Source organism: Ruegeria sp., assembly GCF_965199275.1.
Lineage (GTDB): Bacteria > Pseudomonadota > Alphaproteobacteria > Rhodobacterales > Rhodobacteraceae > Ruegeria.
Genome location: NZ_CBDAQX010000006.1, coordinates 1 through 43,049, shown reverse-complemented (window position 1 = coordinate 43,049; position 43,049 = coordinate 1). Strand labels below are relative to the sequence as shown.

At 57.4% G+C, this 43,049-nt stretch carries 44 protein-coding genes; 19 read left to right on the top strand and 25 right to left on the bottom strand.

Translation table 11 applies throughout. The features are described 5' to 3' along the window. From ACOERD_RS02085 to ACOERD_RS02065, 5 genes are all read left to right on the top strand, one after another. The coding region (locus ACOERD_RS02085) for a hypothetical protein (protein ID WP_419737892.1) at nucleotides 1-277 on the top strand (277 nt) is incomplete at its 5' end. A gap of 445 nt (nucleotides 278-722) precedes the next feature. Beyond that, entirely contained in the window at nucleotides 723-1,592 is an 870-nt protein-coding gene (locus tag ACOERD_RS02080; RefSeq protein WP_419737891.1) for a M48 family metallopeptidase, read from the top strand. Nucleotides 1,593-1,726: 134 nt separating this feature from the next. Next, nucleotides 1,727-1,984, top strand: coding sequence for a hypothetical protein (locus ACOERD_RS02075; RefSeq protein WP_419737890.1), 258 nt, complete (start codon nucleotides 1,727-1,729; stop codon nucleotides 1,982-1,984). A gap of 532 nt (nucleotides 1,985-2,516) precedes the next feature. Beyond that, the gene (locus ACOERD_RS02070) at nucleotides 2,517-5,423 is read left to right on the top strand and encodes a Tn3 family transposase (RefSeq protein ID WP_419737828.1); all 2,907 of its coding nucleotides are present in this window, start codon (nucleotides 2,517-2,519) and stop codon (nucleotides 5,421-5,423) included. A 119-nt stretch (nucleotides 5,424-5,542) separates the two neighbouring features. Then, nucleotides 5,543-6,148: a recombinase family protein gene (locus tag ACOERD_RS02065; RefSeq protein WP_419737827.1), complete on the top strand. Its 606-nt coding sequence runs from the start codon at nucleotides 5,543-5,545 to the stop codon at nucleotides 6,146-6,148. Between the two features lie 69 nt (nucleotides 6,149-6,217). Here the strand turns inward: ACOERD_RS02065 and ACOERD_RS02060 are convergent, their stop codons facing one another. Then, nucleotides 6,218-6,487, bottom strand: a complete 270-nt coding sequence (locus ACOERD_RS02060; RefSeq protein WP_419737889.1) for a hypothetical protein — start codon at nucleotides 6,485-6,487, stop codon at nucleotides 6,218-6,220. Between the two features lie 474 nt (nucleotides 6,488-6,961). Here ACOERD_RS02060 and ACOERD_RS02055 point away from each other — a divergent pair, with 474 nt between their 5' ends. Both ACOERD_RS02055 and ACOERD_RS02050 read left to right on the top strand, forming a co-directional pair. Further along, a complete protein-coding gene (locus ACOERD_RS02055) occupies nucleotides 6,962-7,981 on the top strand; it encodes an Rpn family recombination-promoting nuclease/putative transposase (protein ID WP_419737888.1) in 1,020 nt (339 codons plus the stop codon). Between the two features lie 267 nt (nucleotides 7,982-8,248). Then, complete coding sequence (locus ACOERD_RS02050; protein ID WP_419737887.1) at nucleotides 8,249-9,247, top strand: porin; 999 nt, start codon at nucleotides 8,249-8,251, stop codon at nucleotides 9,245-9,247. Here ACOERD_RS02050 and ACOERD_RS02045 read toward each other — a convergent pair. Next, nucleotides 9,237-9,620, bottom strand: a complete 384-nt coding sequence (locus ACOERD_RS02045; RefSeq protein ID WP_419737886.1) for a hypothetical protein — start codon at nucleotides 9,618-9,620, stop codon at nucleotides 9,237-9,239. The genes ACOERD_RS02050 and ACOERD_RS02045 overlap by 11 nt on opposite strands. 670 nt (nucleotides 9,621-10,290) lie before the next feature. Here ACOERD_RS02045 and ACOERD_RS02040 point away from each other — a divergent pair. Continuing rightward, entirely contained in the window at nucleotides 10,291-11,652 is a 1,362-nt protein-coding gene (locus tag ACOERD_RS02040; RefSeq protein WP_419737885.1) for an ISNCY family transposase, read from the top strand. A 657-nt stretch (nucleotides 11,653-12,309) separates the two neighbouring features. Here ACOERD_RS02040 and ACOERD_RS02035 read toward each other — a convergent pair. The 3 genes from ACOERD_RS02035 to ACOERD_RS02025 form a co-directional block, all read right to left on the bottom strand. After that, on the bottom strand, nucleotides 12,310-12,786 hold the full coding sequence (locus ACOERD_RS02035; protein WP_419737884.1) for a hypothetical protein: 477 nt from the start codon (nucleotides 12,784-12,786) through the stop codon (nucleotides 12,310-12,312). A 276-nt stretch (nucleotides 12,787-13,062) separates the two neighbouring features. Further along, nucleotides 13,063-13,374, bottom strand: coding sequence for a hypothetical protein (locus ACOERD_RS02030; protein ID WP_419737883.1), 312 nt, complete (start codon nucleotides 13,372-13,374; stop codon nucleotides 13,063-13,065). Between the two features lie 598 nt (nucleotides 13,375-13,972). Beyond that, complete coding sequence (locus ACOERD_RS02025) at nucleotides 13,973-14,260, bottom strand: hypothetical protein (protein ID WP_419737882.1); 288 nt, start codon at nucleotides 14,258-14,260, stop codon at nucleotides 13,973-13,975. Between the two features lie 270 nt (nucleotides 14,261-14,530). Between ACOERD_RS02025 and ACOERD_RS02020 the strand changes: the two genes are divergently transcribed. Next, nucleotides 14,531-14,881 carry a hypothetical protein gene (locus ACOERD_RS02020; protein WP_419737881.1) on the top strand — a complete coding sequence of 117 codons (351 nt, stop codon included), beginning with the start codon at nucleotides 14,531-14,533 and terminating at the stop codon, nucleotides 14,879-14,881. Between the two features lie 136 nt (nucleotides 14,882-15,017). Further along, the gene (locus tag ACOERD_RS02015; protein ID WP_419737880.1) at nucleotides 15,018-15,998 is read left to right on the top strand and encodes an Rpn family recombination-promoting nuclease/putative transposase; all 981 of its coding nucleotides are present in this window, start codon (nucleotides 15,018-15,020) and stop codon (nucleotides 15,996-15,998) included. A 257-nt stretch (nucleotides 15,999-16,255) separates the two neighbouring features. Here ACOERD_RS02015 and ACOERD_RS02010 read toward each other — a convergent pair whose 3' ends face one another. The 14 genes from ACOERD_RS02010 to ACOERD_RS01945 form a co-directional block, all read right to left on the bottom strand. Further along, nucleotides 16,256-16,663 carry a DUF2442 domain-containing protein gene (locus ACOERD_RS02010; protein ID WP_419737879.1) on the bottom strand — a complete coding sequence of 136 codons (408 nt, stop codon included), beginning with the start codon at nucleotides 16,661-16,663 and terminating at the stop codon, nucleotides 16,256-16,258. Then, nucleotides 16,656-16,895 (bottom strand): DUF4160 domain-containing protein, encoded by a 240-nt coding sequence (locus ACOERD_RS02005; protein WP_419737878.1) that lies wholly within the window; start codon nucleotides 16,893-16,895, stop codon nucleotides 16,656-16,658. Before ACOERD_RS02005 ends, ACOERD_RS02010 begins: the two co-directional genes overlap by 8 nt. 170 nt (nucleotides 16,896-17,065) lie before the next feature. Beyond that, nucleotides 17,066-17,371 carry a chromosome partitioning protein ParB gene (locus ACOERD_RS02000; RefSeq protein WP_419737877.1) on the bottom strand — a complete coding sequence of 102 codons (306 nt, stop codon included), beginning with the start codon at nucleotides 17,369-17,371 and terminating at the stop codon, nucleotides 17,066-17,068. Next, nucleotides 17,368-18,036 (bottom strand): ParA family protein, encoded by a 669-nt coding sequence (locus ACOERD_RS01995; RefSeq protein WP_419737876.1) that lies wholly within the window; start codon nucleotides 18,034-18,036, stop codon nucleotides 17,368-17,370. Before ACOERD_RS01995 ends, ACOERD_RS02000 begins: the two co-directional genes overlap by 4 nt. A 215-nt stretch (nucleotides 18,037-18,251) precedes the next feature. Continuing rightward, complete coding sequence (locus ACOERD_RS01990) at nucleotides 18,252-18,866, bottom strand: DUF4276 family protein (RefSeq protein ID WP_419737875.1); 615 nt, start codon at nucleotides 18,864-18,866, stop codon at nucleotides 18,252-18,254. 1 nt (nucleotide 18,867) lies between these two features. Continuing rightward, a complete protein-coding gene (locus tag ACOERD_RS01985) occupies nucleotides 18,868-20,121 on the bottom strand; it encodes an AAA family ATPase (protein WP_419737874.1) in 1,254 nt (417 codons plus the stop codon). Nucleotides 20,122-20,129: 8 nt separating this feature from the next. Next, complete coding sequence (locus ACOERD_RS01980) at nucleotides 20,130-20,756, bottom strand: Uma2 family endonuclease (RefSeq protein WP_419737873.1); 627 nt, start codon at nucleotides 20,754-20,756, stop codon at nucleotides 20,130-20,132. Nucleotides 20,757-20,947: 191 nt separating this feature from the next. After that, nucleotides 20,948-21,436: a hypothetical protein gene (locus tag ACOERD_RS01975; RefSeq protein ID WP_419737872.1), complete on the bottom strand. Its 489-nt coding sequence runs from the start codon at nucleotides 21,434-21,436 to the stop codon at nucleotides 20,948-20,950. A gap of 23 nt (nucleotides 21,437-21,459) precedes the next feature. Continuing rightward, nucleotides 21,460-21,846, bottom strand: a complete 387-nt coding sequence (locus ACOERD_RS01970) for a hypothetical protein (protein WP_419737871.1) — start codon at nucleotides 21,844-21,846, stop codon at nucleotides 21,460-21,462. 76 nt (nucleotides 21,847-21,922) lie between these two features. Further along, the gene (locus tag ACOERD_RS01965; protein WP_419737870.1) at nucleotides 21,923-22,405 is read right to left on the bottom strand and encodes an ISAs1 family transposase; all 483 of its coding nucleotides are present in this window, start codon (nucleotides 22,403-22,405) and stop codon (nucleotides 21,923-21,925) included. Beyond that, nucleotides 22,320-23,051, bottom strand: a complete 732-nt coding sequence (locus ACOERD_RS01960; protein WP_419737869.1) for an ISAs1 family transposase — start codon at nucleotides 23,049-23,051, stop codon at nucleotides 22,320-22,322. The genes ACOERD_RS01965 and ACOERD_RS01960 overlap by 86 nt, the downstream gene beginning before the upstream one ends. Before the next feature lie 164 nt (nucleotides 23,052-23,215). Further along, nucleotides 23,216-23,812 (bottom strand): Uma2 family endonuclease, encoded by a 597-nt coding sequence (locus tag ACOERD_RS01955; RefSeq protein ID WP_419737868.1) that lies wholly within the window; start codon nucleotides 23,810-23,812, stop codon nucleotides 23,216-23,218. Between the two features lie 40 nt (nucleotides 23,813-23,852). After that, complete coding sequence (locus ACOERD_RS01950; RefSeq protein ID WP_419737867.1) at nucleotides 23,853-24,167, bottom strand: hypothetical protein; 315 nt, start codon at nucleotides 24,165-24,167, stop codon at nucleotides 23,853-23,855. 17 nt (nucleotides 24,168-24,184) lie between these two features. Further along, on the bottom strand, nucleotides 24,185-24,364 hold the full coding sequence (locus ACOERD_RS01945) for a hypothetical protein (RefSeq protein ID WP_419737866.1): 180 nt from the start codon (nucleotides 24,362-24,364) through the stop codon (nucleotides 24,185-24,187). Here ACOERD_RS01945 and ACOERD_RS01940 point away from each other — a divergent pair. Then, on the top strand, nucleotides 24,357-26,099 hold the full coding sequence (locus ACOERD_RS01940; protein ID WP_419737624.1) for an IS1634 family transposase: 1,743 nt from the start codon (nucleotides 24,357-24,359) through the stop codon (nucleotides 26,097-26,099). The genes ACOERD_RS01945 and ACOERD_RS01940 overlap by 8 nt on opposite strands. Nucleotides 26,100-26,293: 194 nt before the next feature. Here the strand turns inward: ACOERD_RS01940 and ACOERD_RS01935 are convergent, their stop codons facing one another. After that, the gene (locus tag ACOERD_RS01935) at nucleotides 26,294-26,833 is read right to left on the bottom strand and encodes a hypothetical protein (protein ID WP_419737865.1); all 540 of its coding nucleotides are present in this window, start codon (nucleotides 26,831-26,833) and stop codon (nucleotides 26,294-26,296) included. Between the two features lie 163 nt (nucleotides 26,834-26,996). After that, nucleotides 26,997-28,715, bottom strand: coding sequence for a replication initiation protein RepC (repC, locus tag ACOERD_RS01930; protein WP_419737864.1), 1,719 nt, complete (start codon nucleotides 28,713-28,715; stop codon nucleotides 26,997-26,999). An 870-nt stretch (nucleotides 28,716-29,585) separates the two neighbouring features. Between repC and ACOERD_RS01925 the strand changes: the two genes are divergently transcribed. Together ACOERD_RS01925 and ACOERD_RS01920 are read left to right on the top strand one after the other, a co-directional pair. Then, nucleotides 29,586-30,518 carry a TcpQ domain-containing protein gene (locus ACOERD_RS01925; RefSeq protein WP_419737622.1) on the top strand — a complete coding sequence of 311 codons (933 nt, stop codon included), beginning with the start codon at nucleotides 29,586-29,588 and terminating at the stop codon, nucleotides 30,516-30,518. After that, nucleotides 30,518-31,417, top strand: coding sequence for a hypothetical protein (locus tag ACOERD_RS01920; RefSeq protein WP_419737863.1), 900 nt, complete (start codon nucleotides 30,518-30,520; stop codon nucleotides 31,415-31,417). Before ACOERD_RS01925 ends, ACOERD_RS01920 begins: the two co-directional genes overlap by 1 nt. 69 nt (nucleotides 31,418-31,486) lie before the next feature. Here the strand turns inward: ACOERD_RS01920 and ACOERD_RS01915 are convergent, their stop codons facing one another. Both ACOERD_RS01915 and ACOERD_RS01910 read right to left on the bottom strand, forming a co-directional pair. Then, nucleotides 31,487-32,092 (bottom strand): recombinase family protein, encoded by a 606-nt coding sequence (locus ACOERD_RS01915; RefSeq protein ID WP_419737827.1) that lies wholly within the window; start codon nucleotides 32,090-32,092, stop codon nucleotides 31,487-31,489. A gap of 119 nt (nucleotides 32,093-32,211) precedes the next feature. Then, nucleotides 32,212-35,118 (bottom strand): Tn3 family transposase, encoded by a 2,907-nt coding sequence (locus tag ACOERD_RS01910; protein ID WP_419737828.1) that lies wholly within the window; start codon nucleotides 35,116-35,118, stop codon nucleotides 32,212-32,214. Here ACOERD_RS01910 and ACOERD_RS01905 point away from each other — a divergent pair. From ACOERD_RS01905 to ACOERD_RS01885, 5 genes are all read left to right on the top strand, one after another. After that, nucleotides 35,103-35,483, top strand: a complete 381-nt coding sequence (locus ACOERD_RS01905; protein WP_419737862.1) for a hypothetical protein — start codon at nucleotides 35,103-35,105, stop codon at nucleotides 35,481-35,483. The genes ACOERD_RS01910 and ACOERD_RS01905 overlap by 16 nt on opposite strands. A gap of 191 nt (nucleotides 35,484-35,674) precedes the next feature. Continuing rightward, entirely contained in the window at nucleotides 35,675-35,911 is a 237-nt protein-coding gene (locus ACOERD_RS01900; protein WP_419737861.1) for a hypothetical protein, read from the top strand. Further along, complete coding sequence (locus ACOERD_RS01895; protein ID WP_419737860.1) at nucleotides 35,908-36,174, top strand: hypothetical protein; 267 nt, start codon at nucleotides 35,908-35,910, stop codon at nucleotides 36,172-36,174. The genes ACOERD_RS01900 and ACOERD_RS01895 overlap by 4 nt, the downstream gene beginning before the upstream one ends. A 1,096-nt stretch (nucleotides 36,175-37,270) precedes the next feature. Next, nucleotides 37,271-38,005: a hypothetical protein gene (locus tag ACOERD_RS01890; RefSeq protein ID WP_419737859.1), complete on the top strand. Its 735-nt coding sequence runs from the start codon at nucleotides 37,271-37,273 to the stop codon at nucleotides 38,003-38,005. Next, nucleotides 37,998-38,285: a hypothetical protein gene (locus ACOERD_RS01885; RefSeq protein ID WP_419737858.1), complete on the top strand. Its 288-nt coding sequence runs from the start codon at nucleotides 37,998-38,000 to the stop codon at nucleotides 38,283-38,285. The genes ACOERD_RS01890 and ACOERD_RS01885 overlap by 8 nt, the downstream gene beginning before the upstream one ends. Nucleotides 38,286-38,319: 34 nt before the next feature. Here the strand turns inward: ACOERD_RS01885 and ACOERD_RS01880 are convergent, their stop codons facing one another. Then, complete coding sequence (locus ACOERD_RS01880) at nucleotides 38,320-41,334, bottom strand: Tn3 family transposase (protein ID WP_419737857.1); 3,015 nt, start codon at nucleotides 41,332-41,334, stop codon at nucleotides 38,320-38,322. Nucleotides 41,335-41,462: 128 nt separating this feature from the next. Between ACOERD_RS01880 and ACOERD_RS01875 the strand changes: the two genes are divergently transcribed. Further along, the gene (locus tag ACOERD_RS01875) at nucleotides 41,463-42,023 is read left to right on the top strand and encodes a recombinase family protein (protein ID WP_419737856.1); all 561 of its coding nucleotides are present in this window, start codon (nucleotides 41,463-41,465) and stop codon (nucleotides 42,021-42,023) included. A 16-nt stretch (nucleotides 42,024-42,039) separates the two neighbouring features. On the opposite strand, the gene ACOERD_RS01870 is transcribed toward ACOERD_RS01875, so the two are convergent. Then, nucleotides 42,040-43,049 (bottom strand): replication initiation protein (locus ACOERD_RS01870; protein ID WP_419737855.1); only part of this gene is annotated, 1,010 nt, incomplete at its 5' end.

Here is a 43,049-nt window from a genome sequence, read left to right as displayed (position 1 = left end):
TCATTGGCAACCTGAATCGTCTTTTTCATGGGGAGAAAATATAAAGAGTGAAACTCCCTATTTCAACATCCTATATCGTCCCCATTTCTCCCTTTTGCGTCCCCATTTCTCCCTTTTGCGTCCCCATTTCTCCCTTTTGCGTCCCCATTTCTCCCTTTTGCGTCCCCATTTCTCCCTTTTAGCCGTGCAAGCAATTGGAATCATGCGCAAATTCGGCCCTAGAACTATAGAACTTATAGAACAAGAGAGTCGCGGGGCGACTTTTGCCTGTGGATAAGTCCCGAAAAAGGACCAGGCGGCGTGTTTTTGGCAATTGAGGGAAAATTTGCTGAGAAGAGGATCGAGGGTGGCGAAGGGGGTGCCAGGAAGTCCGATCTCTGCGCTTGGGGAGAGGGTGGAGATTTTTTGTCTCAAGGCGGTGGGTTTCAAGATCCCGGATCCGCATCAGGGCGGGCAATCACTGGACGTCTTCGGGTGGCGCTGCTATCGCGGAGGTCATGACTGACGAGATTGCCAGACCGGATGAGGCCAATTGCGGCTTGTATTCAAGCACAGTGGCACATAAGCTCCATTTCGATGGAACTGTAGCTCAAAGCTTGCGGAATCCGGGTATCAGGCGGGCAAAAATTATTGCGACTCGGCCATCATTGGAGTGAGGGCGTAGTCCGAAGGGAATTGGTGCCGGGTGTTGCACTTCAGACTGGAAGCGGGCCAGATAATCCATGCTAATATTTTGCAAAACCAGAATAATTGTCATCGTTGTCGGCCTAGCCGCGTTGTCAGCCTGCGGCACTACATACCAGGTCACAGAGCTTTCAGAAGCGTATCGGGCTGAAGCAAAGGCGATATTCGCTCAGGAACGTAACCCTCAAACTGCCACGACCGGCAAACGGTTGTCTCCAAAACAGGCTTTCCACCAATTCAACAGGGTGGTTCGCCGGGTAGAGCCCGTTGCGGAGAATTTCTGCCGCCAGAATTCTCAAGATCGCAAAGCGTTCGATTGTGATGTTTTGATCCGGGTCGACACAAAGGCAGAAGAACGCAATGCCTTCCAGACTTACAACAAAGAGGGTAAGCCGCTTATCGTGTTCACGCTACCAATGATAGCCGATGCCCGTAATGAAGATGAGCTGGCTTTTGTCATGGGGCACGAAGTTGGTCATCACCTTGCTCAGCATATTGAAAAGCAACAACAGCAAGCGTTTGCTGGCGCGCTTATACTTGGAGCCTTGGCTGCTGCCGAGTCGAGCCCTTATGTGGATTCGAGCATCAATCAGAGGAATATTGAAAACGCAGTCAATCTAGGCATGAAAGTCGGCAACAAGGCCTTCAGCCAGACCTATGAGCTCGAGTCCGATGTCATTGGAACGTATATCGCCAAAACCGCGGGTTATGATCCGGTGAAGGGTGCCAAGTATTTTGCACGCCCAGAGAGCCCGAAGACAGCAGATGGACAGCTGAGCTTTTGGGGTACGCATCCGCCAAACGAAAAGCGAATCGCTGTGGTTCTGGCCACTGTAGACAAGATGGAGAACTCCGGCTCAAAGACTCTTGATCGTGTCGAGCGCAAAAAGCCCACGTCACCAGATTAACTTCTTCTTTGTTTGCGCCATGATTTTTTTACTAATCGACCCCAGTGTCGGGCTTAAAAGCTAAAGGTTGGGAGGGTTTGAGATAAATATTGCCCGCACTGCCTTCAACCAGCACAAACAGGAGCCATCCCTAAATGCCTGAAAACGTCACTAACGAACTTCTGCTTGAGCATCTGAAATCTATTCAGGGCAAGCTGGCTGAACATGATCGCCGATTTGATCGCCTCGAGCACCGCTTGTCGGATGTGGAGGCCCACCTCTCGACGATGAAAGCAGATTTGGCTACCGTTGTCGGAAGCATTTCGCACGCTCAAGCTGATTTCGATGCCTTAGCCCGCCGCGTCGATCGCCTCGAGCGCCGCCTTGATCTGGCGGACACTCCCGCCGAATAGTGGGTTCTTCTGCATAAAGGAACGTGTCGTCCCACAGCGGATCGAATAACGGGTCCATCGGCATAAAGGTACGCCTGGTCCCACAGGATTTGAGACAGAAGTCGGACCCTTTCGCCCACAGAAATCTACAAAGTCGCTGAGCATTCTGGGTTAAAAATGGCCTTTGAGAGGCCATGAAGCCAGCGCGTCCACCAAAGGAACTTCTGACGGACAACCGGAGCCCTACCCGCCTGGGGATTATTCCTCGCTCTCCCCGAAGTGCAGCGAGCACTCCCGTTGGCCTTCGGGGCGGGCGATCCTGGCAGACCCCGCGATGTGAAGTAATCAACCCTATTTCTTGCCACCTTCGCCGCCACCTTCGCCGCCACTTCGATACTGGGGGCACACAGGGGGCGAAATCGACCCCGAAATTGGCCTAAACGGACCATAGCTGCATATATGGACATCTGAACGAACATATGGGGAACAAAAACGCCTTGACGCAGGAGTACAGCTGTTCTGAGATCAAGCATCTTTTCCGATGGGAGCGCGTATGTCTGATCGATCATTCCTGGAGTGCTGGAGTCTGAATTTCAACGACATGGAGTTCGTTGAGGCATTCAATTTAGCCAGCCGGTTCCGGGTTGCCTTCCAGCTGCGATTTTTCCAGACGCATGGGCGTTTCCCTTCGCGTGAGCAAGATCTCAGTTCCGAAGGACTGGAGTATTTGGCCCAGCAACTGGACGTGAAGGTTCCCGTTGATCAGGAGCCATTCGATTACCGCCACGTCAATGCCCGCCGCCACCGTGTTGCCATCCTGAAACATCTTGGGGTTCGGCGAGCCACAGATCGGGATCGCCTGGCTTTGCGCTCATGGATTTTTGAGGACTGCCGCAGGTCGTCGGCTCCGACTGTGGAAGACCAAGTTGCATCGGCATATGCGTGGTGCCTCAGCAATTCGATCTACATCTCATCTGACAAGATCATGGAGCGGTTGGTTCGTAGTGCCAGGCACGATTTTCTTAAGGATTTGTTGGCATCCACTGCCCGCATTCTTCCAGCCAACACGCGGGACCAACTGGAAAAAAGCCTTTCGGAACCAAGAGGCCCTGGTGGATTTCACCTTATGAAAAACGGGGTTGGCGCGGCCACTCTCGCCAACGTTCTTGGGGCATGTGATCGCCTGACTTTTCTTGCGGCCCTCAATTTGTCCTCTGAGCATTTGGCTGGCATTGACCCTGCCTGGATCTCCATGTTGTGTCGCCGGGTTGAACGGGAGAATGCCTCAGAAATGCGACGGCATAGCGATGACCGGCGGATCGGTCTCTACGCCCTGTATCTCATGGACCGTCAGAGAAAGCTGACGGATGATCTGGTTGATCTGTTTCTGGAAATTACGCATCGCCTTCAAACCCGCTCGCGACGAAGGGTAATTGCCAAGATAGCCAGCGACATCGAGCGGGTTTACGGCAAGGATCGACTGTTGTGTGCCATGGCAGAAGCGGCGATCGAGGAACCGGAGGGGCGGGTGATCGATGTGATCTATCCGGTCGCCAGTGTTGCAAAGTTGAAGGCAGTGATTGAAGAATATCGCGCCAGCGGCACACTGGACAAGCGCATCCAGACTGTCATGCGCGGCTCCTATGCCAATCATTACCGCAGGATGATGCCAGCACTCTTGTCCGTCCTGCACTTCCGGTCGAACAATGCTGTGTGGCGTCCAATACTTGATGCCCTTGAGCGGATCATTGAATGGCGGGAAGAAGGCCGCAGGACAGTGCCTGTCGGGGACGCACCTGCCGGCTCCATTCCTGCAGGCTGGAAGGAATTTGTCGTTGACGATACGGGTCGTTTGAACGTGATTTCCTATGAAATCTGTATACTTGGCCAACTTCGTTCCAGTATCCGCGCGCGTGAAATCTGGGTTGAAGGTGCCGATCGCTACCGGAATCCGGACCACGACTTGCCCGCAGATTTTGACGAGCGTCGCGCGTCTTACTACGCTGGTCTTGGCCTGCCTCAGGACGCTCAGGCCTTCGTGGCAAATATTCGCAGCGAACTTGAGGACGAGTTGCGGTTGTTGAACGAGACACTGCCGAAAAACGACAAAGTCCGATTACGGACAACAGGGGATAACCGCATCTGTATCACGCCTTTCGAGCGCCAACCGGAGCCAGCCGGTTTGATCAACTTGAAAAACGAGATCGGACGAACCTGGCCAATGACAAGCCTTCTCGATGTCCTAAAGGAAACCGCTTTGGATACCGGGTTTCTGGATTGTTTCGAGAGTTCGGCCAGTCGGGAGGTGTTGACGGAAGATGTCCGCAACCGGCGTCTGCTCCTTACGCTTTACGGGGTTGGCACAAATGCCGGTCTCAACCGGATTGCCACTGGAACCGAGGGTGTCAGCATTGATGAGCTCGCCCACGTTTACAGGCGCTATGTCAACGCCACCGCGTTGAGGGCGGCTTGCGCCAAGGTGGCCAATGCCACGCTGGCAATTCGCGATCCGGATATATGGGGTTCGGTTGGGACGGCCTGCGCGGCAGACTCCACAAAATTTGGGGCTTGGGACCGTAACCTCATGACGGAATGGCACGCCCGCTATGGCGGTCGGGGCGTCATGATTTACTGGCATGTCGAGCGTCGGGCGACCTGTATTTATTCGCAGTTGAAGCGATGTTCATCCTCTGAAGTGGCGGCTATGATCGAAGGAGTGCTGCGCCATTGTACGGACATGGAAATCCAGCGTCAGTATGTAGATTCTCATGGGCAGAGCGTCGTTGGCTTCGCTTTTGCGCATCTTTTCGACTTCGAACTGGCTCCCCGGCTCAAGGCGATTGCAAGTCAAAAATTGGTGCTGGCCTCTGCTGACCAGCGGGCCAGCCTAACAAACCTCACCCCTATTCTTGCGGGCGTCGTGGACTGGGGCGAGATTGCGCGTCAATACGACGAGATGGTCAAGTACGCTGCAGCGATGCAACATGGCACTGCCGATCCGGAGTCGATCTTGCGGCGCTTTTCCAAGGGCGATGTGATGCATCCTACCTACAAGGCGCTAGCGGAGCTCGGTCGAGCTGTGAAAACAATCTTCCTTTGCCGCTATCTCCGGCTTGAGAGCTATCGCCGCGAGATCAACGAAGGCCTGAACGTGGTCGAGAACTGGAACAGCGCAAACGGATTTGTGTTCTTCGGCAAGGGCGGCGAGATATCAACCAACCGGGTCAACGAGCAGGAGATCGCGGCGCTGTCGCTTCAACTCGTTCAGGCCTCGCTTGTCTACGTCAATACGCGCATGGTGCAGTCAATCCTGTCCGACCGGAGTTGGGCAGAACGGATGACGCCGGAAGACATGCGCGGGCTTTCACCGTTGTTCTACAAGTACGTCAATCCCTACGGTCACTTCGAGGTGGACTTGGAGCAGCGCATCGAATTCGATAGAAGTTTGCTGGCTGCATGAGTGTTATTATGGGTGTACCCTTAATGACACCTCTGATGAACACTTATCCGTCACGTTTTTTCGTTCATTTTGGGTGGTTTTCGATATAATGAACAAATCGCCTGGGGGGCATACCCAAAATGAACACTTCTACCGCCCGGATCGGGTATGCCAGAGTATCAACCGCTCATCAGAATATTGATGCTCAGATCGCCGCGCTGAGGGCGGCTGGATGCACCATGATCAGGACTGAAACCGGCAGCGGCTCAACCCTCGAAAGTCGGCCCGAGCTCGGTACCATCCTCACCTTCATCCACCCCAACGAGACATTGGTGGTCACACGCATTGACCGTCTGGCAAGATCACTCCGAGATCTGCAAATCATAGTCGAAAAGATCAAGGAAAAGGGCGCTCATCTGGTAGCCACAGAACAGCCCGTCGACACTTCAAGCGCTACTGGAAAGGCATTTTTTGACATGCTGGGTGTCTTCGCCGAATTCGAAACAAATCTCCGCCAGGAACGCCAGGCTGAAGGAATTGCCGCCGCAAAGCTCCGTGGCATCTACAAAGGGCGGTCTCCAAAAATTGACACGCAGGAGATCCAGAGCCGCCTTTCCAACGGCCAGTCTCCGACAAAAATTGCCCGAGAAATGGGAGTATCGCGCGGGACCGTGTACAAGGTGAAAAGTGGAAAGGCCGAGCATGAGGGAAACGGCGAAAACCGACCAGAAACTGAGAATGATTAGGCCACTCTAAGTGTTCACTAAGCCCGCCGTTTGTTCCCCATCCGTTCGTTCAGATGTCCATATATGCAGCTATGGTCCGTTTAGGCCAAAGAGCGCGCGCAGCGTGGCGCGGGAATGGTTGCGCATCCCCGCGACGCTCTTGATGTCGGCCAGGCGCAGCTCGTGGCGCACATCATCGGCCATTCGCCCCCCGGCGGTGCCGATCAGCAGATGCATCAGCTTGAGGGCCTCGGCACTGGGCGGATTTTCGACATAGACCCCCCGCGCAACCTCGGCGGGCAGGATCGACTTGGTGCGGTCATAGGCGCGGTCCGATGCAACCTGAATCGTCTTTTTCATGTGACAAATAGTGATGACTTTTTATCACTTTTAAAAGCGTAAAATCGTCCCCATATGTCACCGTATCGTCCCCATATGTCACCGTATCGTCCCCATATGTCACCGTATCGTCCCCATATGTCACCGATAGCGCTGTAACATATTGATATTAAAGGCGGATTTTCGCCTGAACTTATAGAACTTATAGAACAAGAGAGTCGCGGGGCGACTTTTGCCTGTGGATAAGTCCCGAAAAAGGACCAGGCGGCGTGTTTTTGGCGAACGGGGGAAAATTTGCTGAGAAGAGGATCGGGGGTGGCGAAGGGGGTGCCTGGAAGTCCGATCTCTGCGCTTGGGGAGAGGGTAGAGATTTTTTGTCTCAAGGCGACGGGTTTCAAGATCCCGGATCCGGGGGGAGTCAGATCCGCAGCGGGTTGAGAGTTCAGGGCGGGCAATCACTGGACGTCTTCGGGTGGCGCTGCTATCGCGGGGGTCATGACTGACGAGATTGCCAGACCGGATGAGGCCGCGCCTGCGTTCACCACCGCGCGGAGCCAGGAGGCGCAGCGCCCGCATGACGCGCTGTTCCGGGCGGTGTTCTCCGATTCGGTCCAGGCACGGGCGCTCTTGCGGGACCATCTGCCCAATGCGGTTGCGGGGCTGCTGGCCGACACGCCGCCCAGGATCGTCGAGGGCAGCTTCATCGATGAGGCGTTGCGCCAGAGCCAGGCCGATCTGTTGCTGGAGGTTGATCTGGCCGGGGGCGGGACCGCCTTCGCCTACGTGCTGGTGGAGCACAAGAGCTATCCCGATGCCGAGGTGGTGTTGCAGGTGCTGGGCTACATGGTGCGCATCTGGCGGGACTATGTGCGCAAGGGCGAAGGCCGGGACGGCCGCGCCGCGCGGGCCAGGGGCCTGCCGCCGATCATTCCGCTTCTGGGCTATTCCGGCGCTGCGCCCTGGACGGGTCCGACCGATCTGGCGGATATGCTCGCCACAGACACGCCGGAGTTGGTCTTCCTGCGGGGTCCGGGCCTGATCCTGCGGCAGTGGGCGCAGATGGAGCCGGAGGAGCTGTCCGGCGATCCGGTGTCGCAAGCGGGGCTGATCGCGCTCACCGGGCGGGGGCCGGCCCATCTGGACGCGCTCGAGGCGGCGCTGCTGGACAATCCGGCTTTGCAGGAGCGGTTTGCGGTGTATATTCGGCAGACAGCCAGGGGCGCGGCGCTTGAGGAACTGGAGCAAAAGCTCGACGCCGCCCGCACCGGACAGACGGAGGGTATCTTGGGACGGATCATCGAAGAACTCAGAGCCGAAGGCGAGGCAAGAGGGCGGGCTGAAGGCGAGGCATTTGGCCGGAAGCGCGACCTGATCCGTCTGCTTGAGCGTCGGTTTGGGTCGCTGCCCGCTGCGGATCGGGCGCGGATCGAAGGGGCCGATATGGACCAGCTCGATGCGTGGATCGACCGGGTGCTGGATGCCCCCGGTTTGGCGGCCCTGTTCGGGGATGGGTGAGCAAAACAACGGACCGACCGATCAAACCCGGTTCGACAGGGCGCCGCCCCAAGCCCCGAACCGAGGGGATCGGATGCCTGAGGCGGCAGGGTATCGTGCTGAGGGACACCCAGCATTTTTCTAGGTTCGGATGTGCGCAAATGCAACGCAATTGCGGCGATCGTCGCCAAAATTAAACGAAAGTCTTGTCTGATTGCCCGAAACGCGGAAAAGAGTACACAGAGCCGTGATATGCGGCTCTGTGTCGAAACAAGCTGGGGGGAACCCATGAAAAAAATTCTTTTTGCTGCAACCGCCTTCATCGCCATTGCCGGGATGGCAGCGGCAGAGGTGGACGTCACCATCAAGGGCTACGGGCGCTTTGGTGTCGGATACCACGAAGATCGCGCTACTAACGTCGATGGTGCTGCTCCGGATGTTTCGGACACCATTTTGGTCTCGCGTTTCCGCTTGAACATTGATGGTATTACCGAGACTGACAGCGGGGTCAAATTTGAGGCTCGTGTCCGTTTGCAGGCCGACGGAGATAATAAGACCGGAGAGGCCAAAAAAGCGGGCTTCAACGGTGCCCGCTTTTCAGTAAGTTACGGCGGCTTTCGTACGGACGTAGGCAATGTCGGGGATGCATTCACCAACCTTGCAAACTTTTACGGCACCGAGCCTGGCCTTGAAAACTTTGCCGCCCAATATTCAGGCGTTGACTACGGGGTTCAGCACTATTCTTCGGGTGGCGCAGGGTCGAACGCCTTGTATTTTAGCTATGGTGTTGGCGGGTTCTCATTTGCCGGTGCTTACGATCAGCAATCTTTTGATGCCGACAAACCTAATGAAAGCACCCCCGGCGACAGCTGGAGCTTCAATGTGGCCTATAAATTCAACAACATCACTCTGGCGGTTGCTCATGGGCAGACCGACAAGAGTATCGGTGACGATGACAATCTGACCGTTCTGACGCTGGGTGGTGAATGGGACGGTTTCTCCGGAAGCCTGTTTGTTGCAGAAGATGATGTGAACACTGCATCCGGTAAAGCAGGTGGCAATGGCACCGCATACGGCGTGTCAGGCGCGTTCGAGGTCGGAACGGCAACGAGCCTGAAATTTGCCTATGGAGACGGTTCGGCGCAGGCTGATGCGCGCCACTTAGGCGTCGGGTTTGTCCATGACCTTGGCGGCGGCGCATCACTGCGAGGTGGTGTTGGTCAAATCAAGGCAGGTGACGCAGACAGCATCATAAAATCCGACTTTGGTGTGCAGTTTAACTTCTGATTTGATTTTGAAGAAAAGATTTTGGGCAGGCCGCGAGGCCTGCCCTTTTTTGTGACAATCCGGAACTCTCCGTGAAAAATGCCCAGCGGCGACGGGATGGTGGGTTTTCCGGCGATTGCGCCCTTTCGCTGTCGCTCAATGCCTCAAACACCGGCCTGCGGATGCAAGCCGGCACCGCTTGCGAAGCCATCCCAACAGCTGAACTGGAAAGCCCCTCGAAGCGCCATTGAGCATCAAAGCAATTTTGATGCGGAAACATGCTTGAGCCGATTTCTGAAAAATCGACTTGCAGATCGGGCCCCGCCGGGGCGGCACCTACGGGATTTCCCGTAGCCGGATCGAGCCGGGGCAAACGTTCAGTTGCGATCTGCAAGGGCGGGGAAGGCTCTCAGGCGCTCACAGGGCCGCTCAGGGACTGGACGCGCCCGCCAGGATCGGGCAGGATCGGGCAGGATCGGGCAGGATCGGGCAGGATCGGGCAGGATCGGGCAGGATCGGGCAGGATTTTCACGGGCAGGCTGGTCTCGTCTGAAGGCAGATTCTGACCAGCTGGTAAAACCCCGCTTCCAGTCAATTCCCGAATTGATTTTTATTCCAGGCTTCGAAGAGAGCGCCTGAGCGGCCCTGTGAGAGCCAAAAACACCCCAACCCTACCCTGACCTTATTTTTTTACGAACCGGCGCTCTAAACCCCCTCTCAGGCGCTCTACGGGTCATCTGCGGGGGTAGAGCGAGGTGCGGAATGGGGTCGATTACGGGACAGTGATAAATCGTACGCTAAGCGCTCTGGTCTCTCTGCAATGTGCGATAAGCGAAGGCCTGGACACGCCCGAACACCTGCTCAGGCACATATCGCCCTTGGGATGGGAGCACATTCTGCTCATAGGTCAGTACATCTGGCGAGAAATGAGGCACAAAATCGCTTAGCGTACGATTTATCACTGTCCCGTAATCGACCCCAGTGTAGCCGCAAAGGTAAAATGTCACCCATGAGCAAAACAGAAATGTCACTCTCTTCAAAAAATAGCTTGAGGATGAGCGGATATGGGATGGGTGATGATGAGCGAGCGCGAGTTGAACCGGATCGAAGTGTTGTCGCAGGTCGAAGATGGCCGATTGAGTGTGTCGGCGGCGGCACATCTTCTGGATCTGACAAGACGACAGGTTTTCCGATTGCTGCGCCGGTTTCGAGAAGGTGGGCCATCCGGCCTCCGGCACCGATCGCGCGGCAAAACCGCGAACAATCGCATTCACGATGCCAAACGGACTTATGGTCTTGATCTGATCCGCGAGAATTATGCGGATTTTGGCCCGACGCTGGCAGCGGAAGCTTTGGCGGAGCGGCATGAGTTCAAAGTTTCGCGCGAAACGGTTCGCAGTTGGATGATCGAGGACGGTCTCTGGCTGTCGCGCCAGCAGCGGAAGACGTTTCATCAGCCCAGATTGCGTCGGGAGTGTCTGGGCGAGCTGGTCCAGATCGACGGGTCCGATCACCAGTGGTTCGAGGATCGGGGACCGCGCTGCACTCTCCTGGTTTTCATTGATGATGCGACGAGCACTCTGATGCATCTGCGGTTTGTCGAATCTGAAAGTACGTTCAGCTATTTCGAAGCGCTGGAGGGGTGTTTGGCGGAGCACGGTCGTCCTGTGGCTTTCTATTCGGACAAGCATTCGGTTTTCAGGGTGCCGAACCAGGCCGCAAAGTCCGGTCACGGCACGACCCAGTTTGGCCGGGCCTTGAACGAGTTGAACATCGAGATCCTCTGCGCGAACAGTTCTCAGGCCAAGGGTCGTGTCGAGCGCGCAAACCGGACGCTTCAGGACCGTCTGGTCAAGGAACTTCGGCTGGCTGACATATCGGATATCGAGGCCGCGAATGCTTTTCTTCCGGGGTTCATGGGGCGCTACAACGTAAAGTTCGCCAAGGTGCCACGCCGATCTGACAACCTGCACCGGGCGCTGAATGTCGAGCCGGATCGGCTGCGGGAAATCCTGTGCAAGCGAGATGAACGCTACGTTGATCGCCAACTGGTGCTGCGCTATGACCGCAAGCGCATCATTCTTGAGGAGAACGAGGTTACGCGCGGACTGGTTGGCAAATATGTCGATAGCTACGAGTTCGCAGACGGTCGGTTGGAGTTCCGATGGAAGGGTCTTCTGCTCCCTTACTCTGCCTTCGACAAGGACCAGCGCGTGACACATGCCGCCATCACCGAGAACAAGCGCCTGAGTACGGTTCTGGAATTCGTGAAGGAAGAACAGGAGAAAGCGGCTCCCAAACCGCGGCGGGCGGGAAAGCAGAGAACACGCTACCAGCCAACAGGCCGCAGAAACGATGGTTGGAATTCCAAGCTGGCAAAGCGTGCCAAGGCACGCAGTGCAGCCAGCCAGGGCTGCGATATCTGAGGTCTCAGCCCTGGCTGGCTGCACTTTTGCCCCAACACAGGTGACATTTCTGCTTTGCAAAACCAGTGACATTTCTACTTGGTTGCAACATTCCAGCAAAACCACCGTCAGGCCCATTACGGCATCTTTCTCTGATGAACGCGGGGGAAGCCCGGTCAAGCACGCCGAAGGCGCGCGCTTGCGCGCAAGTCCCGCGCAGCGGGGCGCAGGGCTTGACCGGGCTGGGGGCGGCAGCCCCCCTGACAGGGCCTTCAATAGTCTCGATCCTTCGATCAGAGCCAAACTGACAGCCACAAGCGCCGCCGCCCGGGACCGGGTCAACCGCCCTATGCGGTTGAGGGTTCACCCCGCCCGCGCCGGCGCGGGATCTTGCGTCAAGGGGCAGGCGGCTTGCGCCGTTGACAGCAGGCTGTCAACCCCTGTGACGGACCCGCCCCGGCGCGGGCGCGCCTCACCCTGCGCGGGGCCCACTGTCGCGGACCCCGCACCCGGTCCCGAACGGCGGCGCGGCACCCTCGCGCGCTTGTGCGCGACATCGAGCCGGGCGGCGGTGGCGGGGCGCGGCACAGCCGCAGTCCCGGCAGCGCTGCCCGTCCTTTGGCGGCGTCCCGGGCAGGGTGTCCCCCTGCCCGCTGTCTTGCGCGGGTATCCTGTGCCTCAGTTGCATCCGGTATAGGCCAGGATCGGCGGCGCGTCGGTGATGACCTCCACAGCGTCCCGGTCCAGCCTGCCAAAGGCCAGAAACAGGGCGACATCTTCGCGTGTTTCAAACCGACCGAGCGGGTCGTCACTGTCGCGCAAGTAAACTGTATAGGTTGCGGGATAAACGGCATGACCGCTGCGCTTTGCATCATAATGGCGCTTGTTCTCGCGGCAGGGCGCGCAGGTCGCAAACCCGGGCGCCGAGGGCCTGCCACAATCCACGCACAGGCCCTGCGCCTTGCGGGTTTTCTTTCTGGCCCGCTCTCTCGCGCGCGCCCTGGCGTTGCAAGAGGCGCATTCGCGGCGGTTGGGGTCGGGCGGGGTTTTCCCGCATTTGGCGCAGAGACCGGCGGCCACGCGGCCCCAGTAGCGCTTTTTCACCTTCTCGCGCCATTTCTTGTGGTAGCCGGGGCGGGCCTTTCTTTTGTCCACGCAAGCTTGACACTCAACGCGACCCGCGCGCGGCGCTCGCCTGCCGCAATTGGTGCACAGGCCTTGCGCCTTGCGCGCGGCGTGTTTTTCGGCGGCCGTCCTGCGCGCGGTGTTGAGGCAAACAGAACAGGTTTTGCGACCGGGCGCGGGGTGCTGCCTGTTGCAAGAGGCGCAGAGCGCGGGCGCTGTCAATTCGGGGGGTGTCGTCATTGGGTGAACCTTTCGGGGGCGGGGTGGAAAGAGAACCCCGGCGGCCTGACCCGCCGGGCGGGCGGGTCAGGCCTTGCGGGCCGCGGCAAAGAACAGGCCCGAGGCGATAGAACCCCAAAGCTGGCAGCCGCTCTTGCTGTCGGCGCGGGCGGTGCAGATGATGATTTCATTGCGCGCAGGGCGCAGTTTGTGAATGGCGGCGCGGGTGAGGGTCTCGCGCTTTTTCTGCCCTGCCTCAACGGGGCGAATCTCTCCGGTCTTGCTCATGGATCGGAAGCGCTCCACGACATAGCGGGTGTCAGCTTCAAGGCCGGAGCCGAACAGATGCGTCAGAAACGTGCCCGAAGGCTTGTTGCGGATAATGGGTGCTGTGGGCATAGGTCTTTTCCTCCTGTCCTCTGCCACACGTCCCGACGGTGGGACGCGTGGGGACATGGCGGCAGGCGGGACGGCGGTGGCCCCACGCGGCGCGTGACAAAAATCCAAAAGAAACCCCCAAAAGACCGGATGTGACCAGGGGTGCCACAGCGATCGAGGCGGGCCCGTATTGACCAGGAACGGCACCACCGCGCGGCGCGCGCGCGCAAGCGGGGCGGGTGCGCAGAATGAGAGCGCCGCGCCCCGCGCGGCTCCGTTTCAGTTGAACGCCTGATCAGGACGGATACCCGGAACCCGGCGCAGCATCTGGCACAAAGCGCCCGCAACAAGCCCCGGTCCCGCGCCGCTGCACCAGCGGCGGCGCGGTAAACAGACCGGGTCAATCTCTATACCGGAGCATGGTGTGTGTGTGTGTCAGGTGCTGCGCCGGGTGCTGCGCCAATCTCTGAGCCTCATCGGGACCAGAGCACGGGCCCCGATCCTGTCCTCGGGCTCGGAACAGGCCCGACAGGGGCACACATGAGGGGCACACTGAGGGACACATATGGCGGGGGTCGTGATCTTCGTTCACACACGCGCCATACGCGCCATATCTGGCTCATCTCACAAGGGTTGTCCTGCGCACCCGCGCCGCGCCGCATTGCGAGCAGCGCAGCAGCGCGAGCGCCTCCCGCACCCGGGTCCTCGAGCCGTGGCGATCCGCGAGATCGGCCACCGATACCTTGCCTTCATGGCCGCAGGCGCAGGTGACGGTCAGCCACGACAGCCCCAGCGTTTCCAGGCGGCGACCCCCAATATCAAGCGCCAGGGCCCCGGATCCGGTCTTCACAGCCGGAAGCGGGGCCGTCTCGCGCGGCTTTGAACGTCGGAACGGTGCCATGCTCAACCCCCGGATCACACACACCCTGCATGATGGCCCCGCAACCGGGCAAGCGCAACAGGATCGATGCAGGCGGGTGCGCCCGGACCCGGTCTCCGCCGGCGCGCCATGCGGCACAAAGGCCAAATGTGGCACTTCCCCTTCCCCGGAGCAGAGTGTAGCATTCCCGCCCATGGCAGATACCGGGAACAACAGGACAGGCCAGGCAATCTTCAAGCCGATCTCCAACCGGAGCGCCATCCCCGGCACGGGGCCGGACGGTATGGGAGCGGACCGGTGAAGGCCAGCAAACCGCGCCGGCACGCCCGCCGCAGGGCAAAGCCGGGACCAGGCCCCAAACCGGCAGGGCAGCATCAATCGCCCGATATCGCAGCCTGTGCCGCGCGCCTGGGGCTTGCAGCCGTGCGCCTGGAGCCTGATGGTTGGTTTGTACTGGCCCGTGTCACGGGCGCGCAGGGCGCGGCCTATGCCTGGAGACCGGCCAGCCCTCCTGAGATGCAGCTGTTCGAAGCCGGGGCCGGGGCGCGCCTCGTGGCCGGACACTGGAGCCTGCGACAGCGCGGCCCGGGCAAGACACCAGACCCGCCTTCAGGACCAGGCGGCCCGGGATCACGCAGCGCCGGCTGAGGGATGCAGGGCTGAGGGCGCAGCCCGCAAAATCCGGGCGCATCCGTACAAAGCATCTCCGGGCCTCTCTGTGCCATCTTGCGGCGGCGCGTCAGGTGCAGTAGCAGCAGCGAACGCACGACTGTCCGGAGGCCCGATGCCCGATCTGAACACCCCCCATGACGCCTTGTTCCGGGCCGCCTTCGAAGACCCGCACCTGGCCGCGGCGTTCTTCCGGGAACACCTGCCCAACCGGATCGCCGCGCATCTCGGCGAGATCACACCGGAACGGATCGACGGCAGTTTCATCGACGAGGCCCTGGCCGGAAGCCAGAGCGATGCCCTGTTCAGGGTGCGCACAAGGACCGGCGATCCCGCCTACCTGTTCCTGCTCGAACATAAAAGCACTCCGGACCCCGGCCTGCCGCTGCAACTGGCCTCCTACATGGTGCGCATCTGGAAGCGGCACGCAAAAGAGCACGGACCCGCCGCCCTGCCCCCGATCATCCCGATGGTGCTCTATACCGGCCAGAGACGCTGGACAGTGCCGGACGGGCTCGCCCCGATGATCGCGGGCGATGCGGCCCTTTCCTTTCTGCCCGGCGCATCTTATATTCTGCGCAACATCGGCGAGATCCCAGGCGACGCGCTGGCGCGGGACGCGGCCCTAAAAGCAGTGCTGCTCACCCTCAAGCGCGAGGCGATGCAAAACCTTGCAGAGGTGCTGGAAAGCCTGCCGGACGAGTTGCGGCGACAGGTGCTGCACTACATCATGCGCGTCTATGACGATGTGGAACTGGACGGAATACGGGCGGCGCTGCGGCGCGGCAAGGCGGCGGAACTGGAGGCTTACGTGGGAACCATTGCAGAGACATTGATCGCCGAAGGCAAGGCCCGCGGCCTGGCCGAAGGACTGGCCGCCGGCGAGGCAAAAGGCTTGGCCGAAGGCGAGGCAAAAGGCCAGGCCACGGGCAAAGCCAAAGCGCTGACGCGGCTTCTGACGCGCCGCTTCGGGGTGTTGGAGGAGGCGACGCGTGCGCGGATTGCGGCGGGCTCTGTGGCCGATCTCGATCTGTGGACCGACCGCCTGCTGGAGGCGCCGACGCTGGAGGCGGTGTTTGCGCCCCGCGAACACTGAAGCCGCACCCCCTGAAACCACGCGCGCCCCCGCATCGCAAGGCCTCCCTGCGGTGCCTGTTATCGGGGCCGCGCCGGATCCGGGTCATCCCCCTTTGTTTTCGGGGCCCTTTGTTTTCTGGGGTTTTCTGTTTGGGATGCGCAAAAAGGGGGGATTGTGGCTGTTACCGGCAGGTCTGTCACAGGGCTTGCTTTACCTTTGATAAGTATCGCTTATCAAAGGTGATAAGTTTGCCCGAAAATCGGCAAAAAATTTGCTCAGACAGCTGACCGCTTGCTTGGTCGCCCTCCTTTGCGGCCATTCTGGCGAGATGCGGCTGCCTTCTTTGGTGATCTGGTTTGTCCCGCAATCCGTGCCAGATAGGCTTTTGTCCCAAACAGACCTGCAAGTAGTCCAGGCACCGAAAAATCCACATCCAGAGCCTCCCAATGCAAGCCATATCCTTTACCAACAAGTTCAACCTCGGCTAATTCCGTATGCGTGGCTGAACCCAGCCCTTGCACTATGCGCGGTGGGAAGGCAAATATGCAGTCATTGGACAACTCGACAATAATATGTCCAGCCTTCCGATCATAACGCACTGAGGTGGCACGAGACTCGGACTGTTTTTTTACGCGCCCATGTTCAAGAGCCGCATTAATTTCAACATCAGTCAAGTCACCCATGAATCTCTCTCCATTTTGCGAGAAACTGTTGCTGCCGAACCTGAACCTCGCGCATAGCCCGGCGTAAATCATTCGCTTTCATATCGTCGGCCCACACAAGTTCAGGGAACCCGTCTGACCCCATCAGATTTATCTTTGCATGCCCGGCACCAAACACATGCACATGAGCCGGCTCGTGATCATCTGTGAAAATTATGATGCGCAAACCATGCGCACGGTGGATTGTAACCATAACGAAAGCTAACCTATCAGGATGGGTTTTTCAAGTTCACCAAAAGCAGGTCAAAATAACTCACCTTCAATGTAGATACCATTCACCAGCGATAGCGCTTAACATGGCGAAGGGTTCCCGTAATCTCCAAAGTAGTTTTTATTATCCGGTATTTTATGTTACCGGATTTTTTAATCTGTATCTAGGCCATTTTCTGCGCAATAGAGCGCCCAAGCTTCCTCTATCAACACGCCTTGCTGGACGCCACGGCGCTTGGCTTCCTCGGAAACCTCGGCGGGGATATGCGGCAATACCTTAGCATGGACCTGTCCCGTGCGGGGGCTAGGCGGCCGACCGCGTTTCTTTTTTGGGTTGCGATCGACAAACCCATGTGCTTCCCCTGCCCTATCGACCTTCTCGACAGCTTGCCGTGTCTGGTCTTTGGCTCGACTTTTCAAGCTGCCCACGTCGATACTGAATGCTGGTACATCGCTCATGCAACCACCTCTTGCACACTTAGGCGCCGATAAACAGCTTGCGCAAAGGCGCTAGCGTTTTCAAGCGCACCATCCATGCGTCCTTGTGCAGGCATAGTACGCAGATCGCCTCCAAACTCAAAGAAGGCTGAGAAAGCCGCGCGCTCCATCAAAGACGGCTTGATGACATCGACACCTTGATTTTTCAGGGATTGTTTGATGCCTTTATGCTGCTTGGAGCGGATAGCGCGGGTCATAGTGAAGACCACTGCGTGTGGGATTGTGCGGTTCAGCGCCTCTTCCTCTTCGGCAATGAGTGATAACGCCCGCACGCCGATGGTCGCGTCCAATGTGGTTGCACGCATGGGCGTGATAACCAGATCAGCCTGCGATATGGCACGCGAGACCAGACGGGATGCGACCCCTTCCAGATCGACAATAACAACACTGCCATCCTGATCGTGGCGACGAATGGTCTTGATGACGTCTGCTTCTTCGACATTAGTGATCATGCTGATACGCTTCGGCAGATCAGCCCGTTCAGCCCAAAGGGTTAAAGACCTATTGGGGTCACAATCCAGAAAGGTGACGTTGGCTCCGGCGTAGGCAAGTTCGGTACCCAAGAGCACGGCGGTGGTAGATTTCCCGGCTCCGCCTTTAGGCGATGCAATGACGATGACTGGCATAGGCTGCTCGGCTTGTTGTTGTCGATTATCACTCTAACCTGATTTCTCAAAAATCCAATATTTATTTTTATCGGATAAACTATAATACCGGATAACTTTTAATATCAGGTAATTGGAAACTGACTCAAAACGGGGAGGTTTTAGCTACGCTATGACAACTTTTTATTCGTATCCAGAACATACGCCTCCTTGTGTTTGGTCCGTGAATAGTGGGTTCATATTCCAACTTCAGTTATTGCATCCCGAAATTTCTGAAAGCTATTTGAATTACAGACAGTGGGGTCAAAGTAGGTTCCAATACTGGTGGCCACCTCCACTTTTCGAAGTCCCCGCTTGAAATACCCATTCCTTTGTAGAATGCGTTCGAGAGCTTCCCAAGTGTTTGAAATTGCATCAGGGTCACGGTATTTTCTCTGCTGTGGGATATTCGTTGACACGCGGGGATAGGCCTTGCATACCGCTGACCAATCTCCAAAATACCATGCCTCCAGTTCTTCGATAGCAATTCTGGTTACGACCTGCCAGTTAGATGTGTCGGAAGCTTGCCGTGACAAAAGGTTGGAAGCGGCACATGCGTCTTCCATCCTGACTTTCAATTCTGTACAGTCGTCGCGATCCTGATCCACCACCACAACAATTCGATAATTTTCTGTCATCCATTTAGAATATGCGCTGAGGCGAGCACGGAGCTTTCGCATCAGGTTCTGCTTACCCTGAAAAGGATGAATTTTGAAGACAATACCGTCTCGTACAATACGAGGCAGAATTGCGTTCAAAAAAGCCTCCATAGACGGTTCTTCCACAAGAACCTCAATATGCGTAGTTGCCATATCAACTTCCACCTTCGCTTCTTGATGCAACACCCATTCTTGTTAATGGGTCCCCAACGCCAAAATAACCCTCCATCCAAAGATCACCCAAACTTGCTCCCGCATCCAAAAATGATCTGATTTCGGTCTTGTCGCTGAGAGATTGGCATTTCGTGTAACCCGTTTCGTCGCGCCAAAAGACACGAACCTCTTCTTGCTTCAACGCATTAAGAAAAAAGGGGGAATGGGTCGTCACGAGTATCTGTGTATTATCGGCCGCCGCCCTGCATTCTTCTGCCAGGCTATATAGTATTCTTGGATGCAGAAAGTTCTCCGGCTCTTCAATACCAATGAATGGAGGAGGGTTAGGATCGTGAAGCAAAATCAGGTAGCAGAGCATTTTAAGTGTGCCGTCTGATGCGAAACGAGCCAAAACAGGCTCGGCAAACGGAGCATCCATAATTTTTAAAAGTAGCCTTCCATCTTGCATAGGATGTGCTGTCACCTCCTGAATTACAGGGATTCTAAGTCTCAGTTTTTGGAAAATTTCTTCAAGGTGCTCGGGATGTTCTTCGGACAAATACTGAATCACGTTAGCTAGGTTATCCCCACTCTTATTCAAACGCTCCTGCGGACCAGACTCCGGTTGCCCTCTAGCATCGTCAGATGAAAGATAAGACACGTGCCACCCCATAATGAAGTTACGCAGGGCAACAACGCGCGGATTCTCTGCCAATTGTCCAAGTGCATTAACTGCCAGTGTATCTGAAGAACTCAATGGAACTTCGATTCTTTTGTCCTCATCGTCTGGGAGTTCTCCTGAGACAACTTGACCCTGCCCGCCTGAATATTCGAGAAACTTGAACGGTCGGCCTGCTTTTCCGCTACGTGTCCACCGAAGCCACTCTCCACACACGACCGGTCGATAATTTTGCTCGTCGATTTCCAAGTGGTAAGTGATCAAGGGACTCTTTTTTGGATTATGTTGCTCGCGGTAAGCAATTTCAATAACAATCGGTCCTTTACTGTCGCGAGACTTCAACTCCTTTGCGCGCCCACGCTTGTCCCAAGCACGGCGCAAACCGCTTTCAAAACATTCGGCCAAGAAAGCAAAGACATCGAATAGTGTGGATTTACCACTTCCATTTGGACCCAATAATACAGTCAATGGTGTAACTTTTTTGATTTCCACATCTCGAAGCGCTCGAAAATTTTTAACCTTAATTCGCTCTATTCTTGGAGTTGTTTCAGCATGATCATTTGTATGATTCGCCATTGTCCAACCTATATGTTTTCAATTTCGCCCGTCTCTGGTTCGCTTGCCCCTTCCGGCCAGAGCGCATCGAGCGGGAAGGTGATGGCGTCGAAGGGAGGCTGTGAGACGGGTGCATCATCGGCGAGTGTGACCAGCAGCACCCAGTGGCCGTCGCGCAGTTCCAGCACTTCCAGCGTTTTGGCTGCGGGGTCGACAAGCCAGAGGTGCTGCACGGCTTCGCGGGCATAGATGCCGGCCTTTTCGTGCCGATCGATCCGCCGCGTTGAGGGCGACAGCACCTCGCAGGCCCAATCCGGTGGGACGCTACAATAGGCCGCATCCGGATAGGTTGGCATGGTCTCGCGCCGCCAGCCTGCCAGATCGGGCACCAGGATATCCTCGCCCAGATGCAGTTCCGGCTCATCAATAATCCACCAGCCGCCAGGGCCGCCATCGCCAAACTGGAAGGATGTTCCGATTTTCATGCCCATCCCAGAACTTGCCCAGGCATGTCGCATGGCGGGTCTTGGCTGGGTATAGAGCGTTCCTGCCAGCACTTCGGCGACCTTGTTGGGGGGTGCGTCGAGGACGTCCTGGTAGGTTGCCCTGCGTCGGGGTGTCTGGATGTTGCGGTCCTGTGCGGTCATTGCATTCATCTCCTGTTGCCCCCATCATAGAGGTCTGCTTGGTTCCTGCCCCACACTTTGCGGTACTCTCGGTCTTGCCAAAAGGGCATTCTCGTTACGTTCCAGTTGATTATTCGATCCGCTGTGGGACGACACGTTCCTTTATCCAAACGAGCCCTTAGACCCAAATATGCCCCACGCTTTACGGTGCTCTCCACCAATCAATCCGTGGGGTATATTTCGACACGACCAATAAAACTCACCCCAAAATCTGGAAATGCACGTGACGTCGCAACAAATTCATATTTAACATTTGTTCGTTCATCAAATATCCTACACAAGTGATCAAGAGTTGAATTTTCAGATACTGTTGCCGTGAAAAACTTTTTCTCTTGATTGTCATTACTATTATTTTCACTTTCGCTTTTTTTCAAAAAGCTCACGCGACCTAAATCAAATTTTAATTTTTCTTTTCCCTCTCGCTTACAAACTTCAGATTCCTCTAAAGGACTATATTCATACAAATAATCTGGCCATGTATCGAAAGCATTAACAGGGCTAAAAATCATTCTTAAATTTCCGGCGATTACATCCGCCGTGGTGAGTTCGGCTTCCGCTGCTGTCCAATTCTCAGTTTGGCTAGGTTCCTCAGCTGTAGCCGTCAAACAAGACATCGCCGAAACGAAGCAAATAGCCATAATGGTTGCCATGATGGTTTTAAGTTTGCATCCAGTCATTGAGGTCCCAATGTAAAATTGATGATCGCCCAAGTGGCAGCTGGCAACGAAAAGCCCAATAGATACATTCGAACCAGCGTTGTTTTCTGATTTTTATTAGGTGAATAACCGACCAATATTGCGTAAATTACTGCATACACCGGGATCAAAACCCATACATCTCGATTCAACAAAGGATCAACAGATGTTTCAAAAACAATATTATTATCTAAATTGTATAAGAACCAAGCTATGCAATATGTCATTGAGCCAAAAAAGGCAGCAAAAATTCGTATTATGGATTTTAACTCATACGCTTCTTCATTCGGAAAAAATGCCTGCAGTAAGTTGATTTTATTCCTGCTGCTAGAACATTCGCAATGTGTTGTTTTGTTTTTGTTCATCTTTACCACGTTATCTTGGTATTTTGGATCATAACCAGTTCTTGTTTTCCATCAACTCTTTTGAAGACAGGGCGATTCAGAGAAAGGTGTTTTTGGGTTGATCTGTGACGATTCTGATAGCCCTTGCGCGGTTGTCCTGCATCATTTCGATAGCCTTTGTTGGTGATTTCGATATGCGCTTGAGCAAGGTTCTGGTCGCGCTGACAAGGGTAAAGATATTGCGTGGCGCGTTGTCAGATCGGTTGGTGTAGCGATCCTCTCCCAGAGTGACATCCTTGTCGCGGTGCATGGTCTCGATGCGCCAATGGTTACGGTTCAGGCGCAGGATGTCTTTGGGTTTGGGCCGCGTCAGGCTGGTGATGAGATACACTGTCTCGGCCTGTGTTCTGGTAATCTGCCCGGCGCGGATATGCTCGCGGGTTCGGCTGATGCAGGCGATACTGCGGATCGTTGGCCACTGCTTGCGCATGTGCTCACTCAATGCCTCGACGGGAAGGAGTTCGATGCAACGCTGGTCGATTCTGCCGTGCCCCGATTGCGGCGTCTCCCGCCATTCCAACAGGGGGAAAAACCGGCGTCTTGAACGCCGTTTCGATTTCTCCCCGCAGGTCTTTCTGATTGTTCTTTACAGGGAACACGTAATCGCCACCCCTCTCCACAACTTTGGAAGTGACTGTTTTTTGGCAGAAAATGGCATCCCCGGTGACGATCTGTCCCGCAAGGTCAATCTGGTTCAGCAGCCGCAGGGCATCAGGTATTTCCATGCCCTTGCCACGCGATGATGTGTGTCCGACGGATTGTTCAAGCGTCGCGCAGAACCCCGACAACACATGTTCCGCCTTGCCTGCCGCGTCCTTGCTGCCGCGTAGAGTTTTGCCATCAATGGCGATCTGATGGTGAGCTTCATCATCTTGTGCTGGTGCCGTAAGCCGCCCAAACGCCTGCGCCAGGGTAGCCGGGTCGAGGATACGTAGCGTTTCCGTTAGCGTTGCATGGCAGGGTGACGCGCGCCCGCGACGGAACCCCAAGCGCATGAGTTGACGCGGCGTGAGCGTACGACCAAGGCGGAACGCCGCCATCATACCCTTGCGCCCACTGAGCATGGAGAGAAGCATCAACCCGACCAGCGCTTCAAGTGGGTGTTGACGGCCCTTTTTACCGCGCGGGTCGGGAATTTGACGCAATACTGAACGAACCGATACCATCGCTGAAACCTCCTGTACCTCACATCCATAGAATAGATTCACTCAATCAAATGATTTGCAAGCGCTTTTTGACGTCTGGTAAATAGCCCTGTTTTGAAGACAAGTGGATTTTTATTTACCCGGCACGTCAGTCACTACTAGTCCCCCATTTCTTTTTTCCCTCATCAACCGCCCCCTTCCGGCCAGAGCGCATCGAGCGGGAAGGTGATGGCGTCGAAGGGGGGCTGTGAGACGGGTGCATCATCGGCCAGTGTGACCAGCAGCACCCAATGGCCGTCGCGCAGTTCCAGGACTTCCAGAGTTTTGGCTGCGGGGTCGACAAGCCAGAGGTGCTGCACGGCTTCGCGAGCATAGATGCCGGCCTTTTCGTGCCGATCGATCCGCCGCGTTGAGGGCGACAGCACCTCGCAGGCCCAATCCGGTGGGACGCTACAATAGGCCGCATCCGGATAGTCCGGCATGGTTTCGCGTCGCCAGCCCGCCAGATCGGGCACCAGGATATCCTCGCCCAGATGCAATTCCGGCTCAAAAACGATCCACCAGCCACCGGGGCCGCCGCGACCTCGACCAAAGGGACTGCCCACTTCCATACCCAGGATGGAACTTGCCCATGCATGTCGCATGGCGGGTCTTGGCTGGGTATAGAGCGTTCCTGCCAGCACTTCGGCGACCTTGTTGGGGGGCGCGTCGAGGACGTCCTGGTAGGTTGCCCTGCGTCGGGGTGTCTGGATGCTGCGGTCCTGTGCGGTCATTGCATTCATCTCCTGTTGCCCGGCATCATAGAGGTCTGCTTGGTTCCTGTCACTTGCGTTTGCGGCCCTGCGCGCTGTTCCGGGCCTTTGCCAACCGTCCTTGTTCGGCGATCTGTCGGCGCCAGGCCTCCCCCGGCTTGCGCTCGGTGCCGTCGTCCACGAGCACAAGTTTCATGCTGTTCTTGCGCCCGGGCTTCCAGATGTATGTTCGCTCGAACGCACTTGCCCCGGTGGGGATACGGGTGACCCGGCCTTTGGCGACGGCCTCGTCGATGAGGCGGCGTTCTTCTGCTGTGATGACCGAGTGCTGCCGCTGTCGCCCAGGCTCATTCCTCTCATCCATCTCGACCCTCTCCGCCGTCATTCTGCCATCCTCTGCTGTCACCCTGTGGTGTTCTGTCTGTCCGACAGTATTTCCTGACTTCCGACCTTTTTGTTGATCTGACTGGGTTTTTGGTTTGTTTTCAGGTGTGGTTGCTCAGAGGCGCGTTGTAGTGCCCCATTATTATAAAAAGTATTGACATGGGCCTTCAGATGGCTAACCTCTTCGCCCATGTTCATCCGCACCAAACATGACGCAAAGCTCAACCGCACACGGATCCAGATCGTTGAATCCGTCCGCACCGGCTCCAAGGTACGCCAGAAGATCCTGCGCCATGTGGGTGTGGCCCATAACGACAGCGAGATTGAGGATATCAAGCGTCTGGCGGGCCGCTTGATGGAGCAATTACGCATTGATCGCTCGCCGCAAATGGAACTGTTCACGCCCACGGAATATGCCGATCTGCAGGCGCTGGTGCGCCGCGCTCCGCGGCCGGACAAGCTTGGCGTTGATCTTGCCGAGTGCCGTGAGGAGGCGCGGGTCTCTCTGGGTCTGCGGGATGTCATGGGGACGATGTATGACCAACTGGGTTGGGGGGCCCTTCTGGGGGCGGCGCGTAAAAGTGCCAATCGCATTGTGAAAGAGCTGGTTATGGCGCGGATCGCACAGCCCGAGAGCAAGCGCGCGACCGTGGAGGCGTTGGAGAACCAGGCAGGCATCACGCTCAATCTGGACGTGGTCTATCGGAGCATGGATTACATCAATACGCCGGTGATAGACGGGATTTGCAAAACCTCTCACGCGGCGGCAGAGAAGTTGCTGGGCGGGCCAGTGACCGTGCTGTTCTACGATTGCACGACCCTGGCCTTTGACACCGAGCGCGAGGACCCGGCCGAGGATGCGGACGGGGTCGAGCAGGATCATCTTCTGGCCAAGGGCTTCAGCAAGGATGGCAAGCATCACCGCGCTCAGGTCATGCTGGCGCTGATCGTCACCTCCGATGGGCTGCCTGTGGGCTATGAACTCTTCCCGGGAAACACCTGGGAAGGTCATACGCTGGAAGCTGCGCTGAAGGCGTTGGAGGGACGCTTCGACGTGGCCAGGGTCACGTTCGTGGCCGATGCCGCCATGCTCAGCAAGGACAACCAGCAGATGTTGCAGAACAAGGGTCTGCCCTACATCCTCGGCTATCGCATGAAGTCCGCCCCGGCCGCCGTGAAGGCGAACATTTTGAGCCCGGAGGGACGCCAGCCTTGGGCTGGACACGGTTCTGAAGAGGCAACCGAGAAGGGCTGGTACAAGGTGATCGACCAGGAGGGAGCGCGGGTCATTGTGACCTGGTCACCCACCCGGGCACGCAATGATGCCCACAAGCGCGACAAGGCAATCGAAAAGCTGCACAAGAAGCTCAAGCGCTCTCGCAAACCCGGCAGCTTCAGCAGCCGGGGATATGGCCGCTTCCTGGCCTTCCCCGACAGCGGGGACGTCACGCTGGATGATGCAAAGATCAAGGCAGCGGCACAATGGGACGGGCTGCATGCCATTGTTGTTCATGGTGCGGACGAACTGGAGGCACAGGACGTCATTGCCCGCTATCACCAGTTGTGGGAGATCGAAGCCTGCTTCCGCACCAACAAGCACGATCTGAAAATCCGGCCCATCTATCACTGGTCGCCGCGTCGGGTCCGGGCCCATATCGCCATCTGCTACATGGCCTTCTGCTGCCTGCAGCACCTGCGCAAGCATCTGGACCTGCTCGGACACCCGATGAGCCCGGCTCGTATCCGCAACGAGTTGAACGCATTGCAGCTCTCGATCCTGCGCCACAAAGGCACCCCTGACCGCTACGGCATGCCAAGCCATGCCACGGTCGATGCCAGACGCATCCTCACCTGCGTCGGCCTGACCTGGAACGAAGCCCCTTTCAAGATACCCCCCGGGCGCACCCGAAAAACTGGCCAGACCAAAGCCTGAGCTCCCTCAACACTCCGAAACAATCGCTGGCGAAAAAAGTCCGTGTAGTGCCTTTTGGCAACCAAGGCATAATAATATCAATGACTTATACGAAAAAATGTCGGAAGTCAGGACCGAGTGCTGCCGCTGTCGCCCAGGCTCATTCCTCTCATCCATCTCGACCCTCTCCGCCGTCATTCTGCCATCCTCTGCTGTCACCCTGTGGTGTTCTGTCTGTCCGACAGTATTTCAGCGCTGCTGTGTGTTTTCCTCACCGGCTTGCCGCCTGCGCAGCCGTAAAATGCGATTAGAGCTTCAAGCCTTAAACTTGAGACACGAATACCCTGCCACGCTTCGCGCTCTCGGGACATTCGTGTCGCATGTGCTTCAGAGATAAGGCTTGAAGCTGTAACGGATGTCGGGACAAGTCCGGTGCGGTGACTGATCTCCTTGACGCTCATGCCCGCTGCGGCCCAGGCCTCTATGTTCGCATCCCTCTTGGCACGTGCCGCATTTTCCACCGGGTCTCCATATATTGCCGGTCGCTCAGAGCTTGCGCGGGACAGACCCCAGGTTTTCTTGGCGCGGCTGTTTTCGATCTCGGCCAATGCTTTCCATCGCGCCAGCACTGTGGTTGCCGCCTCTTGTCCCGAAGGTTTCATCTTCTGTCCCCTGACATCCGAGCCGTCCTGAGCCTCTGGTCGTTTATGATCAAACTCCGCCTGGGCCTGTCCGCGACCCGTTTCACGCATCATCGCGCCCCATGATAGCCTTTCCACCCCTTCGGACCCTGTGAGCGCCCGCCCTGCGCCCCTTTCCCCGTCCCCCACATCAAGCCACCCCCTTTCCCCGCCACATCGCGCCGCTCCATCCGCCCGCACACCTCATCGCCCCCCGCACCCCGTCCCACAAGTCCTCTCACTGCAGTGCTCTGCCTTCGGGCTGCGCCTTTGGCTGTTTGCCTTGTCTGTCGCGTTCCCAGATACCGAGGATAGCGCGTGTGAGGTTGAGCTCACCTGTTATGGCGCGCCGTGTACATGCGCGCAGTGTACCGCCCGGGTTTATGACGGGTGTGACGGGATGGAACCTGTTTCTGTCGATGACGAGCAGGGCGATGAAGGCGATTTCGTCACCCATGACATCTGTGGCCTCGAGCCATGCGGATATATTGATGCCGAGGTCGCGCAGCAGGTAGGGCAGGCAGTCGCGCCAGTCTTCCAGGACCTCAAGATACATGGCTGCGTCTTCGGATGCGAGATCTTTGAGTGTATTCTGGTTGAGTTTTTGCAGGATTTCGGGGTTGATCCACAGGCTGGCCTTGCGATCATTTTTTCTAAAGCAATCATTGCGCCCGTCAGGGTGCAATGCCAAGCTAACCCTGTCGCCAGCGTATGCTGGCGTCATCATTTTCGACTGCAGGTCGTTACAGGACTCAAAAGGTTTGGGTTCAGGTTGTATATGGGGCCGGACATGGGAGACCGCCGCACCGGACATATTTGTGCCATAATGCCTGTTATCCACAGAGGTTACGGGCTGGTCTGTATCCGTGCTTGCATGGGTGTTTCCATGTGTGTTTTCGGGGGCGATTGCGGCTACGTCCTGACGGACGTCACGCTCTGCGTCCTGCCGAGAAAGACCAGGGTCTGCGGATTTACTTGCCGGGGATACCCCTTCGGGCGCCAGCACGTGATCCGGTGATGCGGCACCCTCTGCTTCGGGCGTTGGGTCAGACTCAAGCTCAGGCGCTGGTTCCGGGGGGCAGGGGGCCTGCGCGAGGGGTTCAGTCTGCGGTTCAGTCTGCAGTTCGGGCCGGGGGCCGGCCTGCGCTTCAGAGTGGTCTTCTGTCCGGTCTTCTGCCTGGATGTCAGTCTGTGGCCCTGTCTGTGGCCCTGTCTGCTCTTCGGGGGCGAGCGGTGTCAGGGCGTCGCGAATGTGGTCCTCAAGCGCGATCACCTGTGCGTGAAGCAGATCCAATGCCTCCGCGTCCAGAGCGCGCAGCCGGGTCCGGGCACTGAACACGCGCAACCCCTCGTAAGCCTCTTCCGCCCAGGCCCGGGTTTCCGCATCCGCAATGCCCCTGATCAGCAAACGGACCCGCTGCTTGCCTGTGCGCACATAACCCACCACCTGCCGGCGCTGCGCTTCCTCCTCCTCGGCCTGCGCCACAAGAAAGGTGAAGGCCTGGTAATTGGCAATCGTCGGCTCCAGCGACAGGCCAAAGCGCACGCCCTCTGCGGAGCCCTGGCCCGCCCGGTAGCCGCGATAGCCATTCTCCGCCGTGGTCCGCGCAATCAGGCCAAAGCGCACCAGCCGCTCTTCGATGCGCCGAAACTGCCGCTCGCTCAATCCCAGCGCCCGCGCCATGTCACATTGCCGCCGCCAGTTCACCGGCGCATGGGTGCCGCTGTGCCAGGCCACCCGTTCGGTGCGGTCGGCAATCTCGCGATAGGCCTGCACATCCGTCGCATTGCCCCCCATCAGGATCAGAACCGCAACAGCAATATTGATCGCCGTGGCCTTGGTCACATCCCCCGGCAAGACAAAATGTTCCTCCGCCCCCGGTATAAACGCCTGGATCTGATGCGCACGCGCGGGATCATAAACCCCCGGTGCGCTGTCGCATGTAAAATCTCGCATCTCTGCTCTCCATATGTTCAGAGCGCAGGTCATCGCCGCATATACCCAATGAGCCCGGGTGAGGCGCGTCGCAGATCCGACCGCACACCCGATCCAGGGGACACATATAGCTCTCCCGATCCCGAAAATGCATTTTCGGGTTGCCTCTTTCTGTCCCGTGAGCTAATCAGAAGGTGATGAAATTCTGATAGCTCACGAGAATGAGGCGCGCGGGGAGACCTGCGCGTTTTGCTTTTTTGGCCTCAACTCTTTTTTGGCCTTACATCATCGCGTTCCGGATCCCGTCTCCTCCTGTGCTGGTGGGCCTCTGATCGCAACCGGCCGGTATATCGGCACCGTCGCAATATCTGGCGCGCAGCCTCGCGTACTGTCTGGCGCAATATCTGTACCGCCCGAATCGTGCGGACGCTCCATATAGTATAGAGCCGCAGCCCTCCGGCGCGCATTTACAATCTGCGCCAATAGGGGTAGGCTTGAGCGCGTCACACATGATCTGCGAGACCGCTGTAATGATTCGTCTGGACATATTTGCCAAGAAATCCCCCCCCTCAGGGTTTGAGACGAAAGTCAAGCGATTTCTCCCGGTTTTTCCGTAAAAATCTTCACGACCTCTCACGTCAGAATCACTCACGTCAGAATCACTCGCGTCAGGATGTCTCGCGAATCGGTGTCCCGGAATGCCCCGGTCCGCTCCCGAATCACGTAACACCGTCACCGCGCCCGGCACTGACGCGCGTATATAGCGGCTGTTGCGTGCAAATCCCTGCATATCTGAGCCTGCTCAAGTCTTGTCCCGTTCTTTTTGTCCTACTCCAAAACCACGCGCGGCGTCTACTGCTATGCGCCGCGGGCGCAATTGCCGCTATATCTATGCTCGCCCCACAAGAGGGCCGGGCGCAAGACATCATCCGCTGCCCGGACTGGCAGTCGCTGGTCAGACCGGTCGCGCTGCGCGCCAGCACCGAGCGGGTCGCGCCCGGCGCGTTTGAGGCAAAGCTCACGCGCCCGGGCCGGACTGCCGCCCCGTCGCCAGATCTCGCAGATCAGCGGGACGGGGCAGGCCGCAGGCGGGCGGTCCCATTACCGTCCGCCTGCACCCATACCATCCGCGCCGGCGACACGCTGGGCCGGATCGCGGCGCGCAGCCTGGGCAGCTCACGTCGCTGGCCCGAGATCGCCCGCGCCAATCCCGGGCTCGATCCCAAGCGCCTGCGCATCGGGGCCCCCATCCGATTGCCCTGTGAGGCCGGGGCCGGGCAGGGGGCATCAGTGGGACAGGAGAAGTCCAGCGCAATACCCGCCAGCACGCCCGGCGCACCGCTCAGCGGCACCGGGTTCCTGGCCGCCCTTTTTGGCACCAAAGCGCCCGCGCCCTCCACCGCAGCGACACAGACAGGCGCAGAGAAGCGCCCACAGACAGAACCGCCGACAGAACTACAGACAGGTCCGGGCAAGGCAGGGCGGGTCGCATCCCCGGCAGATGGGGCACAGGTGTCAAAGCCTGCAAAAGGGACTAAAGCTGCAAAACCCGCCAAAGACGCCACACCGCCGCCCGCGCCGCTGCCCATCTGGAGCGCGCGGGCTGGCGAGGATTTCGAGGCGGTGCTCAGGCGCTGGGGCAGGGCGGCGGGATACCGGGTGGTTGTCAGCACCAGTGATGCCTGGATCCTGGCGGTGCCGGTCCGGCTGCAGGCCGAGTTTGAGGCCGCGTTGAACCAGCTCGTGCAGGGCCTGGGCTCTGACGGCACCGCACCCCCGGTGCGGATTTACTCCAACAGGACAATCCGGCTGGGAGGTCTGTGATGGGGCGGCGCAGATCATCCGGTCCGATCCGGCTGGGGCCGCTCCTTCTGCTTGCGCTTTGCGCCTGCGATGTCAGCGAGCAGGCCGGGCGCGATATCGAGGATGGAACACGGCTGACCCGTGAACAGCTTGATGCACAGCGCGCGGCACAGCGTGGGGAAGTCCTGCGCGTTGACCGCCCCTATTACGGCGGCGCGCTCAAAGTCACGCGCGGCTCGAGACAGGGTGATCCGCTGCCCCGACAGCTCGAGGCCGCGCGCGGCGTGAGCCTCAGGCTTCCCGGGCAGGCTGACATCCGCACCATTGCCGCCGCGATCACATCGGCCAGCGGCCTGCCGGTCAATATCCGCACGCGCTACATCCTCACGGGTGGCGATGTGGTCGAAGTGCCCATCGGCACGAGAATGCGCGCCGCCTATACCGGCCCGCTTTCGGGGTTTCTGGACCGGCTGTCGACGCGCATGGATGTGGCCTGGTCCTATGACGGCAAGGGGATTGCCATCGACCGCATGATCACCCGCGACTGGCGCGTGCCGTTGCCGCGGGCCAGAACCACGTTCACCGATGAGCAGCGCGCGGGCGGGATCGGCCTCTCCACCGCGCAGGAAACGGACCCCTGGGCCGAGCTCGGGGCGCGGCTTGCACCGCTTGCGCCGGCCCCGGCCCGGGTGGGGCTGTTTCCGGATACCGGGCGCGTCAGCGTCTTCGGGCCGCCTTCGGTGCAGGCCCGTGTCGGCACGGTGATTGAAGATGTCATCGCCACCGCCGCGCAACGGATCGGGCTGGAAGTGGGGATCTATTTCGTGGACAGCGACAAGGCCGATGCATTTGGCATCGCGCTGGACAATCTCGGGGCCACGATCGGACGCGCGGCCGGGCAGGGCCTAAACGGACCATAGCTGCATATATGGACATCTGAACGAACGGATGGGGAACAAACGGCGGGCTTAGTGAACACTTAGAGTGGCCTAATCATTCTCAGTTTCTGGTCGGTTTTCGCCGTTTCCCTCATGCTCGGCCTTTCCACTTTTCACCTTGTACACGGTCCCGCGCGATACTCCCATTTCTCGGGCAATTTTTGTCGGAGACTGGCCGTTGGAAAGGCGGCTCTGGATCTCCTGCGTGTCAATTTTTGGAGACCGCCCTTTGTAGATGCCACGGAGCTTTGCGGCGGCAATTCCTTCAGCCTGGCGTTCCTGGCGGAGATTTGTTTCGAATTCGGCGAAGACACCCAGCATGTCAAAAAATGCCTTTCCAGTAGCGCTTGAAGTGTCGACGGGCTGTTCTGTGGCTACCAGATGAGCGCCCTTTTCCTTGATCTTTTCGACTATGATTTGCAGATCTCGGAGTGATCTTGCCAGACGGTCAATGCGTGTGACCACCAATGTCTCGTTGGGGTGGATGAAGGTGAGGATGGTACCGAGCTCGGGCCGACTTTCGAGGGTTGAGCCGCTGCCGGTTTCAGTCCTGATCATGGTGCATCCAGCCGCCCTCAGCGCGGCGATCTGAGCATCAATATTCTGATGAGCGGTTGATACTCTGGCATACCCGATCCGGGCGGTAGAAGTGTTCATTTTGGGTATGCCCCCCAGGCGATTTGTTCATTATATCGAAAACCACCCAAAATGAACGAAAAAACGTGACGGATAAGTGTTCATCAGAGGTGTCATTAAGGGTACACCCATAATAACACTCATGCAGCCAGCAAACTTCTATCGAATTCGATGCGCTGCTCCAAGTCCACCTCGAAGTGACCGTAGGGATTGACGTACTTGTAGAACAACGGTGAAAGCCCGCGCATGTCTTCCGGCGTCATCCGTTCTGCCCAACTCCGGTCGGACAGGATTGACTGCACCATGCGCGTATTGACGTAGACAAGCGAGGCCTGAACGAGTTGAAGCGACAGCGCCGCGATCTCCTGCTCGTTGACCCGGTTGGTTGATATCTCGCCGCCCTTGCCGAAGAACACAAATCCGTTTGCGCTGTTCCAGTTCTCGACCACGTTCAGGCCTTCGTTGATCTCGCGGCGATAGCTCTCAAGCCGGAGATAGCGGCAAAGGAAGATTGTTTTCACAGCTCGACCGAGCTCCGCTAGCGCCTTGTAGGTAGGATGCATCACATCGCCCTTGGAAAAGCGCCGCAAGATCGACTCCGGATCGGCAGTGCCATGTTGCATCGCTGCAGCGTACTTGACCATCTCGTCGTATTGACGCGCAATCTCGCCCCAGTCCACGACGCCCGCAAGAATAGGGGTGAGGTTTGTTAGGCTGGCCCGCTGGTCAGCAGAGGCCAGCACCAATTTTTGACTTGCAATCGCCTTGAGCCGGGGAGCCAGTTCGAAGTCGAAAAGATGCGCAAAAGCGAAGCCAACGACGCTCTGCCCATGAGAATCTACATACTGACGCTGGATTTCCATGTCCGTACAATGGCGCAGCACTCCTTCGATCATAGCCGCCACTTCAGAGGATGAACATCGCTTCAACTGCGAATAAATACAGGTCGCCCGACGCTCGACATGCCAGTAAATCATGACGCCCCGACCGCCATATCGGGCGTGCCATTCCGTCATGAGGTTACGGTCCCAAGCCCCAAATTTTGTGGAGTCTGCCGCGCAGGCCGTCCCAACCGAACCCCATATATCCGGATCGCGAATTGCCAGCGTGGCATTGGCCACCTTGGCGCAAGCCGCCCTCAACGCGGTGGCGTTGACATAGCGCCTGTAAACGTGGGCGAGCTCATCAATGCTGACACCCTCGGTTCCAGTGGCAATCCGGTTGAGACCGGCATTTGTGCCAACCCCGTAAAGCGTAAGGAGCAGACGCCGGTTGCGGACATCTTCCGTCAACACCTCCCGACTGGCCGAACTCTCGAAACAATCCAGAAACCCGGTATCCAAAGCGGTTTCCTTTAGGACATCGAGAAGGCTTGTCATTGGCCAGGTTCGTCCGATCTCGTTTTTCAAGTTGATCAAACCGGCTGGCTCCGGTTGGCGCTCGAAAGGCGTGATACAGATGCGGTTATCCCCTGTTGTCCGTAATCGGACTTTGTCGTTTTTCGGCAGTGTCTCGTTCAACAACCGCAACTCGTCCTCAAGTTCGCTGCGAATATTTGCCACGAAGGCCTGAGCGTCCTGAGGCAGGCCAAGACCAGCGTAGTAAGACGCGCGACGCTCGTCAAAATCTGCGGGCAAGTCGTGGTCCGGATTCCGGTAGCGATCGGCACCTTCAACCCAGATTTCACGCGCGCGGATACTGGAACGAAGTTGGCCAAGTATACAGATTTCATAGGAAATCACGTTCAAACGACCCGTATCGTCAACGACAAATTCCTTCCAGCCTGCAGGAATGGAGCCGGCAGGTGCGTCCCCGACAGGCACTGTCCTGCGGCCTTCTTCCCGCCATTCAATGATCCGCTCAAGGGCATCAAGTATTGGACGCCACACAGCATTGTTCGACCGGAAGTGCAGGACGGACAAGAGTGCTGGCATCATCCTGCGGTAATGATTGGCATAGGAGCCGCGCATGACAGTCTGGATGCGCTTGTCCAGTGTGCCGCTGGCGCGATATTCTTCAATCACTGCCTTCAACTTTGCAACACTGGCGACCGGATAGATCACATCGATCACCCGCCCCTCCGGTTCCTCGATCGCCGCTTCTGCCATGGCACACAACAGTCGATCCTTGCCGTAAACCCGCTCGATGTCGCTGGCTATCTTGGCAATTACCCTTCGTCGCGAGCGGGTTTGAAGGCGATGCGTAATTTCCAGAAACAGATCAACCAGATCATCCGTCAGCTTTCTCTGACGGTCCATGAGATACAGGGCGTAGAGACCGATCCGCCGGTCATCGCTATGCCGTCGCATTTCTGAGGCATTCTCCCGTTCAACCCGGCGACACAACATGGAGATCCAGGCAGGGTCAATGCCAGCCAAATGCTCAGAGGACAAATTGAGGGCCGCAAGAAAAGTCAGGCGATCACATGCCCCAAGAACGTTGGCGAGAGTGGCCGCGCCAACCCCGTTTTTCATAAGGTGAAATCCACCAGGGCCTCTTGGTTCCGAAAGGCTTTTTTCCAGTTGGTCCCGCGTGTTGGCTGGAAGAATGCGGGCAGTGGATGCCAACAAATCCTTAAGAAAATCGTGCCTGGCACTACGAACCAACCGCTCCATGATCTTGTCAGATGAGATGTAGATCGAATTGCTGAGGCACCACGCATATGCCGATGCAACTTGGTCTTCCACAGTCGGAGCCGACGACCTGCGGCAGTCCTCAAAAATCCATGAGCGCAAAGCCAGGCGATCCCGATCTGTGGCTCGCCGAACCCCAAGATGTTTCAGGATGGCAACACGGTGGCGGCGGGCATTGACGTGGCGGTAATCGAATGGCTCCTGATCAACGGGAACCTTCACGTCCAGTTGCTGGGCCAAATACTCCAGTCCTTCGGAACTGAGATCTTGCTCACGCGAAGGGAAACGCCCATGCGTCTGGAAAAATCGCAGCTGGAAGGCAACCCGGAACCGGCTGGCTAAATTGAATGCCTCAACGAACTCCATGTCGTTGAAATTCAGACTCCAGCACTCCAGGAATGATCGATCAGACATACGCGCTCCCATCGGAAAAGATGCTTGATCTCAGAACAGCTGTACTCCTGCGTCAAGGCGTTTTTGTTCCCCATATGTTCGTTCAGATGTCCATATATGCAGCTATGGTCCGTTTAGGCCAAACCGTCGCGCCGGACGCCCCGCCCCGCGGTTTCCCGGCTTCCGGATCGATCAGGGGCGATGCGGTCTGGGACCCTCTGGCGCGGGAACATGTCAACCGCCTCCAGGGGGGCCATGTGCCCGATCTGCGCATCCTGGCCGAGAGCTTCCGAAGCTGGTGTGCCGCCAAGGATATCCCCCTCAACGCCCGTACCATCGACAAGACATTCATCGGCTTCTGCAGAAGCTACAAACCGCCGGAATAAGGCTGGCCTGCCCCTCAATCCAGCCAAAAGTTCCTGCCCTTGCCGGTAGGAGACAGAAAACATAAAAACGCAAATCGTTTTGATGTATAATCGTGCCTTCCAGATTTTGCTCAATTCGCTGCCGCTCATCTCGCGGTAATCCCTGCGGATGCAAGCCGATATTGCCCGCGCAGCTTACGAGGAAGCGGAAAATGCCTGAGAACGTCACAAACGAACTGATCCTTGAGCACCTCAAAAGGATTCAATCCAAGTTAGCGGAACACGATCTTCGGTTTAGCCGGATTGAAGGTGAACTTCGCGCAATAAAGGCGCATGTGGGCGGTCTTGTGCAAAGTGATTTGACCCGTGACAGCGGTCAAGCTGCCATACAAGAACGCCTCGATCGCATAGAGCGCCGCCTCGATCTGGTGGACGCACCGGCTGAATGACACACGCGGAAGCTATAGCCGCTGCCGCCGATCTGAACGAGTTAGCCGCGGCTCTGAACGCTGCTGAAGCAGATTTCCTCGCCTTGCATCGGAGCGGCCTGAACGGCGTTCCGATGGACGAATATTACTACATCGACCTCACGAACCTGCCCAGATGGGGGACGCCACCCAAAGGAATGGAAGGGCTGTTTTCGTGGGACGAGAAAGGCCGGGTTCTGGAACGCGCTGGCAATCGTTGGCGCGTGGTCATGTCGGTCGAATAGCCGACCCCAATTCCACACAACACCTAACGCGAACTCGCCCTCATTGTCGCTGTGCCTGGCTGCGTCGACCTGCCCTGATCCGGGCCAGCTGCGCCTCTGCCTGGACCGGATCGGCGGGGCGGACGTGCCGATAGGAGACAGGGAACATCAAAACGCAAATCGTTTTGATGTGTAATCGTGCCTTTGGAAAAGTTAGTACTAACTTTTCCAACCGGATAAACCGGCTCAGGGGATGCCAGCGATCCCGCTTGCAAAACCATCCCAACAGCTGAACCGGAAAACCCCTCGAAGCGCCGTTGAGCATTCAACCTGGTTTGAATGCGGAAACGTGCTTGAGCCGATTTCTGAAAAATCGACTTGCAGATCACGACCCGCCGGGGCGGCACCTACGGGATTTCCCGTAGCCGGATCGAGCCGGGGAAGCCTCTCAGACGCGCTCAGGGCCGCTCTGAGCCTCTCAGACGCGCTCAGGGCCGCTCTGAGCCTGGACGCCCCCGCCAGGATCGGGCAAAGCGCGGGGCGGGGATGATCTTCTGGCCTGGAGATTGTTCCTGCCCGCCCCGGGTTGTGTCGCCAGTTCGCAGGCGTTCGGGGCGGGACCCATCCGGGGGACGCACCGGGAACCGGGTGCCTGCGCCCTGAAGGCCGATCCTGTCCAACTGGTAAAATCACGGGTTCGCATCGGATCCGAACCAGATCCCGGATTTTGTGCTACGAGGGGATCTGGGGCGCTCCGGCTTACCGCTCGCGCCCCTGCCGCTCCCTGTCGAGTGCGGGGAGGGATTCCGGGGAGCGGCACAGCCTCTTTGAAACTGCTTCCCGGTCCTCCTCTGGTGATGGAATTTTCCAGCCTCTCCGCAGGCGCTGTTCCCGGGGTCTTTTGCGCAACCTCTCGACCCGGCCCTCTCTCAGAAAATTTCCGACCTCTCGACAGGGCGATTCCGGGGCCATTTTTTTGGGGGATAGGGGGTAAAATACATAGGATATATGGATACCGAAGTGCAAAAACGCGGTTTTAGCCATAAAAAAAGGGTGATTTCGAATCTTGACACTTAGTCAGAACACTAACTATTCGATTCTTGAGGTGCAAAAAACCATGGCCCGAATTTCCATCCGTGACCTGAAGAAAATTCATGGCATATCACAGACCGATATCGACCTTGCCAGAGAGACCCAGAAAGCGCAAAAACGGGCAGACGCTCCGGTGCTGCCAATCGCGGTTCTGGTCGGGGTCCAGGAACGCCGCAGGAAGGCCGAAACCAACGTCACGGACCCGGACACCCTGCTGGAGCGGCAACTGCGCAAACGGGGTGTTTACGACCGGGTGGCGCTTGTGCTGGACCGGGAAGCTCTTGTCGAAAGAAGTCCTGAACGTGCTATGAAGGCCCGAGAGCTGGCGCAGGGCGCGAAAGGCATGAGCGCCACCGTGCAACTTGAATTCGACTTCCTCGGGGGTGGCAACGTGTCTATCGCATTCCAGTATCAGGACGCCGTGACAGAGCGGCTTTTTGAGGCGGCTCCAACAACGACAAAAGCCAAGGAAGCCATGTCGATCCTCTGGACGATTTGCCGGCACCTTGGCTGGCAAAGCTACGAGTGCACCAAGACCGCCAGTCAGCTTTGCGAGATTATGCGCACACACGAAGTAAACATGTCTCAATCCCTTAAATTACTTGAAGAAGTTGGCGCAATACAGCGGATCAAGAGAGGTCGTGTGAAGGTCATTACGGTGACGCCGGAGGGGGCTTTCCGGGGCAACATCAACGACCACGGAAAGGCGGTTGAACGCTACAAACTGGACGTGATCGAGGGCGGCGCAACCGATGACTGAAATCACCTTCGACACCATGGCGGCGGTGCGCCGCTTGCGCGATAGCGGCATAAGCGAGGAACAGGCTGAGGCAATCACCCAGACGGTGCGCGATGGCGTCACCGGCGGCGTTGCCACAAAAGCCGATCTGGCCGAACTCAAAGCCGAAATGAAAATCGATATTGGCAAGCTGGAAACAGAACTCAAGTGGATCAAGCTGATCGGCGGCGCGATCCTCGCGGTGCTGATCCTGCCATGGTTGGCCGAGATCGTCGCCGCCACTATGGGCCTGTACGCATGAATGGAACGGTGAGGGGTCATAAGACTTTGCAAAACTACCGTTCGGAATTAGGGTTTCTGAGAGGGCGCAATTCTCCGGTGGCAATGTTGTCCGGCAGGTCGAATGCGTGCCTGCCGAGGAAATTGATATGTTTGTGTCCAAGGGGCGATATTCTGGCAATGTCATTGGGGCTGACATTCCAGCCTTCTGTTTCGAGTTGGTCGAGTACGCGCTGCATGTAGGTTGCGTTCCAGTAAGCGATAGCATTGAGGGTGAACCCGAGCGCTCCAAGTTGTTCTTCCTGCCCTTGCCTATAGGGTTTGCGAATTTCCCCCCTTTCACCGTAACAGACGCGCCTGGCCAGGCTGTGGCGAAGCTCCTGACGGTTAAGTTGGATCAGAATACGCCGCCGCGTTTCCTCGTCAGTGATGAATCTGAGGATATGCAGCGACTTGATGATCTTGCCCAATTCTCCAAGGGCTTTGGCGAGTGCCGTGGTGCGTTCGCGCACCTGAAGTGTACGCATGACTGCGCCTGCATTGATGTGTCCAAGCTTCAGCGATCCGGTCAGACGCAACAGGTCTTCCCAATTTTCTATAATGAGGCGGACATTGATCTTGTTGCGCGTGAGCGAATCAAGCGGACCATAGTCTGCTTTGCGGTCGATGCGCCAAAGTCGGGTCTGACCGATATCCGCGAGCCGAGGACTGAACTGATAGCCAAGCAACCAAAAGAGTCCAAAGACGATATCGGAGTAGGCCGCCGTGTCGGTCATGATTTCTACGGGTTCGAGATCGGTTTCCTGGTCGAGCAAAAGCGCAAGGATGAACATGCTGTCGCGCAGTGTTCCGGGCACAACAAGGGCATTGAGGCCAGTGAACTGGTCGGAGACAAGGTTATAAAGCGTGATACCGCGGCCAGTCTTGAAGTATTTCGGGTTAGGGCCGGCATGGATGACCGTGGGTGGAGCGGAAAAGCGAATTCCGTCTGCGGAGGCAACATCACCAGAACCCCAATGTTGGACGATCGGCAGTTCATTGTGGGCGGCAACGATGCGAGCGTTTGCTGCCGTGATTGTCTCGGAGCGGATGAAGTTCTGGCTGATCCAGGAAAGCCTGTCGCGCCGAAGTGGCGGAAAGCTCGCCTGCGTGATCGGCTCGAAGCCAATGTTGCAGGCCTCGGCGAGCAATACGGCACACAGGCTTGTCTGGAAGCCATCGACGCGCGCGCGCCGCTCAGTGACATGGGTGAAATCCTGCGCAAAACCGGTTCGGTTGGCGACTTCGAGAAGCACATCCGAGAGATCGACTTTTGGCAATCTGGTCCGCATCGCGAACTTCAGTTTCTTCAGGCTGTCGGATTCTTCGATGCGGTCGAGTGGCGTGATGACGAGCTGTGGCTTGCCCTTCTTGATTTCAGTTCGAATTGCCGGATTTACTTCGAAGGTTTCCGCCGCCCGCCGATAGGCTTGGTCAAGTTGGTCAGCAAGAACGGCGAGTTCCGTTTCTCCATTTGGCGAACGTTCAAGTGTGCGGCATATAGTTGGCTTCACCGCCTGCCACGCTTCGCCGCTCAGCAAGCCACGTCTGGGATCATCAAACCTCATGCCAGCGGGCACGAAGATGTCTCGGGTCTTAAGTGCCCCCTGCCAAGCCTCGCATACAGCAAAAACATAAGCTTTATTGTCGGAGACTTTTCCATTGGTATCGAGCGCGTATTTGCGCCAGACTCCACGCAGGATTTCAGTCGGCGCATCGTTCATATCAGCTTTTGCCCAGTTCTCGATGCCGCGAAGAAAATCGATCGCCGCTTTGATAGGCTGGCCCTTGGGCGAAGCTTCAAATTCTATTCGTTCGAGGAGGTTGCGAAACAGTGTGTGCGTCGTGCGCCACTTTACGATCAGTTCTTCCAGCGGCTTGTCTTCTGGTGGTTTGGCCAAGACATCGACACGGTCAGTGGCTTCAACGAGGGCGGCATAATTCAATTCGTCGTAGATGGCATCGCGCCAGGACCGGAAAGTCATATCTGTATCATCGTCGCCATCGGTCATGACGCGCCGGGCCAGGTCACGCAAGGTCAGAGCAGCAGCGTCCAGATCGCCCAAGCTTCGCAATCTCTTTCGCTTGCGAGCTGCCTTGGCTTCTCGAAACGTATCCGCCAGCAAGGCACTAAAAAGCTCGACCGCATCGTCGATGGCAACGGCCTCCAACGTGTGAAACAGCGCGGCGATAATCGCGGTTCGGCGCGGCTCCTTGGCAACCGCGATTGCAGATGGCCGCATGGTTCTAGCTATCTTGGCCAGGCGCTGGATGAGTGCATTCGGAACCGTTTCAGGCGAATGCGGGGCCAGTTCGTAGGCGCGAATGTCATCAAGGCGATGAAAGTGGCGCAGCAGTTCTGTCATAGACCGTCTTGTGGGAGCCGCCCGCAACGAATCCAGCCTGCGCAGCGACCCGCCTTCGCCCTCAAGCAAGGCGGTGATCTTCTGCCGCTGCATATCCGACAACGCATCGGACAGATGCATCCACAACTGCCGATGCGCACGATCCCGAATGCGGGCAACAAGGCGCTCCAAAGTGCTGATACCAGGCAGCAGTATCTTGCGCGCCAACATCCACGCCGTGGCCCGGTCAATCAGCAGGCTCGGCCGATCATCGCCAGACCAACACAGAGTGTAAAGCCAGCGCGTCAAACGAAAGCGAGCGCTGGCATCATCGGCCAGGTCTCGGAAGCCGTAGGTTTTCCGGATCAAGGCCGCATGGCGCTTCTTTGGGCGCCCAACAGCATAGGCGGTCAAAGACGGCATCGTGGTCAGTCCGAGCTGTGCGACCACCGCTTCAACCACGACATCGGGAATATCCTCGAACCTTGTCGGAAGTACGCCAAGGAACCGAGCGATACCGAGTTGAAGCGCAAAGCCCAGACGATTATGGCTGCCACGCAACTGATTGATAATGTCCCGATCAGTCGCATCAAGGTGGAAATATCGCGCGATCTGCGTTCGACTGGGAACCCCGTCGAAGCGTCCGTATCGCGCCCGCTGCGCGTCACTCAAAAACCGCGTCGGCATTCGCAAATCTCTCAAGTTTCGCGAGACCGAATCCGGCCACGAAGAATCAATGGTTTATCTATCGCAAAATACAGATGCGAAAGAAACGGTTTTTGCGACAACTTTTGCGACACTTCGGAAGGGGCGGCATGAAATTTGGTTACGCGCGCGTCTCAACGAACGCCCAGGAACTTGATTTGCAACGGGCCGAACTGGAAGCGACCGGATGCGAGACGGTGCTCGAGGAAAAGGGTTCCGGTGCACGCATAAAGAGGCCTGAACTGCAAAGGTTGCTAAACCAACTCAGAAAAGGGGATACGGTTGTCGTGACGCGTCTTGATCGCTTGGCGCGTTCAACGTCTGAACTTTTACGCGTCGCAGAAGTTATCGGAGAAAAAGACGCGGGACTTCAATCGCTTGCCGAACCCTGGGCCAATACATCCTCGCCCTCAGGCCGCATGATCCTGACCGTGTTTGCTGGCATTGCAGAGTTCGAACGTGAACTTATACGAGGTCGAACCGAAAACGGTCGAAAGGCTGCATTGCAACGTGGCGTCATATTTGGACGCCCTCCTAAATTGGGGAGTGAACAACGCGACACAGTCCGTCAACTTCTCGAAAATGGAAAATCCGTCAAAGAGGTCGCCAGAGCATTCAAAGTCCATCCTGCAACCATTTACCGATGTCTCAACGAAAAAAATGCCTTATGACCCCTCACCGTTCCATTCATGCGTACAGGCCTTTGTAGCGGCGGCAGAACCCGATGAAGGTCTTGTCTATGGCGCGGGCGTTGAGGGGGATATCCTTGGCGGCACACCAGCTCCGGAAGCTCTCGGCCAGGATGCGCAGATCGGGCACATGGCCACCCTGGAGGCGGTTGACATGTTCCCGCGCCAGAGGGTCCCAGAACCTGTCACCCTTGACCGAACCGGAGGACGGGAAGGATAGTACCGGTGTTTCGGCGCTGCCGTCACGTCGCGCCTTGCGGCCGATCTTCGGCCGGTCCAGTTCCTGCCGGGTCTCGCGCCGCTGGTCCAGTTCCTTCTCCTGCCAGGTGATCGTGATCTCGGCCACAGTGCGACCAACCTTCTTCGGGGTCGCGGTCAGGTGCAGGCGAGAAAGCTGGTTAATCTCAGCAATAGCGGGCTTAAGGGCAAAACGGTTTACATCATTCCATCGCTGCATTTTACCATCTGGAACACCAAGTACAGCGCGTAGTTCGAGGACCGTGAATGTCTTGCGGGCGATCTGACTTAGGTTGGCCAGTGAAGATATATGTTGAAACAACAGGATCGAATATTTCGAGGACAGGGTAAACACGGTCTGCCGGTCCATGATTGCCCAGTGACAGGACTTTTCGGCCATCGCCCGGAAAGTTCTGCCGAACCACCATGCAATCAGAAGATCGTCGCTGATCTCGTGTCGATAGTCGAGGCTGGCCTGGTCCAGAAACCCGCCAATCATCTCGCACTGGGCTTCGGTATCGTCGAAGATCATCACCGCGCCGCGCAGTTCCGCGAACAGCTTTCGAAGCGTGGCGCGGCTGTGGTTCCGCATCCCCTCAATGGCCTTGATGTCGGCCAGGCGTAAATCATGGCGCACATCATCGGCCATCCTGCCCCCGGCCTTGCCAATCAGCAGGTGCATCAGTTTGAGCGCCTCCGCGCTCGGCGGGTTCTCAATGTAAATGCCGCGCGCGACCTCGGAAGGGAAAACGGATTTTGACTGGTCGAAAG

Bases quoted from the DNA above. Each gene is read 5' to 3' on its own strand.
- ACOERD_RS01960 (WP_419737869.1), bottom strand. From the start codon at position 23,051: ATGGTATCGGTTCGTTCAGTATTGCGTCAAATTCCCGACCCGCGCGGT.
- ACOERD_RS01950 (WP_419737867.1), bottom strand. From the start codon at position 24,167: ATGACGGCGGAGAGGGTCGAGATGGATGAGAGGAATGAGCCTGGGCGA.
- ACOERD_RS02065 (WP_419737827.1), top strand. From the start codon at position 5,543: ATGAACACTTCTACCGCCCGGATCGGGTATGCCAGAGTATCAACCGCT.
- ACOERD_RS01980 (WP_419737873.1), bottom strand. From the start codon at position 20,756: ATGAATGCAATGACCGCACAGGACCGCAACATCCAGACACCCCGACGC.
- ACOERD_RS01920 (WP_419737863.1), top strand. From the start codon at position 30,518: ATGGGGCGGCGCAGATCATCCGGTCCGATCCGGCTGGGGCCGCTCCTT.
- ACOERD_RS01975 (WP_419737872.1), bottom strand. From the start codon at position 21,436: ATGGCAACCATTATGGCTATTTGCTTCGTTTCGGCGATGTCTTGTTTG.
- ACOERD_RS01905 (WP_419737862.1), top strand. From the start codon at position 35,103: ATGATCGATCAGACATACGCGCTCCCATCGGAAAAGATGCTTGATCTC.
- ACOERD_RS02060 (WP_419737889.1), bottom strand. From the start codon at position 6,487: ATGAAAAAGACGATTCAGGTTGCATCGGACCGCGCCTATGACCGCACC.
- ACOERD_RS02070 (WP_419737828.1), top strand. From the start codon at position 2,517: ATGTCTGATCGATCATTCCTGGAGTGCTGGAGTCTGAATTTCAACGAC.
- ACOERD_RS01895 (WP_419737860.1), top strand. From the start codon at position 35,908: ATGACACACGCGGAAGCTATAGCCGCTGCCGCCGATCTGAACGAGTTA.
- ACOERD_RS01985 (WP_419737874.1), bottom strand. From the start codon at position 20,121: ATGGCGAATCATACAAATGATCATGCTGAAACAACTCCAAGAATAGAG.
- ACOERD_RS02030 (WP_419737883.1), bottom strand. From the start codon at position 13,374: ATGCCCACAGCACCCATTATCCGCAACAAGCCTTCGGGCACGTTTCTG.
- repC (WP_419737864.1), bottom strand. From the start codon at position 28,715: ATGCGAGATTTTACATGCGACAGCGCACCGGGGGTTTATGATCCCGCG.
- ACOERD_RS02000 (WP_419737877.1), bottom strand. From the start codon at position 17,371: ATGAGCGATGTACCAGCATTCAGTATCGACGTGGGCAGCTTGAAAAGT.
- ACOERD_RS02015 (WP_419737880.1), top strand. From the start codon at position 15,018: ATGCCCGATCTGAACACCCCCCATGACGCCTTGTTCCGGGCCGCCTTC.
- ACOERD_RS01875 (WP_419737856.1), top strand. From the start codon at position 41,463: ATGAAATTTGGTTACGCGCGCGTCTCAACGAACGCCCAGGAACTTGAT.
- ACOERD_RS01900 (WP_419737861.1), top strand. From the start codon at position 35,675: ATGCCTGAGAACGTCACAAACGAACTGATCCTTGAGCACCTCAAAAGG.
- ACOERD_RS02075 (WP_419737890.1), top strand. From the start codon at position 1,727: ATGCCTGAAAACGTCACTAACGAACTTCTGCTTGAGCATCTGAAATCT.
- ACOERD_RS01915 (WP_419737827.1), bottom strand. From the start codon at position 32,092: ATGAACACTTCTACCGCCCGGATCGGGTATGCCAGAGTATCAACCGCT.
- ACOERD_RS01990 (WP_419737875.1), bottom strand. From the start codon at position 18,866: ATGGCAACTACGCATATTGAGGTTCTTGTGGAAGAACCGTCTATGGAG.
- ACOERD_RS01945 (WP_419737866.1), bottom strand. From the start codon at position 24,364: ATGAACATGGGCGAAGAGGTTAGCCATCTGAAGGCCCATGTCAATACT.
- ACOERD_RS01885 (WP_419737858.1), top strand. From the start codon at position 37,998: ATGACTGAAATCACCTTCGACACCATGGCGGCGGTGCGCCGCTTGCGC.
- ACOERD_RS02010 (WP_419737879.1), bottom strand. From the start codon at position 16,663: ATGGGTGACTTGACTGATGTTGAAATTAATGCGGCTCTTGAACATGGG.
- ACOERD_RS01910 (WP_419737828.1), bottom strand. From the start codon at position 35,118: ATGTCTGATCGATCATTCCTGGAGTGCTGGAGTCTGAATTTCAACGAC.
- ACOERD_RS01880 (WP_419737857.1), bottom strand. From the start codon at position 41,334: ATGCCGACGCGGTTTTTGAGTGACGCGCAGCGGGCGCGATACGGACGC.
- ACOERD_RS01995 (WP_419737876.1), bottom strand. From the start codon at position 18,036: ATGCCAGTCATCGTCATTGCATCGCCTAAAGGCGGAGCCGGGAAATCT.
- ACOERD_RS02055 (WP_419737888.1), top strand. From the start codon at position 6,962: ATGACTGACGAGATTGCCAGACCGGATGAGGCCGCGCCTGCGTTCACC.
- ACOERD_RS01935 (WP_419737865.1), bottom strand. From the start codon at position 26,833: ATGATGCGTGAAACGGGTCGCGGACAGGCCCAGGCGGAGTTTGATCAT.
- ACOERD_RS01925 (WP_419737622.1), top strand. From the start codon at position 29,586: ATGCTCGCCCCACAAGAGGGCCGGGCGCAAGACATCATCCGCTGCCCG.
- ACOERD_RS01890 (WP_419737859.1), top strand. From the start codon at position 37,271: ATGGCCCGAATTTCCATCCGTGACCTGAAGAAAATTCATGGCATATCA.
- ACOERD_RS02005 (WP_419737878.1), bottom strand. From the start codon at position 16,895: ATGGTTACAATCCACCGTGCGCATGGTTTGCGCATCATAATTTTCACA.
- ACOERD_RS01940 (WP_419737624.1), top strand. From the start codon at position 24,357: ATGTTCATCCGCACCAAACATGACGCAAAGCTCAACCGCACACGGATC.
- ACOERD_RS01970 (WP_419737871.1), bottom strand. From the start codon at position 21,846: ATGAACAAAAACAAAACAACACATTGCGAATGTTCTAGCAGCAGGAAT.
- ACOERD_RS02050 (WP_419737887.1), top strand. From the start codon at position 8,249: ATGAAAAAAATTCTTTTTGCTGCAACCGCCTTCATCGCCATTGCCGGG.
- ACOERD_RS01955 (WP_419737868.1), bottom strand. From the start codon at position 23,812: ATGAATGCAATGACCGCACAGGACCGCAGCATCCAGACACCCCGACGC.
- ACOERD_RS02080 (WP_419737891.1), top strand. From the start codon at position 723: ATGCTAATATTTTGCAAAACCAGAATAATTGTCATCGTTGTCGGCCTA.
- ACOERD_RS02040 (WP_419737885.1), top strand. From the start codon at position 10,291: ATGGGATGGGTGATGATGAGCGAGCGCGAGTTGAACCGGATCGAAGTG.